The sequence below is a fragment of the Sphingomonas lycopersici genome (assembly GCF_026130605.1).
In the GTDB taxonomy this organism is placed as follows: domain Bacteria; phylum Pseudomonadota; class Alphaproteobacteria; order Sphingomonadales; family Sphingomonadaceae; genus Sphingomonas; species Sphingomonas lycopersici.
Map to the genome: position 1 here is coordinate 1 of NZ_JANFAU010000017.1, position 56,684 is coordinate 56,684.

The window sequence follows — 56,684 nt, forward strand, 5'->3', positions numbered from 1 at the left end:
GTCGCCCCGCTCGGCGGCGCGACCGGCGGGGCGATCAGCAGCGCTTCGAGCCGGGGCGCGGCGGAAAGCAGGATCGCGCGCGGCGGCGCATCGGGGGTCGCGGCGCGCGCCGCCAGGGCGCGCTCGGCTTCGGCGTCGCCGATGCGCAGCCGCTGGCCGGGCACCGCCGCGATCGCGCGCGCGGCGACCGGGTCGCAATCGATCACCCGCGCCTCGCTGTCGAACGCGATCCAGCCGGTGCCGCCGCGCGCCAGCGCATCCTCGGCGATCGCGAGCCGCAGCCGCTGGCGCTCGGCCTGCGCCAGCCCGGCGAGCGCGACCGCGAGATGCGGCGCGATCGCGGAGAGCAAGGCGCTGTCCGCCGCGGCGAATTCGCGCGTCTCGCTCGACACCGCGAGCACCGCGCTCGCCCCGCCCGGCTCCGCGACGCGCATGATGCGCAGGTCGCCGGGCGGCGCCTCCTCGAGCTCGGCGGCGGCATAGACGCGATCCGGCCGCAGCCGATCGGGGGCGATCGGGGGCAAGGGCGGCGGCAAGGTCGCCGCGAACGGGCTGATCGCGAGATGCACCGCATCGGCGCGCGCACGCTGGCGCAACCGGGCGAGAAAAATATCCCAATGCGGCTCGTCGCGTACGCCCGCATAGAGCGGCAGGAGCAATTCGGTCTCGTCGATCCGGCTTAATGCCATTTTGCTCCCATATGGGAGGTTTGGCGAAAAGGCGAATCGGTCAGATCGTCACCCATGACGACCGATAAGCAAACCCTCACCCACCTCCAGCGGCTGGAGGCAGAGTCGATCCACATCCTGCGCGAGGTGGTGTCGGAATGCGAAAAGCCGGTGATGCTCTATTCGGTCGGCAAGGACAGCGCGGTGATGCTGCATCTCGCGCGCAAGGCCTTTTATCCCTCGCCGCCGCCCTTCCCGCTGCTCCATGTCGACACGACGTGGAAGTTCAAGGCGATGTACGAGCTGCGCGACCGGATGGCGCGCGAGAGCGGGATGGAATTGCTCGTCTATCACAACCCCGAGGCCGAAGCGCGCGGGATCAACCCGTTCGATCACGGCCCGCTTCACACCGATATGTGGAAGACCGAGGGGCTCAAGCAGGCGCTCGACAAATTTGGCTTCGACGCGGCGTTCGGCGGCGCGCGGCGCGACGAGGAGAAGAGCCGCGCCAAGGAGCGCGTGTTCAGCTTCCGCTCGGCCAACCACCGCTGGGACCCGAAGAACCAGCGCCCCGAATTGTGGAACCTCTACAATGCCCGCAAATCGAAGGGCGAGAGCATCCGCGTCTTCCCGATCTCCAATTGGACCGAGCTCGACATCTGGCAATATATCCAGCTCAACGACATTCCGATCGTCCCGCTCTATTTCGCCGCGCCGCGCCCGACGGTGGAGCGCGACGGCTTGATCCTGATGGTCGATGACGATCGCTTCCCGTTGAAGCCCGGCGAGACCCCGGTCGAGCGCTCGATCCGCTTCCGCACGCTCGGTTGCTACCCGCTGACCGGCGCGGTGGAGAGCGAGGCGACGACGCTGGAAGAGGTGATCCAGGAAATGCTGCTCACCACCACCAGCGAGCGCCAGGGCCGCGCGATCGACAAGGACGCCGGCGACGCCAGCATGGAGAAGAAGAAGCAGGAGGGGTATTTCTGATGACCGCGCCGATTCAGGACAGCGCCTATCAGGTCGATAAGCTGATCGCCGAGGACATCCACGCCTATCTCGATCGGCATCAGCACAAGTCGCTCTTGCGCTTCATCACCTGCGGCAGCGTCGACGACGGCAAGTCGACGCTGATCGGGCGGCTGCTCTACGATTCGAAGATGATCTTCGAGGATCAGCTCGCCGCGCTCGAATCGGATTCGAAGCGGGTGGGTACGCAGGGGCAGGAGATCGACTTCGCCTTGCTGGTCGACGGGCTCGCCGCCGAGCGCGAACAGGGCATCACGATCGACGTCGCCTATCGCTTCTTCGCGACCGAGAAGCGCAAGTTCATCGTCGCCGATACCCCCGGCCACGAACAATATACCCGCAACATGGTGACCGGCGCCTCGACCGCCGATCTCGCGGTGATCCTGATCGACGCGCGCAAGGGCGTGCTGACCCAGACGCGGCGGCACAGCTATCTCGCGCACCTCATCGGCATCCGCCATATCGTGCTGGCGGTGAACAAGATGGATCTGGTCGGTTACGATCAGGCGACCTTCGACGCGATCGTCGCCGATTACCGCGCCTTCGCCGGCGAGATCGGGATCGGCGATTTCGTCGCCATGCCGATCTCCGGCTTCAAGGGCGACAATATCACCGCCCCCAGCGCCAACACGCCCTGGTATCACGGGCCGTCGCTCGTCGCGCATCTCGAGACGGTCGAGCTCGATGCCGAGCGGGATCAGGCCAAGCCATTCCGGCTGCCGGTGCAATGGGTCAACCGCCCCAACCTCGATTTCCGCGGCTTTTCGGGGCTGGTGGCGAGCGGGGCGGTCAGCCCCGGCGATCGCGTCCGCGTGCTCCCCTCGGGCAAGACGACCGAGGTTGCGCGGGTCGTGACGCTCGACGGCGATCTCGATCGGGCGGTCGCCGGCCAGTCGGTGACGCTGACCTTCGCCGACGAGATCGATTGCTCGCGCGGCGACGTGATCGCCGCCGCCGACGCGCCGCCCGAGGTTGCCGACCAGTTCGAGGCGACGATCGTGTGGATGGCGGACGAGGAAATGCTCCCCGGCCGGCCCTATTGGCTCAAGCTCGGCACGCAGACCGTCACCGCCAGCATCCAGCACCCGAAATATCAGGTCAACGTCAACACGATGGAGCATCTGGCGGCGAAGACGCTGGATCTCAACGCGATCGGCGTCGCCAATCTCTCCACCGACCGCGGAATCGTGTTCGAGCCCTATGCGGCCAATCGCGGGCTCGGCGGGTTCATCCTGATCGACAAATTGACCAACGCGACGGTCGCCGCAGGGATGCTGCATTTCTCGCTGCGGCGCGCGCAGAACGTCCATTGGCAGGCGCTCGACGTAACGCGCGAGCGGCGCTCGGGGCTCAAGAACCAGCAGCCGATGGTGTTGTGGTTCACCGGGCTGTCGGGCGCGGGCAAGTCGACGATCGCCAATCTGGTCGAGAAGAAACTGGTGCGGATGAACCGCCACACCTTCCTGCTCGACGGCGACAATGTCCGCCACGGGCTCAACAAGGATCTCGGCTTCACCGACGCCGATCGCGTCGAGAACATCCGCCGCATCGGCGAGGTGGCGAAATTGATGACCGATGCGGGGCTGATCGTGATCACCGCGTTCATCTCGCCGTTCCGCGCCGAGCGGCAGATGGTGCGCGACATGATGGCACCGGGCGAATTCCTCGAGATCTTCATCGACACCCCGCTCGCCGATGCCGAGGCGCGCGACGTGAAGGGGCTCTATGCCAAGGCGCGCAGCGGGCAGCTCAAGAATTTCACCGGGATCGATTCGCCTTATGAACCGCCGCTCGATCCGGATATGCGGATCGACACCACCGGCATGACCCCGGAGGCGGCGGCCGACCTGATCATCGAACGGCTCATCCCATGAGGCTTGCGAAAATTTTACGGCGCGGGGTGCCGACCTTTACAAGTCGTTAAGACGAAGCGTGGCATATTGGAGGCAGGGAGAATTCCATGCCTCAGCCCGCACGACGCCAGGACTATGCGCGAGAGCCGCGCCAGGTTTCGCTGCCCGAACCGCGTTGGATCGCGGGCGACGGCGGCGATTCGCCCGTGCGCGAGCTGCACGGGCGCCTGCTCGAGGCGTTCGGCACCGAAGGGGCGCGCCGCCCGGCGAACGAGAAGCTCTCGCTGACCTTGCGCGTCGCGACGATCGTCGGCGCCTCGATCGCGCTCTGGGCGGTGATCGGCGGCGTGATTTACGCGCTGATTTAACAAAAAAATACGTGGCGAGCCGACCGCGCGGAGCGCGGCGCTCGATCTCTCCGTCATGCGTGGCCGGCGGAGGCGGGACGTATCCCGCGCATTCGGCTCAACGCCTCAGTCGGCGGCCGGTTTATTCTGCTGATCGTAGCGCCAGCACGCCGCCACCAGCGCCCCGAGCATCACGAACACCAGCCCGTGCGAATCCTGCTGGCTCAGCGTCGTCTTCACGATCAGGAAGTTGATCAGCGAGATGATCAGCGGCACCATCATCCCCAATTCCCCTTCGGGGAAGCGGATCGCGCGACGCACGCCGGCCCAGATCGCCGCCGCGATCATCCCGAAGAACAGCACCAGCCCGACGAGGCCGTATTCCAGCCCGACCGTCAGGTAGAAATTGTCGATCGAATCGAGCGCCAGCGTCTCGGGCGCACGGCCCATCCCCCAGCCCCACGGTCGATTGAGAATCTTGGGGATGCCGACGTTGAGCTGCTCCATCCGCATGTCGTTGCTGGATTGCTGCGAGCCGTCGCCCCACACGAGGTGGCGGATCTTGCCGACGAAGAAGGTCGACAGCAAAAAGCCGAATGCCATCACGGGATAACCCACCAGCAGCGCGGTGCCGATCGGGCTTTCGGGGTTGGTCTGGCGGTGGCGCAGGCTCCAGAAGAACAGATAGAGCAGGGCCGCCACGAACATGTTGATCATCCCCATCCGCGAATCGGTCTGGGCGACGACGTAGAACATCAGCGGGAAGGTGGCGGCCGCGATCACGCGGGTGATCGGTCGTTTCGCGACGAGCGCGAAATGCAGCACGAACGGCGCGGCCAGCCCGAGATATTCGGCAAGGCCCAGCGGCGTGGAGAAGGTCGCGACGGTGCGGTATTTGCCGGTCGCGCTCCGTATCGCGCCCGACAGGATGCGCGTCACCGTGTCGTCCTGGATCGAAAGCAGCGGCGGGAGATGGCCGGACCACAGCACCTTCTGCATATGCGCCTCGACCACCGCGAGCGCGCAGACCAGGAGCGTGATCCCCCAGAGCAGCCGGCCGAGCCAAACGAGCCGCCCCGGCTGGCGGAAGGCATAGACCGCGGCAAAGAACGGCGCGAACCAGCTGAACATCGCCACGCTGAACTTGTTCGCCGAATAGCCGACGTCGGTCGACCAGAAGACGGTGAGGAAGGCGAGCGCGCCGAATGCGCCGAGCAGCCACGGCACCACCGGCACCGCGGCGAGCGTCTCGGACAATTCGCGACGGAATTGCGCCGAGATCGACAGGCTGACGAGCAGCACCACGCCGAGCGGGAGCGAAACCAGCCGCAGCAACGTGATCCACGGCAGGCCCGGGAAATCGATCCCGATGTAATTGGGCCAGCACAGCAGCACCGCGACAAATGCGAACAGCAGCTGTGACATCAATTTGGTCGGCGCTCGCCCGACATCGGGGAGCAGCCAGATCACCAGCCCGGCCAGCAGCGCCAGCGGTGCCACCAGGGGTACGAGGAAATAGGTGGTCGTGATGGCAAAGAACATGCCGACGAACCACGAATAGCCGGAAACCAGCAGCAGCAATTTGATGCGATGACGCTGCCAGAAGCCCGGCGAGGTATAGCTCCCCAGGATCGGACGCGCGATCGCTCGTTGCCGTCGTCTGAAGAACCTGCCTCTGATCTTCACCCGTGCTTACTCACATCCCGGCGGGGTGGCGCGGCGCGCCCCTTTTCTGCGCCCTTCGTCACCTTCGATGACGCGACGGTCGTTAAAAGAAAAGGGTTAACAAGACTGGCGCCGATTTGATGCATCGCGCTCATTCCGTCGCCTCGCGGCGCATGCGCAGCCGCCCGCCGACCGTGCGCACCAGCCGGCCCGCGAAATCGAGCACGAACCGCTCGAAGCCAGCGGGTTGCCCCGAGAGACGCCACAAGAGCAGATGCGTTCCGGCATAAGCGCCCCCGCCGAGTACCGACTTGGCGACCAGCCCGAGAAGGTTACGGCTAAAATCGTGGCCCGGCGCGCCGAGCGCAATATCCAGCGCCAGCACGGCGACGATCATCACCGCCGCCGCGACGAAGCTGCGCCAGGCGTTGACGAACGGCGCGATCAGCGAAACGTGGAAATGCCGCGAAACGAGCTGGAGCGTCAGCAGGACATAGAGGAAGCCCGCGATCGTCAGCCCGATCAGCATCCCGGTAAAGCCGCCCAGCATCAGCCCGCCCCACAGCAGCGCCAGCCGCATCGCGAAGGTCAGCAGGTTGCGGAGGAACAGCGTGCGCGTCATCCCCTCGACCATCAGCAGCGCCTGCGCGGATTCGATCAGCCCGCCGAACGCCATCGGCGGCCCGACGAAGCGCAGCACGACGATCGCGTCGGTCCATTTCGGGCCGGCGATCACCATGATCGCCTCATGCGCGACCAGCACCATGCCGACCCCGATTGGCAGCAGCACCCCGACCATCGCGGTCTGCGCGGTGGCATAAGCGCGCAGCCGGCGCGGGAGATCGTCGCTGATCGTCGACAGCGCGGAGAAGATCGCCCGCTGGAGCGCCCAGGCGAGCTGGCTGGTGAGGATCCCCGAAATCTGGATGCCGAGATTATATTGGCCAAGCCGCGCAACACCGAACCGCCCGGCGACGATCAGAGAATCCAGCTTGAAGCTCAGATAGTTGGTCATCGCGGCGGCGGACATCCAGCCGCCGAAGCCGAGGAATAGCCGATAATCGCGCAATTCGAAGCGCGGGCGGAACGGCCGCATGACATGCGTCATGATCGTCATCGTCAGGCTGGCGACGATCGTGCCGCTGACGAGCGCCCAATAGCTGTGGGTCAGCGCGGCGAGCAGCACCATGATCGCCACCGCGACGATGCGCCCGACGATCGTGACCACCGCCTCGCGCGAGAAATCGATGTCGCGGATGTAATCGACCATGCGCGGGCTGCGCCAGCCGTCGATCAGCGGCTGGAGCGCGAGCACCAGCAACACGTTGCGGACGTGATCGTTGCCGGTCATCACCCCCGCCGGCAGCGCGGCGAGCGCGATCCCCGCAGCGGTGATCACCCCGCGCATTACCCCCAGCGTGAAGGCGGTGGCATAGAGATGCTCGTCGCGCCGCGGCGAGCGGACCAGCGCATTGGTGAGCTGAAAGTCGGTCAGCATCTGTGCGAACTCGACCACGATCATCGCCAGCGAGACGATGCCGAAATCGTTCGGCGTCAGCAGCCGCGCGAGCGCAGCGGTGCTGATGATGCCGATCCCGCGCGACATGAGGTTGACGACCATCAGCAACGAAGCGCCGCTGGCCGCGCGGCCGCTGACCTGCGGCGCCGGTGACGGCGCCGCCGAATCGGGAAGCGATGCGGTCATTGCCCGGGCTCGATCGCCGGCGCGACCTGGAGGCCGGGTGCGGGGCGCCGGCGGTTCCTGACCAGCTCGAGCACCGGATGCTCGACGAAATGCCATGACAGCATCGCCAGCGGCAGCGTGGCACAGGCGGTGAGCAGCGCGAGCAAGACGGCCGAATGCGTCGGGAACAACGCATGGACCGCCATCATCGCCGGAAAGGCATAAATGTACATGCCGTAGCTATAATCGGGCCAGCGTGCGGAGCCGGTGCCGGTCAGGAAGCCGGCGCACAAGACGCAATAGCCGGTGACGAGACTGACGAGGTGCGGAATCGGGAAATATTGGACGCTAAGCGCCAGCACGACGACCCCGGCGATCGCGACCGACCATGACAGGCGCAGATAGGGCCAGACGACAAGCGCCGCGGTGCCGAGCGCAAACATCGTCCACAGCCGATCGAAAATCGTCAGATTGTAGACGATCCCGGGGCTGAGATGCTGCCCCGCCCAATGCTGGATCGGCGGCAGATGGAAGAGCAGCGCGAAAATCAGCGACGGCAGCAGGAGCAGCGGGACGATCCGCATCGGCCGCGCCAGCGACAGCAGCGCCGCGAGGAACAGAATGACATAGCAGCGCACCTCCCACGGGATCGTCCATAGCGACCCGTTGATGGTCACCGCCTTGCCCGCAGCGGCGACCCCGGTCAGCGTATATTGGCCCTTGGTCAGCGAAAGATTGCCGACGATGAAGCGCGTGGTATCGCCGCGCAGATATTGGTCGAGCGGCAATCCGGCGATGAAATAGCCCGCCACGGTGACGACGAGCACCGAGACAGCCAGCCCGGGCCACAGCCGCGCGAGCCGCGCGCGCGCGAAATCCCACGGGCTGCCGCGCCGCAACAAGCTGTTGTACACGAGGAAGCCGCTGAGAAAGAAAAAGCCGTCGACCGCGAAGTCGGAGGTCGGCTGCCCGAACAGCATCACCGTCGGGTCGTTCATGTCCGATCCCGTGACGAGCCAGACGCAATGCGACCAGATCACCGCGGAGGCGAGCACCAAGCGGACCAGCGTCAGGTTGTTGGCGGTGGGGACAAGACGGGTTGTAGCGTTCACTCGGGTTCCGGATTGCAGGCGCCGGTCAGGCCGCGCGCGACGATACGCGGTCATTCATTGCCATTCGCGCCGCCGGGGTACAAGCGCCGCTCGCCGGCGGCGCGCGGCATATCGTCCCGGTGGCGCGGTCGAGCGCCCGAAACGGCCGATGGACTGCCCCGCGTTGGTACATTTGATTTTGTGCTGCGCTGCAAAGAAGGCTAATTATCGTGCTATTCCATACCGGCAAGGAGGAAGCGCGCGTGGGCAAGGCGGCGGCAATGGTGCAGGGGGTGCTGATGACGGCGCTGCTCGCATCGCCTGTGCCGGCGCGGGCGGCGGTCGTCTACGTCGATCCGGCCACGATGCAGTGGCAATCGGATCAAACGGTGGAGGATCGCGACCAGGTGGCGGCGCGCGGATCGGTATGGGGCGAAATGGAACAGGCGGCGCGCATCGCCGCCGAGCAGGCGGGAATGGCGGGGCGAACCGCGACCGCACGCACCAACGATGCGGTGTTCGCGCAGGCAATGGCGATCCATCTCAACTTGCCCGAAGGCGCCTCGGTCGAGCGGTTGCTCAATTTCCGGTTGCCCGCGACCGAGATCGGCGGGCCCGCGGCGGCTGCGCAGCCGCGTCAGCGGACGCTGATCGACCTTCTCCTGGGATCCGACGTTCCCGAGCCGGGGACCTGGCTTTACCTGATCCTCGGCTTCGGGCTGGTCGGCGGGATGCTGCGGTGGCGTGGCCCCGCATCCCGCGTTCAGGTTACCGGCGGATAGCTTTTCCCCGGTCGGAACGTCGTCTGCCAGGCATTGACGAGCGAATTGATCTGCGTGAGGCTCGGCGGGGTCTTGTTGATGATGTTGCCGCTGGTCTGATATTTGCCCGTCAGCAGGAAGCTGCCGGCCTGATTGGTCGTCAGCGAGGTTGCGGTATCGCTGTCCAGCTTCACCCAATTGTCCGTCACCGTGTCGCCGCCGACGCGTAGCCACAGGCGATTGTTGGTGATCGTCACATTGGTGGCGCCAGCGCCGAGCGCGATGCCGTGCCAGCCGGTGCCGATCAGCAAATTGTTGATGATCGTCAAACCGTTATAGCCGCGCCCCGATTGCCACAAATTCGCTTCGTCGCGGACGAAGATACCCTGCGACCGCCCCGCGCCCGATGACAGCATGAGATTGTCGGTGACGGTCGAATTATAGGCGGCGTGGTCGGTCGCCAGCGTCAGGCCGGCGGTGAAGAACTGCACGCAGTCGGCGTGATCGCCGGTCGCCGGCTTGAACGGCCCGATCCGGTTGCGCAGGATGAACCCGTTGGTCGTTCCGACGAGCCGTACGCCCTCGCGGATATTGGTGAAATCATTGTCGAGCACATTGACGTTCGTCGTGCGGATGAACGTCATGAAATTGGCCATGTCGCGGAAGGTCGATCCGAGCACCGAAACGTTGCTGCCGCCGCGGATGTTGAGCGAATAGCCGGCGAGCGCCCCGGTGGTGCTGTTGACCCAGCCGATGAAGGTGGTGTTGCGGAACGTCAGCCCCTGCGGCGTATAGGCGTCGATATAGGGGCCGGTGGTCCGTTCGCTCGTCCGCGCGTTGAAACGCGTGCTGTCGAAGGTGACATTCTGCCACTGATCGAGCGTGATCGGGCCGAATTCGCCGCCTTTGATCGTGATATCGTGGACGCCGCGAATCCGCGTGAAGATCACATGGCGCGTGCCGAGATAGATCGTCGTGCCGGGTTTGGCGGCGGTGACCAGCGCTTTCCATTCGGCGGCGCTGACGTCGGCGCCGGTGGAAGCGTTGACCATCGTGGTGGTCGTCGTCGTGGTTGTGCCGACTGCCGCGCCGCCACCGGCGAGCATCGCCGGAAAGAGGCAGCAAAAGGCAAGCGTATTTAAACGGGACCTCATGTTCCGTGCTCCTCATCTAACCCGGTGCATCGCCAATCGCATCATCCGTTTGCGGCCCCGTTAATCTGGTGCGGATAATGCGGTTTTTGCCCGGCTGTGTGTCCGATCAGACACGCTGAGGGTGTCACACGATGAATCACCGGCTAAGAATGAGTGATGGGTATCCTGCGCGAAAGGTTCAAGCGGCACACGCCGAGGTCGCTTCATCGGGTGGTGGCTGCGGCGCGCGGATTGCTGAGCAATCCACCGCAAGAGGAACGGACGCTGCACGGTTATAGCGTGTCACGCGATACGGACGATTCGCCGCGGCTCAATCTGGTCATCCCCAGCATCGCCCCGTCCGCCGCGTTCGGCGGGGTGCTGACCGGGCTGGATCTCTATCTGCGCCTCGTCGCCGCCACGGGCGCGCGCGCGCGGATCATCCTCGACGATTTCGATCTGGCGCCCGACCGTTCGGTGGTCGATGCCGCGAGCCGGCGCGTCGGCGTCGATCCCGCGCGGATCGCGATCGTGCCGCGGCGCGACGACCGGCCGGCGGTGAGCGTCGGCGCGCGCGACATCTTCATCGCCTATAATTGGTGGACGGTGCTCAACATCCGGGAGCTCGTCGCCGCGCAGGCCGCAGCGGCGGGCGGGCGCGCCGCGCCCTATCTCTATATCTGCCAGGATTTCGAGCCGGGCTTCTACCCTTTCTCCTCCACCCATCTCGTCGCGTGGCGCGCGCTGAAGGGGGAGGGGCAATGGTGGGCGATCTACAATAGCAGCGAGCTCGCCGCTTATGTCGGCGCGCTCGGCATCGCGCCGGCCGAACAGTTCGTGATCGAGCCGACGCTCTCCGCCGCCTTGCGCCCCTTCCTTCCCGACGGCGCGGCACCGCGCGAACGGCGGATGCTGGTTTATGGCCGGCCCGGCGTGCCGCGCAACTGCTTCCCCGCGGTGATCGCGGGGCTGCGCGCCTGGGCCGGAAGCTACGCGCATGCGGCGCAATGGGACGTCGTCTCGGCCGGCGCGCCGCACCGCCCGCTCGCGCTGGGCAACGGCATCGAGCTGCGCGCGGCGGGCAAGCTTTCGCTCGAGGATTATGCCGCGATGCTGCGCGGCACCGCGGTCGGGCTATCGCTGATGGCCTCGCCGCATCCCAGTTACCCGCCGCTCGAAATGGCGCATTTCGGGGTGCTGACGGTGACGAGCGATTATGCGTTCAAGTCGCTCGGCGCCGCGCATGACAATATCGTCGCGCTCGACGACATCCGTGCCGATAGCATCGCGGCGGCGCTGGCGGATGCGTGCGAGCGGTTCGAGCGCGATCCGACGATCGGCGCGCGCGGACGGTCGCACCGGCCGGACTATCTGGCGGAAAACCCCTATCCGTTCCTCGAGACGCTCGCGGCGCGGCTCAATGAGGCGTGGCGCGCCGGGTGAGACGTATCGGCGGCGCAGCGCCTCAGGCCAGCCGCTGCGCCAGCGTATCGCCGATCATCGTCGAGCGGCGGTTGGCGCGGGTGCCCATGATCATGTCGCGCATGAATTCGCTGAGCGTGTCGAACCCGGGCGCATCGCCGGTGCGGATCATCGAGGCGCGCATCAGCACGCCGTCGGCGATAAAGCCGTTCCACGCGGTGGTGAAGCGCGCCCAGCGCTGGTCGCTATAGGTTTGCGGCAGCATCTCGCCGAGCCGCGTCCAGTAGAGGATGTCCTCGACCCGCGATCCCATCTCCGCGGTCAGCAGCACCGCCGGCACGGTCACGCCATTGGGCAGCGGCAGTTGATAGAGCTTGCTGTAGGTGATCGCGAAACCGGTCGCCGGATAGCATTTCTCCGGGCGATGGAGCTGGAGCACGTCGCTCTGCGCGCGGCCGTAAGCGGCGAGCAGCATCACGTCCTGCGCCTCGTCGCCGCTCATCCGGCGATAGGATCGCGCGACGCGCTCGCTGTAGAGCTTCGCCGCCAGGCTGTCCTTGAGGTCGGGCAGGACGATGTCGCCGCCGCCGCCCGCCTTCCAGCCGGCGAATTGCAGCGGGATGACGTTGGTGAGCTTCTCGTTCTCGGGCAGCAACAGCGTCAGCTTGCGCGGGCGCATCCATTCGCCCACGCCGAGCGCGGCGGCGCAGCCGCCGGCGAACAGGAACTCGCGGCGCTCGATCATGCCGTCGCCTCCGATTTGACGTGCCAGCGCGCCAGCACCGCCTGCATCATCCGATCGATCAGGAAGATGCTGGCGACCGCGAAGGCGAACAGCACCATCCCGGTGGTGACGTGCATGAAGCCCTGCGCCACCGCGTCGCCGTAATAATAAGTCAGCAGGATCAGCGCGATCACCCGCAGGATGTTCACGAACACCGCGACCGGGATGATCAGCGCGACCAGCACCAAGGCATAGCGCCACGACGCGCGGTGCATCAGATAGATGTAGAACAGGCTGATCGCGGTGAGCCCGGTGATCGAGTTCATCCCCGCGCAGGCATCCTCGACCAGCAGCTGATATTGCGCGATCGTCAAGGACACGCCCGAGCGCTCGATCGGAAAGCCCATCGGCTGGAGGATCGCCACCGAGATATAGGAGACGAACTCGCGCAGCGGCGAGGTGAGGGTATCCAGCACCCAGCCCGGCGGCGGAATGATGAAGGCGAGATAGAATAAGGCGAAGAGGTTGCGCCGCACCTCGCTGATGCCGGCGAGCTGCACCATCCCGATGATGAAGATGAGATACAGCGCTGACACCTCGATAAAGAGGAAATCGAACGCCCGGCCAAAGGCATAGACCGGCAGCGCTGCCGCCAGCGGCAGCCAGGTCCACCACGGCTGGCGGCCGGCGTGGATCAGGTCGATCTTATTGTAGCTGAGCAGCCACAGCCCCGTCGCGAGCACGATCGGGCCGTGCGCGCCGGCCTCGGTCGACCAGGTCTGGCGGCCGAGCGTGATCAGCGACGGGATCGCGACGATCAGCAATCCGACGAGCAGCGGCCAATGCATGCGCAACGCCCGGCGGAGCATCGAGCCGCCGCTGCCGCCGCCCGACGCGGCCGTGCTCTGCGCGTCAGCGTACATTCAAATAGGTTCCGATCACTTGCGCCTTGTCCGACGTCAGTTCGTCGATCAGTGTGCGCACGTCGCGAACATAGCTCTGGTTGCGGCAGGCGACCGCCATCGCATAGCGCGTGACCGCGGCGATGCGGCGCACGTCGGCGTAATTGTTCGCCGGCGGGGTGTCGATCAGCACGATGTCGTAATCGCGGATGCAGCTTTCGATCAGCGATTTGAACGCCGCGCTGCTCAGCAGCTCCGATGCGTCCTCGCGCGGCTCGCCGGCGAACAGCAAGGCGAGATTGGGCAGAACCGCTTCATGCACCGCATCGAAGAACGCGATGTCGGGATTGGTCAGGCAATCGGACAGCCCGGGGCGCGGGTTGCTCGGGGCGAAATATTCCTCCAGCCCCGGCGCGCGCATGTTGCCGTCGATCAGCAGCGTGCTGGCGCCGGTCTGCGACAGCGCCACCGCCAGATTGGCGGCGACGAAGCTGCACCCCGCGCCCGCCGACGGGCCGGTCATCGCCAGCGATCGCCGCCCCTCGCGCAGATGCTTGGCGACGACATGCGCGCGCAGCACCCGGATCGATTCGGCCTGGCCACCGGTCGGATCGGTGAGCATGACCAGCGACGGGGCGAGCGTGAAATGCGCGTCGGTCAGGTCCGTCACGCCTTCGCCGCCCGGGGCGGTGCGCTCGACTGAAGAAAGCATCGTCATGATTCAGGCGCCATAAGCTGCGGTCGTCGCCGGTTCGTGCCGTTTCCAGCGGAACAGGCGGCGCCGGGTCGGCGGGGCGTTGCTGGCCATGATCCCGACCACCGGCACCCCGGCGATGTTGAGATCCTCCGGCCCGCGCACGCGGCGGGCGAGCAATTCGACCAGCATCGACAACAGCAACCCGAACAGGAAGCCGAGCCCGAGCGAGCCCGCGATCACCAGCGGCCATTTCGGGAAGATCGGCGAGGTCGGCTCGGTCGCATTGCCGAGCAAGGTCAGGCCGGTGATCGTCGATTCGCTCTTCTGCTGCTCGTCGGCGGCCTTTTGCACCGTCTTGGCATATTGATCGCGCAACACCGTGACATCGGCGGCGAGCTGCTGCGCCTCGGCGACCTTGCCGCGCTGCGCCAGCACCTTGCGCTGCTGCTCCGAATAGAGCGCGGCGATCGACGGACCCGCCGGGCCGCGCGAGACGCTCGGGGTCGAGGCGCGGGCGACCTGCGCCAGCGCGTCGCGCTGCTTCTTGAGTGCGATCAGATCGGGGTTGTTCGGCCCGAGCACCTTCTCGGTGTTCGAGATCGAGGCATTGATCTGCTCGAGCTGTGCCTGCGCGGGGCTGATCCCCGGATTGGTCACCATCGACCCGAGGTTGATCGCCGGCTGCGCCGCGGCGAGCGCGTTGAGCTTGGCGGTGTCGGCGTCGACATTATTGTCCTGCAGGATGATGCCGTTGGCCTTTTCGAAGTCGCTCTTCTTCTTCTCGGCGGTGTTGAGATCGGCGCGGACGCGATCGGCCTGCTTGCGGAACCACGCCTCGTTCTCGACCGCTTCGTCGCGGCGCAACGCCAGCGTCTCGTTGACATAGGCCGCCCGGACCGCATCGGCGACGCGCGCCGCGGTTTCCGGGTTATCGCTGGTATATTGGATCTCCATGATGTTGGAGAAATCGATCAGCTGCGCCTCGGTATTGTCCGAGATGCGCTGCGCCAGCCAGCGGCGGAAATCGCGCTTGTCGTCCGGCGAGCGGCGCGCATAGGCCGCGGCCATGTCGGGCGACGAGGTCCAGCCCAGATCATCGACCACCTTGCCGGTGATGCGATAATCCTTGATCAGCTCGGTCTGCGTCTGGACATAGGTCTTGGCGAAACCGGCGTTGACCATCTCGCCGGTGACCGGATCAGGCTTGACGATATCGAGGATCAGCCGCGATTTGCCCTGATAACGCGCCGGCAACAGGCTCGCGACCAGCATCGCGCCGAGAAAGCAGGTCAGCGTGGTCAGCACGGTGATCCACCGGCGGGCCCACAGGATACGGAAGAATTGCACGAAGCTCATGGGAACATGCTCCCTCGACGGCGGCTCAGAAGAACCGCTCGCCGATGACGATAGTGTCGCCGTTCTTGACCGGATCGGAAAGGTTCATGCGGCCCATCTCCTTCCCGTCGCGGAACAGCTTGACCTTTTTGTCGGAACCGCGCGGGGTCAGCCCCCCGGCGCGGGCCAGCGCCTGACGCAGCGTCATCCCGCGGTCGATGCGATAAGAGCCGGGCTGCGCGACCTGGCCGTAGATGTAGAAGGTCGTTGCGGCGGCGACATAGATCTTGTCGCCCGGTTCGACGAAAATGTCCTTGTCAGGCCCGCCGCCGGCGATGTCGCGCATGTCGAAATTGAATTCCTTGCCGTCGGCGCGGCGGATCTGCACGTCGTCCGATCCGGTCGGCCGCAGGCCGCCGACGCGGGCGAGGATTTCCGACAGGCGATAGGCGCGGTCGACCGGGACCAGCCCGGGATTGCCCACCTCGCCCAGCACCGTCACGTAGCGCGCGGTATAGCTGGCGACGATCACGCTCACGACGGGATCGGTATAGTAACCGCCCTGCTGCAGCCGGTGGCGCACTTCCTCGCGCAGTTGCAGCACCGTCTTGCCCTCGGCCGGGACCGACTTGATGTACGGCAGCTGGATCGTGCCGTCGACCTGCACCTGGACGCGCGGCTTGAATTCCTCGCGCCCGAGCACCGAGACCTCGATCACGTCGCCGACGCCGAGGACATAGCCGTCGGCGAGGCTGTTCTGCTGCTTGTCCTTGCCCGCGGCATCGGCCGCCGGACGCGCCGGCGCCGCCTGCGGCGCGGTGGGGACGGTCGACAGCGGTGCTTGCCCGGTGGACATCTGCGTCTGTTGGGCGGTGGCGATGCCTGGCGCGAGCGTGAGCGCAAACGAGGCGATCAGCAGGAGCGCGAGGCGTCGGAGAAGGCAGAGAGTCTGGCGCATGATTGCGTTACTCGGCTCAGAGTGTGAAGGAAGTGCGAAGCCCGATGAAATAGCTGTGATAATCATAAAGCGTGTTGTTGGTTTTGCGATCCTGATAGCCGCCGTACAGCGTGAAGGTCAGGCGGTCCGTCGGCAGGAACGACAGCGACGGGCTGATCGTATGGTTGCGCGAATCGGTCAGCGGTGGCCCGAACAACCCCTGCGATCCGAAATAACGTACCGTCCGGATCGAGCCGGTCAGGCTCGCGCGCAGCCGCCCGCTGAACGCATAATCGGCGGTCGCGTTATAGCTGCGGTTGATCTGATAGGTCGCGTCGTTGCCGAGCGACGGCGAGATGTCGCGCGAGGTGCCCAGCTGCAGATGCATATCGGGGGTCGGCACCGCGCTCAGTTCGGCATGCCAGCCGAAACCGTTGAAATCGCGCGTCGCGACCCCGTTGTCGGGGCGCACCATGACATAAGAGATGCCCGCCGAGCCGGTCAGCACCGCACCGATCGAGCGCTGATAGTCGAAGGTGATGCGCTTGGTCGAGAAATTGGCGGGGCCGAAGATCGCCGGGCGATCGGGATAGGAGGTATCCGTCTGGGTGAAGCGCAACGTCGCCTCGCCGTAGATCGGATCGCCATAAGCGAGGCCGCCGCCATAGGTATTGGTGCGGTAGTTGGCGATGCGGCGCCGCACTTCGCTGTTGTTGCCCGCGGTATGCTCGAACGTGGCGAGCGGGCGGAAGCCGCTGGCGCTGCCGCATTGCACTTCAGCGCCATAGCTCTGCGTCGTGGCGACGTTGCGCACGCTGCGGCGGTCGGTGACTCCCTCGGCCGAGATCGGGATGATGTCGCCCAGATCGCTCTGCATGCGCGAGAAGCCGGGGCGCAGATGCAGGAAGCACGGCCCGCCGACCAGCCCGAGATCGGCGTTGAGGCCAAGCCGCTCACGGTTCAGCTGCTTGTTGCGGCGGTAGAAATCATAGCCGGCAAAGCCGCTGAGAGTCAGCGAATTGCGGCCGAGCGCCTTGTTGACCGTCACGTTGAGCGTGGGCGTGACGCGCTCGTCGGAGCGCTTGCCCGACAGGATCGTGCCGGCCGAGCGCGCGACGTTGCTGTCGTGCACCTCGTCGAGGATCGCCTGTACCTGGATTCCCTCGGGCGGCGCACCATAGGCGCTCTGCGCCTGCGCCGCCATCGGACAGACGACAGCGATCGCCGCGACCGTCGCCAATCCATAACCTACGCACCGCCCGGGGGGAGTGTCGACGCGCCCTGCCACATCATTTCTCCTTTGCGGGAACCGCAGCATTCGCCGCCGGCGCGGCCGGGGCGCCAGGCGCGGTCTTCGTCTGGAACTGCTCGTTGATCTTCACCTTCGACTGCGCTTCCTTGATGATCTTGCCGAATTGCTCGCGGACCATGTTCTGGGTGCGCTGGGTGGTGAGGATCTGGCTCGCGATCTGGTTCGCCTGATCGCCCGAAATCGGCTGCGCCTGACGCTCGCGGATTCGCGCGACCATCACCGCATTGCCGTTCGGCAGAACGAACACGTCGTCGATCTTCAGGTTGGAAATCTGCTTCGCCGCATCGGGGGGGATGGTGAGCGAATCGATCACCGCGGCGCCGCGGCGATATTGCACCTTGTTCTTGTCGAGCAGCGCGATGATCTCGTCCATCGTCTTGAGCGGCCCCATCTGCTGCACGATCTCCGGCTTGACCGAGCCGACGATCAACTGGTCGACCGAGATCAGCTGGCGCTGGGCGAAGGCCTGCGGATTGTCGCGCACATAAGCCGCGGCCTCGTCGGGCGAGACCTTCGGCAGCGTCGAGCGGACATTCTCCTCGAGCAGCTGGATCAGCGTCAGGTCGCGCGCCTTCTGCAGCGTGATCGCCGCGGTCGGGGTCTTGTCCAGCCCGCGCGCGACGGCTGCGTCGGCGAGGATCTTGCGGTTGACGATCGACTGCAGCGCCGCCGGCTGCGCGCGCGCGCTGGCCTGCGGATCGGACGCGAGCGGCCCGAGCTCGAGCCGGACCTCGGAAGTGGTGATCTCCTTGCCGTCGACGGTCGCCGCGACCTGCCCGGTCGGCGCCGCGCCACCGCTGCCGCCCTTGCCGCACGCCGTGAGCGCGACACAGGCGAAAAGGATCGAAATTGTGCCGCTTTTCTTCATCATCTTCTTAGCATCCCCCCTGAAGGATAAGAATGAACAACGGTTTATAGGCGCAATCCCGCACTGATGATAGCGCGTCAACCTTACTGCTTAATGAAGTTTTTGCCTTGTTTCGGGATCCTAGGACGACGCTCACCCGAAATCATGCCCTTTCCGTCCCGAAATCGTAAATTCCGTGAAGCACGCCGTTCAGCGTGTCGCGGTAACGTGCGAGAATCGTGTCGCGCCGGAAAGGCAAAGTGCCGCCATTTTGCTGCCATTCGGCCAGCGCCTGTTTGCGCGGGCCGCTCTCGGTGATCAGCAGATCGAGCGCGCGCGCGATCGACGCCGGATCGCGCGCATCGGCGGCCAGCGCGAACGGGCAGTCGTCGAAATAGCCGTCGATCGCGGCGCCGCGCGGATAGACGATCGGGCATCCCGCGAGCAGCGCCTCGATGAACACCAGCCCGAACGATTCACGGCGCGAGGGCAAAGCGAAGGCGGTGCAGCCGTTCATCCATTGCTGCAGCGACGCCGGATCGAGCGCGCCGATGCGCCGGGCCTGGGCGCCCGCCGGGCGCAACGCCGCGTCGACCGCCGCCTCGCTGCCGGCATCGCCCCCGCCGGCGACCTCCAGCGCCACCTCGGGGTGCGCCGGCTGCAGCGCGGCGACGGCGTGCGCCAGCGTCGCGACATTCTTGTTGCGCCAGTGCATCAGGTGGAACGCGCTGCCGACGCGCGGCGGTGTCGCGCGCGGCGCGATCACCGTTTCGCTCGCCGGGATGCACGGCAGGTCGACGACCGGGTTGGCGCGCGCGCCGAACCTCGCCTCGCACCAGCGCGCGATCCACGGCGCGAACGCGATCACCGTCGCCGCTTCGTGCCAGATGCGCCGGTAACGCCGCGCGAGATCGGGGCGCGCGGTGATGATCTTCTGGTCGGTATTGCCTTGCAAGGTAACGAGGAACGGCACCCCCAGCCGCTGCGCCAGCCGCTGCGCGGCGAGCGCCTCGACGCTTAATTTGTGCGCGTGGATCGCGGCGACCGGCTCGCCGCGTGCCTTCAACTCGGCGAGGATCGTATCGGCGACCCGCCGCATCGCGGTGGCGAGTGCGACCCCGCGGCTCGGCGCGGCATAGCGCCAGCTTGCGATGCGGCCGTCGTCGGCAACCTTCTCTACCGCGCCGGGGCGCAGCCAGCCGCGCGCGCCGCCGCTGCGGTTGAGCGAGATCACGCGATGGGTGAAATCGCCCGCGGTCCCGTCCACCAACGAGGCGATAACGCGCGTCTTGGCCGGCTGGATCGCATCCGGATAATCCGCGCTGAGATGCAGGATCAGTGGCATCGCGCCCCCCTCGGCGACATGCTCCCGTCGCGCATTTCGCGCGGCACCGGTCCGCTCCCCCGCCCGGCCCCCCGCAAGCGTATCCTGACGGGAGGCGGGGTGGGGGAGCGGGCCGGCGCGGCCGTGTCGGAACAGGCGCTTAATAACCTGCCAGCCAATCGCGTCGTTGCCCCCAGATCTGGAGCAGCCGCGCGCGCGCCTCGGGCTCGCGCGTGGTGACCGCGCCCAGCCGGCGGGCGAGCCCCCACATCCACAATTGCGCGACGCCCAGCGGCACCAGCGGCTTCGCCCAGTGATCGCGCACCAGCGTCGCCTTGGCACGCATCACCGCGACGGTCTTGTCGGCGCGCTTGGCGGTCGACGCGCCGACGAGATGCATGATCTCGGCATCGGGGGTGATCATCGGGCGATAGCCCAATGCGCGCGCGCGCAGGCACAGATCGGCATCCTCGCCGTACATGAAATAGCGCCGGTTGAACCCGCCGAGCCGCCGCCACAGTTCGGTCGAGGTCAGCAGGAAGCAGCCGACGACGATATCCACCTCGCGCACGCTGTCGCGCTGCCACCCGCCCATCGCCTCCGGGTTGAACAGGGTCGAGCGCGGGAAGGCGCGGGCGAGTCCGCTGGTCTGGGTGAACAGGCTCCACGGGGTGATGCGCTGCCAGCAAGACGCCTGGTTGAGCGATCCGTCGGGAAACACCGTGCGGCCGCCGACGATCCCCGCTTTGGGATTGGCCTTGGCGAAAGCGAGCAGATTGGCGATCGCGCCGGGATGCGTCTCGGTATCGGGGTTGAGCAGGCACAGCCACGGCGTCGTCACGGTTTCGGCAACGAGGTTGTTGGCGGCGGCGAAGCCGATATTTTCCGGGTGCGCGATCGTCTCGATCTCGGGGAAGGCGGCGGCGACCGCGGCAGCGCTGCCGTCCGACGAGGCGTTGTCGAACACCACCACCCGCATCGCGACGTCGCCGGCATTGGCCAGCAATGTCTCCACCGCGCGCACCGTCAGATCGCGGGTGTTGTAGCTGACGATGATCACCGTCACTTCGGGCGAAGCGCCGCTGGTGCGAGCGGGTTCTTGGGACTGCGCCGCATTCATGCCTTAGCGTTAGCCGCCCGATACGCCGCGCGTCGAGGAGTTTTCCAAACGATCCGGCGTCATTCCGGCACATGCCATGTGATCCGGCGCCGGGGGACGGCTCGATTCGCGCCGCATGCTCGGCTAGCACGGCCTCCCTTGCCAGCGGAGACTGCCCTTGCCGAACGCCGACGCCCCCCGCCAGCCGCTCATCTGCCTCGCGGCGTCGGGCGGCGGCCATGTCCGGCAGATCCTCGACCTGAAGCCGGTGTGGGAGAAATATCCGCACTTCTTCGTCACCGAGGATACCGCGCTGGGGCGCTCGATCGCCGCCGAGGAGGATACCGCCTTCGTCCCGCATTTCGCGCTTGGCCAGGCCAAGCTGGGGCGGCCGTGGCAGATGATCGCGGAGGCGTGGCGCAGCATCTTCACCTCGTGGCAGATCATTGCGCGGCGCCGGCCCGATCTGTTCATCACCACCGGCGCCGGATCGCAATTGTTCGTCATGCTGTTCGCGCGGCTGCGCGGCGCGCGGGTGATCCTGATCGATTCGTTCGCACGCTTCACCCGCCCGTCCGCCTTTGCGCGGCTCGCCGGCTGGCTGGCGCATGTCCGCATCGCGCAATCGGCGGAAAGCGGGCGGCAATGGCGCGGCGCTTTGGTGTTCGATCCGTTCCGATCGCTCGATACGCCGCCGCCGGCAAAGGCGCCGCTGCTGTTCGCGACGGTCGGCGCCACCTTGCCGTTCGAGCGGCTGGTGCGGCTGGTGGAGGAGGCGCAGGCGGCGGGGGAGATCCCCGAGCGAATCGTGCTCCAGCGCGGGGTCGGCGGGCATGTGCCGGCGGGGCTCGATTCGGTCGAGACGATCCCGTTCCAGGAGGTGCAGCAATTGCTCGACCAGGCCGATATCGTCGTATGCCACGGCGGCACCGGCTCGCTGATCACCGCGTTGCGCGCGCATTGCCGGGTGATCGCGGTGCCGCGGCTGTTCGCGCTGGGCGAGCATTATGACGATCATCAGGCCGAAATCACCGCCGCCTTCGCCGAGCGCGGGCTGATCGAGGTGGTCGGCGCGGACGAGCCGCTCGGCCCGGCGCTGGCGCGCGCGCGGGCGCGCCAGCCGGTCGCGGCGACGACAGATCCATCCGAATTGATCGCTTTTCTCGACGGCGAAGCGGCCAGGCTCGCCGCGCGCAAGGCGCGATGATCCGGAATGACGGAAAGAATAGTGGTATAAAGGGCCAGGAAAACAGGCACGCAGTGCTGCGACTTGCGTTGACGCCGTTAACGAGCCATTTCCTCTCCCGGGGCTAAGGCGTGTTGAATTTGCTGCAACACGCTGGACGGGTGTCCCAATGCTGATTGCCGTTTCGTGAATCCAGAGGTGCTAGATGGAAACCCCGTTCGATTGGCTGACGCTCATGGTCTTCACCGGCCTGGTCGTCCTGCTGCTGCAGCGGTCGGCGGCGGAAAATCCGGTCGACAAATTGTGGCAATATGCGCCGCCGGCGATCGGCTGCGCGGTGGTCAATTATCTCGGCAACGAAGGATATGTCGTGGTCGCGATCGCCGGGCTGGTCGCGGTGATCGCCTATATTTATTACGTCCTTCGGCCGAAGATCAGCTTCTGATCGGATCCGCCGGGCGCGTCGCGCCTTTTTCGTACGCGGCGTGCTTGGCCGCAGCCCCGTCTCAGCCAATCCAGGACGCGTTATGATCTGGACCCGCATCGTGAATTTCCTGCTCGGCCGCCGGCCGGCCCCACCGCCCGAGCGCGTGGCGCTCGTCGTGCCGGCGCACGCCGGCCCGCTGATTCGGCGGGCGTCCGAGCTGCCTGAAGATGCGCACGCCGCGCCGCTGCCGCGTTTCCGCAGCAGCGCCGCCGATGCCAGCCGCCCCGCGCGCAGCGATCGCCAGCTCGATCAGCGCCGGCAGAAGCTGCAGCGCGCCTTCACCCCGTCGCAGCCGGTGCGCGACGAGCGGCGCTTCGCCGGGCGCAAGGAGACGTTGGTCTCGCTGATCCGCGCGGTGGAGGAACAGAATCTCCACGCGGTGATCTTCGGCGATCGCGGCATGGGCAAGACCTCGATGCTGCACGTCTTTTCGCGGCTGGCGCGCGAGGCGCGTTATATCGTGCGCTACACCTCGTGCAGCGAGACATCCGAATTCGATCCGATCTTCCGCGCGATCACCGCGGATATCCCGCTGCTCTACCACGCCGATTTCGATCCCACGTCCGAGGAGGCGGAACGCGGCGGCACGCTCGCCGATCTGCTGCCCGAACAGACGCTGACCCCGGTGCGGATCAGCGAAAGCCTCGCGCGGCTTTCGGGTACGCGGGTGCTGATCATGCTCGACGAATTCGATCGCGTGCAGTCGATCGATTTCAAGCGCTCGATCGCCGAGCTGATCAAGAATCTGTCGGATCAGTCGATCCCGGTGCAGATCGTGATCGCCGGGGTCGCCGGCAACCTCAACGAACTGCTCGAGCATATCCCCTCGATCCGCCGCAACGTGGCGGGGATCCCGGTGACCGGGATGGCCGACGACGAGGTGCGCGAGCTGATCCATATGGGCGAGGGCGCCAGCGATCTGACCTTCACCGACGAGGCGCGCGACGATGTCGTCAACGCGGCGCAGGGTTCGCCCTATGTCGCGGGTCTCGTCGCGCAATATGCTGCGAGCGATGCGCTCGATCGCGATTCGACCGAGGTCGAGACGCGCGACGTCCACAGCGGGATCAAGCGCGCGCTGGGCGAGGTGAAGGTGCGGATGGGGCCGGCGAGCCAGTTGCACCTCAGGGTGCTGCTTGCCGACGTGCCCCCCGAGGCGGTGGCGCCGCTGGCGCAGGAAGGGCTGCGCAACTTCGGCATGGTCCACGGCGGCAGCCCGAGCGACACGAAGCGCGCGATGGTGATCGCGCGCGCGGTCGAAGCCGGGGTGCTGGCGGCGGATCAATCGCACGGCGGCCGCGATTTCCGCTTCACCGACGACAGCGTCGCGCTCTATCTGTGGCTCGCGGCTTGCCTTGTGTGATTCGACGGGACTGATCACAGAGCGGACCGCGCCGCCCCACGACCGGTTCAGATTTCGAGGTCCCGCGCATGTCCGTCGATGTGGTTTCCCCTCCTAGGGCCGATTCCGGCGCGAGCGCGGGCGTTCCCCAGCTTTCGATCATCTCGCCCGCCTATAACGAGCGCGCCAATATCCGTCCGCTGGTCGCGGCGGTGGCGGCGGCGATGGGGGGGACGCGTTGGGAGCTGATCGTCGTCGACGATGACAGCCCCGACGGGACCGCGGAGGAAGTGTTCGCGATCGCGGGCGAGGGGTATCCGGTGCGCTGCATCCGGCGCATCGGGCGGCGCGGGCTCGCCTCCGCGGTGGTCGAGGGCGCGCTGGCGGCCAATGCCGCGGTGATCGCGGTGATCGATGCCGATCTCCAGCATGACGAAAAGCTGCTGCCCGCGATGCTCGCGCTGATCGCCGCGGGCGACAGCGATCTGGTCGTCGGCAGCCGGCATGTCGACGGCGGCGGGGTGGGCGACTGGTCGAAGGACCGGCAGGCGATGAGCAGCTTCGCCACCTGGTGCGCCAATCTCGCGCTTGGCACCGGGATCAGCGATCCGATGAGCGGCTTCTTCGCGATCCGCCGCGACGTGTTCCACGCCAGCGTCCACGATTTGTCGCAGCAGGGCTATAAGATCCTGCTCGATATCATCAGCTCCGCGCCGCACGCGCTTCGGATCACCGAAATCCCCTATGTCTTCCGCAACCGCGTGGAGGGGGAGAGCAAGGTCGATCTGATGATCATGCTCGAATTCCTCTTCCTGCTGATCGAGAAGGTGACCCGCGGGCTGATCCCGCCGCGCTTCGTGCTGTTCTCGGCGGTCGGCGGTATCGGGCTGGTCGCGCATGTCGCGGTGCTGCAGGCGCTGAAATCGTTCGGCAGCACCTTCCTCGTCGCGCAGACCGCCGCCACCGCGGTGGCGATGACGCTCAACTATGTCATCAACAATTCGGTCACCTATCGTTCGCAGCGGCTGCGCGGTCGCCGCTTCGTGATCGGCTATTTCATCTTCTGTCTCGTCTGCTCGATCGGCACGCTGGCCAATATCGGGGTCGCCGATCTCGTGCTCGCCGATGAGGGCAATTGGGCGCTTGCGGGGGTGGCCGGCGCGCTGATGAGCGCGGTGTTCAACTTCGGCGTCGCCACCCAGTTCGTCTGGTCGCAACGCCGCCGCCCGCGCCGGCCGAGGGTGAGGCGGTCGCCCGTCGCTCAATAAGCCTGCGGGTGGACGATCACCCGGATCGTGTTGAAGATGATCGAGATGTCGCGCGACAGCCGCCAGCCGTCGATATATTCGAGATCGGCCTGCAGACGCTTTTCGAGATCCGATTGCTCGTGGGTCGCGCCGCGATAGCCGCGGATCTGCGCCAGCCCGGTGATCCCCGGCTTCAACGTGTGGCGCAGCCAGTATTTCTGCGTCACTTCCCAGAACAATTTGTCGCCGGCGAGCGAGCCCAGAGCGTGCGGGCGCGGGCCGACGATGCTCATGTCGCCCTTGAGCACGTTGAACAGCTGCGGCAGCTCGTCGATGCTGGTGCGGCGGATGATCCGGCCGACGCGGGTGATGCGATCGTCGTCGCGGGTCGCCGAGCGATTGCCCGAAAAATCGCTGCTCTGCGCCTTCATGCTGCGGAATTTCAGGATCTTGAACGGCTTGTTGTCGCGGCCGAGGCGGGTCTGGGCGAACAGCACCGGACCGCGGCTTTCGAGCTTGATCGCGATCGCGACGAGCACCAGCAGCGGCGCGACGAACAGGACCGCGCCGCCCGCCAGCGTCAGATCCATCACACGCTTCTTGATCCGCGCGCCGAGCGACATCGGCCCGCGCGCGACGACGATCGTATCGTGCCCGTGATAACGCCCGATGCCGATCGCGCCGAGCGGGGTTTCGCCCTCCAGCAGCATCTCCGCGGTGACGCTATAGGCCTTCATCAGCAGCGCCCATTGGTGGCGCCGCTCCTCGGTGGTGGAGACGATGACGCGGTCGAACGGTCCGACCAGCGCGGCGAGCCGCGCCAGCATTTGCGGATCGTTGAGATCGGGCTGGAACCCGGCGGCTTCCGCGTCGAAAACGTGATAGGCGCCCGGCCGCGGCGGCACCCCGTCGATGATCAGCAATTCGCCGATCAGCCCGCCCGGCACCGGGCTGACGAAACACATCGCGAAGATCAGCCGCCCCATCGCGATGAACGCCATGCTGCTGACGATCGACACGCCGAACGCGGCGCGCGACACCAGCGGCCCGGCATATTGGAAGAACAGCAGCAGCGCGACCGCGCTGGTCGCCATGACGAAGGCCCCCAGCGCGCGGCGCAGCGATTCGGACAATCGTTCGAGCGCGATGCGCGAGATCGCGCCGTTGCGCGAGGCGAACAGCAGGTGAAGCGGCAGGATCAGCCAGCCGAGCTCGATCCCGTTGGGCGCCAGCCAGCGCCAGTCGCGGATCACGCGGCCGACCGAGAAGCCGGCGCGGATCGCGGCGATGTCGCACAGGCACAGCCCGAGGAAGAGCAGCCCGCGGACCTTGCCCTTGTCGAGGCGGATCGCGGGCGGGTTGCCGGCGACAGGCGATTCGGCGGTCGCGGTCGTCGTCGTCACGCCCTTCAACTCCACTTCCTTCCGCGGAACATTGAAAACGTCCGCAACGCCACTGGCCGCCGACGAATTTCGATCTCCCCGGATCCCTGAATCCGATACGACGCGCGGTCGCACAATATCCTCCCGTCTAGCGGGCAATAGTTGACGGCTAGTTTGCCGCCATAATGAGGGCTTCGCCAGCCCCCACATTCGTTTCGCTTTGGGACGTGCGACGGACGCGATGCCCGGCGCGACGATTCGTGCCGCATAAGGGGCTGGCGTCGCCTGTCCCCCCGTGACTATCACCATTTATGCGCCGGCCGATCGTGTTCATCGCCGCAATCGCGGCCCTGGCCCTCGTGGCGATAATCGCGATCGGCGTGCGCAATGGCCGCGCCGATCCGGTGCGGCGCACCGCCGCGATCGCGCTGCCCGATTGGCCGCGCGGCGCCGCGCCGGTGCGCGTCATGCTGTTGAGTGACCTGCATTACGGCAATTGGAGCACCGATCGCGCGCGGCTCGAACGCGTGGTGGCGCAAGTCGCGGCGGCGCGGCCCGATCTGGTGCTGATCGCCGGCGATCTGCTCGCCGGCTACGGCCGGGACGATGCGCCGGCGCGGGCGCGCGAGGTCGCCGCGGCGCTGGGCCGCCTCGCGCCGCCGCTGGGGACGTTCGTGGTGTTCGGCAATCACGATGCGGAGGTCGGCGACGTGCTGCGCCATGCGTTGGCCAAGGCGGGAATCCACGCGACCGAGAATGTCGCGGTCCGCGCCGGGCCGCTCGGGCTCGGCCTGTCGGGCGATACCGCAGCGGGGACGGCGCGGCTCGGCCCGGTGTTCGTCGGGCTCGACCGGCTCGCACGCCGCGCCCCGCTCGCGCGGGTCTATCTCACCCACGCGCCGAGCCTCGTGCAATTCCTCCCGGCGGATCACGCACTGCTGCTCGCCGGGCACACGCATTGCGGGCAGATCGTGCTGCCGATCGTCGGGCCGTTGATCAACGTCTCGCGGGTGGACGGCAATCGCTACCGCTGCGGGCTGATCCGCGACGGCGGGCGCATCGTGGTGGTTTCCGCCGGGATCGGGACCAGCAATGTCCCGCTGCGCTTCGGCGCGCCGCCCGACATGTGGCTGCTGACGCTGGGCCCCGCCGCTACCCGATAAGCAACCCCGCCAGCGCGGCCGACATCAGGTTGGCGAGGCTGCCGGCGAACAAGGCGCGGAGGCCGAGCCGCGCGATCGTCGGGCGCTGGTTGGGGGCGAGGCTGCCGGTCACCGCCATCTGGATCGCGATCGACGAGAAATTGGCGAACCCGCAAAGCGCAAAGGTGACGATCGCCACCGTCCGCTGGCTCAACTGCGCCTGCTGCTCGCCGAGCGAGATATAGGCGACGAATTCGTTGAGCACGATCTTCTGCCCGAACAATCCGCCCGCGATCCCCGCCTCGTGCCACGGCACGTTGAGGAGGTACATGACCGGCGCGAAGACATAGCCGAGCAGCCCCTGGAAGCTCAGTTCGGGATAGCCGAACCACGCGCCGATGCCGCCGAGGATGCCGTTGGCGAGCGCGACGAGCGCGACGAACGCCAGCACCATCGCCCCCACCGCCACCGCCAGCCGCACGCCGGTCTGCGCGCCCTGTGCCGCGGCCATGATGATATTGGCGGGCTTTTCCTCGTCATGCGTCGCCTGCGGCATCGGCTCGCCGGGCGTGCCCTCGGGGAGCAGCGCCGCCGGCCCCTTGCCGCTGATCCGCGCCTCGGCGAGCGCGATCTGGCGATCTTCCTCGCTCATGTCGCCGAGCGGCAGTTCCCCCTCGGCGGGCTCGTGGCGATCGGGCATGATGATCTTGGCCATCAGGATCCCGCCCGGCGCGGCCATGAACGAGGCGGCGAGCAGATAGTCGATCTTGATCCCCATCGAGGCATAAGCCGCGAGGATCGTCCCCGCGACCCCCGCCATCCCGCTGGTCATCACGGTGAACAGCTGCGCGGGGGTGAGCGCGGCGAGATAGGGGCGGATCACCAGCGGGGATTCGGATTGGCCGACGAAGATATTGGCCGCGGCGCACAGGCTTTCGACCTTGCTCACCCCGATCACCTTCTCGATCGCGCCGCCGATCCAGCGCACGATGAGCTGCATGATCCCGAGATAATAAAGGATCGAGACCAGCGCGGCGAAGAAGATGATCACCGGCAGCGCCTGGATCGCGAAATTCTTGCCCAGCGGGTCGCTGGCGAGCTTGCCGAACAGGAAGGATGTGCCGGCATTGGCATAGGACAGGAGGTTCGCCACCCCGCCCGACAGGAAGGCGAGTATATGGCGCCCGGCGGGCACATAGAGCACCAGCACCGCGATCCCCGCCTGGAGCGCGAACGCCGCGCCGACGACGCGTGGCCGGATCGCGCGGCGATCGGTCGACAAGGCCAGCGCGATCAACAGGATCACGGCGATACCGGCGATGCCGATGAGGAAACGTTGCATGGATACCCGCGTTGTTGTGAGCGACGCGGCCCCCCGCGTGACCCCCCACCTTTACACGGCCGTCACCAGCCCGCCAGCCTTTTGCGCCGAGATATTTACCGCCGGTTCAGACGAACAATTCGGCGAGGAAATCCTGCATCGCCTTCCAGCTGCGCCGGTCGGCGCGCGGCTCATAAGCGAGGCCGGGGTTCGTGCTGACGCCCTTCAGCTCGATATCGGTGAAGGCATGGCCGGCATTGCCATAAGCGTGGATCTGCCAGTCGGCGCCGCTTTCGGTCAGCTCGCGGCCGAGCGCGACCATCGTGTCGGGCGGGGCGATCGGGTCTTCCCAGCCGTGGCAGACGAGCAATTTGGCGGCGATCGGCGCGACATTGGCATAGTCCGGCCGGTCGTAGACGCCGTGGAAGCTCACCCCGCCGAGGAAATCGAGCCCGGCGCGCGCCATATCGAGCACGCATTTGCCGCCGAAGCAGAAGCCGACCGCCGCCGTCTTGGCGGCGTCGACGTGCCCGAAGCCCTTGAGCGTATCGAGCGACGCGGCGAGCCGGTCGCGCAACAGCGCGCGGTCGGCGTTGAGCTCGTTCATATATTCGGCGACGTTGTCCGACGCGCGGGTCTTGCGCCGGCCCTGGCCGAACACGTCGCAGGCGAAGCCGACATAGCCGAGCTTGGCGAGATTCTCGGCGTGGACATTGTCGGCCTCCTTCTGGCCGAGCACGTTGGGGACGACGAGCACCCCGGGGCGCGGGGTCTCCACCTCGTCCTCATAGGCGATGACGCCTTCGAACGGGCCGCCGGGGCCGTCGTAAACCAGAGTCTGCCTGACGATCGCCATGATGATGCCGCTCCACAGTTCGAAGGTTGCCGGACGTTCATAACGCGCTACAGACCGGCGGCATCCATCGCAAGGAGTGCCAATGCCCCGCCTCGTCCTGATCCGCCACGGCCAGTCGGCGTGGAACCTCGAAAACCGCTTCACCGGCTGGTGGGATGTCGACGTGACCGAAAAGGGCGCCGCCGAGGCGCGCGCCGCGGGCGAGCTGATGGCTGCCAAGGGCCTCGATTTCGACATGACCTTCACCTCGCTCCAGACGCGCGCGATCAAGACGCTCAATCTGGCGCTCGAGGCGATGGGGCGGCTGTGGCTGCCGACCGAGAAGAACTGGCGCCTCAACGAGCGGCATTATGGCGGGCTCACCGGGCTCGACAAGGCCGAGACCGCGGCCAAGCATGGCGACGAACAGGTGCATATCTGGCGCCGCAGCTTCGACGTGCCGCCGCCGCCGCTCGAAGCGGGCAGCGCGTTCGATCTGAGCGGTGACCGCCGCTACGCCGGGATCGCGGTGCCCGCGACCGAGAGCCTCAAGGATACGATCGCGCGCGTGCTGCCCTATTGGGAGGAGCGGATCGCCCCGGCGCTCAGGCGCGGCGAACGCGTGCTGATCTCCGCCCACGGCAATTCGCTGCGCGCCTTGGTCAAGCATCTCAGCAACATTCCAGACGACGAAATCACCGGGCTGGAAATCCCCACCGGGCAGCCGATCGTCTATGAGCTGGACGACGCGCTCAACGCGACCGATCGCTATTATCTCAGCGAGCGTTGATCATGGCGCGGGCCGCCCGGCAGTGGTGGTGGGCGGCCCTCGCAGCGACGATCGCGGCGCCCGCCGCTGCGCATAAGCGAAGCGATGCGCAGGCGATGACCGCCGCGGTCAGGGCCGGGGTGCATCGCGCCGCGGCCGATGCCGACAATGCCGAGCTGGCGCGCGTGCTTGTCGCGATGGCGGCGGTGCCGCGCGACGCCTTCGTGCCGCCGGCGCTGCGCAAACAGGCATTCGCCGACCGCTCGCTCGAGATCGGCGACGGACAGACGATCTCCGCGCCCTCGGTCGTCGCGGTGATGACCGCCGCCGCGCAATTGCCGCCGCACGCCAATGTGCTCGATGTCGGCACCGGCTCGGGCTATCAGGCTGCGGTGCTGGCGCGGCTCGCCGATCGCGTCGCCTCGGTCGAGATCGTTCCCGATCTCGCCGCTGCGGCGCGCGAGCGGCTGACCAGGCTGGGCTATGCCAATGTCGAGGTGCGCGCCGGCGACGGCTATGCCGGCTGGCCCGAACGCGCGCCGTTCGACGCGATCATCGTCGCGGCGGGGAGCGACAAGGTGCCCGCGCCGCTGCTCGACCAGCTCAAGGTCGGCGCGACCTGGGCGAGCGAGCAATTGCTCGTCGTGACCAAGACCGCGCCGGGCAAGACAATGCGCTGCTCGCTCGGCTGGACGATGTTCGTGCCGCTGACCGGCGCGGGCGCGCGCGACGAGCGGGTGCGCGGCGGGGTGTTCGACACTTCGATCCCCAATTGCTTTTCCGCACCGGTGATCGCGCCGACGTTCGTATCGGCGAAGGACGAGCCAAGCGAAGAATGACCCGTTCGCCCTGAGCTTGTCGAAGGGCGGCCCCAACTCTCGGGCGACAGGACGCCCTCCGACAAGCTCAGGGCGAACGGTGGAGAGGTATGATGTGCCGCAAATAATTGCAGGCATTGCCTCGCCGCGTGCGGGCCGCTAACCGCCCACAATGGCGCACGTCGGCATCATCATGGGTTCGACCTCCGACTGGGAGACGATGCGGCACGCCGCGGACGTGCTCGACGCGTTGGGCGTCGCGCATGAAACCCGCGTCGTTTCCGCGCATCGCACCCCGCAGCGGCTTTACGATTACGCCACCGCGGCGGCCGATCGCGGCATCCGGGTGATCATCGCCGGCGCGGGCGGCGCGGCACATCTTCCCGGCATGGCGGCGTCGATGACGCATCTGCCGGTGCTCGGGGTGCCGGTCGAATCCAAGGCGTTGAAGGGCATGGATAGCCTGCTGTCGATCGTCCAGATGCCCGGCGGCGTGCCGGTCGGCACGCTCGCGATCGGCAAGGCCGGCGCGACCAATGCAGGGCTGTTCGCCGCCTCGATCCTCGCGCTGGCCGATCCGGCGCTGGCGGAAAGGCTCAAGGCGTGGCGGCAGGCGCAGACCGACAGCGTGGCAGACGCGCCGCAATGACTTTGCTGCCCCCCGGATCGACGATCGGCATCCTCGGCGGCGGGCAGCTCGGCCGGATGCTCGCCTCGGCCGCGGCCGAGCTCGGCTATCGCACGCATGTCCTCGCGCCCGATCGCGAAAGCGTCGCGGCGCAGACCGCCTCGGCGATGACCCGCGCCGATTACCACAATCATGTCGTGCTCGCCGATTTCGCGGCGCAATGCGACGTCGTGACCTACGAATTCGAGAATATCGCGGTCGAGCCGGTCGAATGGCTTGCGGCGCGCGTGCCGGTGCATCCGACCCCGGCGTCGCTGAGCGCGGGGCAGGATCGCATCGCCGAGAAGAGCTTCGTCGCCGAGCTCGGCGGGCGCCCGGCGCGCTGGGCGGCGGTCGACAGCCGCGAAAGCCTCGATGCCGCGATCGCCACGATCGGCACCCCGGCGGTGCTCAAGACGACGCGGATGGGTTATGACGGCAAGGGACAGGCGCGGCTCCTGTCGCCGGCCGATGCCGACGCGGCCTGGGCGGCGATCGGCGGCCCGGCGGTGCTCGAGGCGTTCGTCGAGTTCAGCCACGAATTCTCGATCGTGCTGGTGCGCGGGCACGACGGCGCGATGGTGAGCTATCCGCCGCCGTGGAACGTGCATGAGGACGGCATCCTTGCGCGCTCGACCTTGCCCGCGCCGGCCGAGATCGCCGCGCAGTGGACCGAGGCGGCGGCGCTGACCGGGCGGATCGCCGAGACGCTCGGGCATGTCGGCGTGCTGACCGCGGAATATTTCGCCACCGCGGACGGGCCGGTGTTCAACGAAATGGCGCCGCGCGTCCACAATTCGGGGCATTGGACGATCGAGGGCGCGGTCACCTCGCAATTCGAGAACCATATCCGCGCGATCTGCGGGTTGCCGCTCGGCGACACCGCGCTGACCGCGCCGGCGATCGAGATGGAAAATCTGATCGGCGATGCGTGGGAGCGCTGGCCGGCGGTGCTCGCCGAGCCCGATGCGCATCTCCACCTCTACGGCAAGCGCGAGGCGCGGCCGGGGCGCAAGATGGGGCATGTCACGCGGTTGAAGCGGTGAATTGACCGGTCACCCGCGCAAGCCGGGATGACGGGAATGAAAACGGCCGCCCCGGCATCCCGGCGCGGCCGTTCGTTTGTCGGGTGCCTCGCGCTCAGGCGGTACGCGTGCCGTTCATCGGGAAGCTGCCGAACGCGCCCGCGCCGACCGAGCCGGTCACGGTGTCGCCGTCGATCGTCGCCTTCATGTCGAGCGTCATCGGCATCGGCACGGTCATCTGCTGCTTCCAGGTCAGCGTATTGCCGTCGACCTCGCCCGCGATATCGGCGGAGCCCATCGCGCCGGCGGCGGTGCCGGTGAAGGTCGCGCCCTCGCTCTTGATCGTCAGCGTCGTCTTCTGGTCGCCGAGCGGCGATTTCACGGTAACCTCGTAAGTGCCATCAACGGCCATTGTTGCTCTCCTCGTTCGCGCCCGCGATGGACGCAGCGGTGATGACCTCGACCGGCAGGCCGAGCGAGTCAAGCTGCGGCCGCACCGTCTTGGCGTCGCCCACCACCACCCAGACGAAGCGCGCCGGATCGATTACCCTTTGTGCCGTAGCGTTAAGTTCGTCGCGGGTCAGCGCGCGATATTTTTGCGTGATCGTGGCGTAATAATCGTCGGGGCGGCGGAACAGATCGTTCATCTGCATCGCGGCGAGCACCGCGGCCGAGGTCTCGAAATTCCCCGCGAGCGAGCGAGTCGCCCCGGCGATTGCGCGATCGAATTCCACCTGGGTCATCGGCCTGGTGGTGACGAAGGCCGAGATCTGGTCGCGCAGCGCGGCGATCGACGCCCCGGTCTTGTCCGCCTGCACCGGGGCGCGGACGACATAAGGCGCGGCGAAGGCGTTGCGGGTGAAATTGCCCGAGACGCCATAGGACCAATGCTTGCTCTCGCGCAGGTCCATGTTCAGCCGGCCGAGGAAATCGCCGCCCAGCGCATCGTTGACGGTGATCGCCGGCAACAGATCGTCGGTGCCCTTGAGCGCAGTGCGCAACCCGCCCGAGATCAGCGACTGCGGCGAATCCGGGCGATCGACGAGGATCACGCGCGGCGCGGGCAGGCTGCGGTCCTCGCGGAACAGCTTCTCGCCGCCCGTCCCGGTTGCACGCCAGTCGCCGAACGCGCGATCGAGCACGCCCTTCACCTCGGCGAGCGGGCGATCGCTGACGACGAAGATCTTGGCCTTGTCGGGGCGCAGCCACGCGCTGCGGAAATCGAGCAGGTCGCTGCGGGTCAGCCCGGCGACCGCCTTGGCGTCGCCGCTGCCGCGTGCCTTGGCATAGGGATTGCCCGCGCCGTAAAGCACCGGCGGCAGCACCCGTGCGGTAATCCCGCCCGGATCGGTCAGCTCCTGCGCGATCGCCGCGGTGAGCTGGTTCTTGACCCGCGGCAGCTCGCTTTCGGGGAAGGAGGGGGCGCGCGCGATATCGGCCCATAGCCCCACCGCCGGATCGAGATTGGCACTCGGGGCGCGGAAGCTCAACGTGGTGCGGTCCGCCGAGGAGCTGGTGTAGATATCGAGCCCGAGCCGCTCCTTCGCCTCGGCGAGCTTGATCGAATCGAGCTTCGCGGTGCCCTCGTCGATCATCGCCAGCGTCAGCGCCTGCGTGCCGAGCTTGTCGGCGACATCGGCGGCGGTGCCTGCGTCGAAGCTCAGCACCCCACGGGTGATCGGCACGGTGGTGCGGTTGGCGTAGATCAGCTCGATCCCGTTGGCGAGCCGTGTGCGCTCGACCCTGGGGAAGCTGAGATCGGCGACCGCGCCCGCGGCGGGGATCGGGCCGCGCGTATTCTTCGGCGGCAGCTCGGGGGCGGGGGCGACCTTGACCGGCGGGGGCACCTTCGCCTCGTCATAAGGCGCGCGTTCGCCGGGGACGACGGTGAGCGTATAGGCCGGGCGTCCGAGCCATTTGCGGGCCGCGTCGCGGACGCTTTGCGGGGTCTGCGCGGCGAGTTCGGCGAGCTGCTTCTTGTAGAAGCCGGGATCGCCCGAATAGAGCTCGCCCTCCGCCAGCGCGACCGCCTTGCCGCCGAACCCGCCGACCGATTCGAGCCCGCCGATGCGCTGCGAGACGCTGGTGGTCAGCACGCGCTGCACCTCGTCGGCGGTCGGGCCGTTCCTGGCGAGGTCCGCGACGATCTCGTCGAGCCGCTTCGACACCAGCGCCGGATCGACCCCGGGGCGGACGATCGCATTGACCGTGAACATCCCGACCTGCGCGAAATCGTCCGAATCCGCGCCGACCTCGACCGCGAGCTTCTCCTCCTTGACGAGGATGTTCTGGAGCCGCGAGCTCGCCAGCCCGCCGAGCACCGACGCCGCGACATCGAGCGGCACCGAATCGGCGTCGTTGAGCCCCGGGATCGCCCAGGCCTTGAGCACCAAGGGCGCGGCGACGCGATCCTTCATCACCTCGCTCTTGGCGGCGGCGAGCGTCGGGATGTCGACCTTGGGCAGCACGCTTTTCGGGCCCGCGGGGATCGCGCCGAAATATTTCTCGACCAACGGCCGGGCGGTGGCGACGTCGATGTCGCCGGCGAGCACCAGCACCGCATTGTTCGGGCCGTAATGATCCCGGAACCAGCCCTTCACATCGGCAAGGCTCGCCGCATCGAGATCGGCCATCGAGCCGATCGTGGTATGGCCATAGGGGTTGTCGGGCGGGAACAGCCCCTCGGTCAATTTGTAGCGGATCAGGCCATAGGGGCGGTTGTCGCCCTGGCGCTTCTCGTTCTGGACGACGCCGCGCTGCTCGTCGAGCGTCGCCTGGGTGATCGCGCCGGTCAGCCACCCCATCCGGTCGCTTTCGAGGAACAAGGCGCGGTCGAGCGCGGCGCGGGGGACCGTCTCGAAATAATTGGTGCGATCGAAATAGGTCGTGCCGTTGAAATCGGTCGCGCCGACCTGTTTGAGCGGCTCGAAGAAATCACCCGGCGCATTCTCGCTGCCGTTGAACATCAGATGTTCGAACAGATGCGCGAACCCGGTCTTGCCCTTGGGCTCGTGCTTCGACCCGACGTCATACCACACGCTCACCGCGACCACGGGGGCCTTGCGATCGGTGTGGACCACCACGCGCAGCCCGTTCTTCAACCTGAACTGCTGATAGGGGATGTCGATCGCGCGGACGAGCTCGGCAACGGGGGCGGGCTTGGCGGCCTGGGCGAAGGCCGGGGCGGCGAGAACCAGCGCGATCGCCGCGCCGGTGAGGGGCATGAAGCGCAAGAAGCAGACTCCTGAACGTCGTTGAGCCGAGGCTAGGCGGGGGCGAGCCGGGCGTAAAGCCGCGCCGTTCCTCCCGCCAAAGTTCACAAAGTTCACACGTGTGATGCCGTTTCCCCCGCCGTCATGCCGGATCAAGTCCGGCATGACGGGAGAGGGACCGATATTGCCTGCTTCGGCAATAGTTGCTAAAGCAACGATATGGAGCCGTTCACCGAGGCCAATTTCGTCCCCGATTCCTCGCCGGGCTATCTCGTGCGGGTGATCAACCAGATGAGCATGGCCGGGCTGGAACAGGCGCTTGCCGGTGAAGGGATCACCGCGACGCAATGGATGGCGATGGTTTCGCTCCATTTCCATTTCGCCGACACCTGCGGCGAACTCGCCCGTAGCCTGTCGCACGACAAAGGCGCGATGACGCGGCTGATCGACACGCTGGAAGAGCGCGGCTGGGTCGAGCGGATGCGCGCGGCGGACGATCGCCGGGTGATCCGGCTCGCGCTGACCCCCGAAGGCTATGACGTGGCGATGCGCGGACGGCGCAAGGTGATCGCGGCGTGGAATCACTGGCTCGCCGACTGGAGCGACGAGGACGTGACCGGGCTGGTCGCGACGCTCCAGCGGCTCAGGATATCGATGGAGAGGGCGGGTTGATGCGACGCTTGGTTCGTGAAGCGCTGAACCTTCCCGTTCGCCCTGAGCCTGTCGAAGGGCGCCCTGCCGTTCGAGAGGTTGGGACGCCCTTCGACAGGCTCAGGGCGAACGGCGCTTCTTCGCGCCGCGCTGTGACAATCCTCGCGCTCGTCACCGGCACCGCGCTTGCCGCCTGCGTGCCCGCCGACACGCGCCCGGCGGTCAGCCAGAAGGCGCCCGCCGATCTCGGGCTGGCCGGCGCGCCGATGCCGCAGGTCGATGCGCAATGGTGGCACGCGTTGGGCGACCCGCAGCTCGACCGGATCGTCGCCGAGGCGGTCGCGGGGAGCCCGACGCTCGATATCGCCGCCGCGCGGGTGCGACAGGCGCAGGCCGCGCTCGCCGCGAACAAGGCGGCGGACGGCCCCAATGTGACCTTCACCGCCGACGGCACCGGGCAGCGCCTGTCGGGCAATTACATCATCCCGCCGCCTTATGGCGGCACGGTGCGCTTCCTCGGCGACGCGACCGCCAATCTGGCGTGGAACCTCGATCTGTTCGGGCGGCAAAAGGCCGCGATCGCCGGCGCGCGCGCCTCGGCCGAGGCGGCAGCGCTCGATGCCGCGGCGGCGCGGCTGATGCTCGAGGGCGCGATCGTCTCGACCTATCTCGAGGTGGTGCGCGCCGAGCGGCAGGCGGCGCTGGCGCAGCGCACGATCGCGGCGCGGACGCAATCGCTCCAGCTCACCGACGTTCGCATCCGCAGCAACCTCGCGAGCAAGCTCGATCGCGAGGCCGCGGGGACGTTGCTCGCGCAGGCGCAACTCGCGCTGGCGCGGGCGGAAGCGGCGCGCGCGCTGGCGGTCAATGCGCTCGCCGCGCTTGCCGGGCGCGGCGCGGATTATCCCGCGACGATCGCCGCGACGCAGGTGCCGGTCGATGTGTCGCTGGCGCTCCCCGCGACGATCCCCGCCGACCTTCTCGCCCGCCGCGCCGATATCGCCGCGGCGCAGGCGCGGATCGCGGCGGCGGCGGCGGGCAAGCTCGTCGCGCGGCGCGCTTTCTACCCCGATATCAACCTCACCGCGCTGGCCGGGGTGCAGGCGATCGGCATCGCCAATATGTTCAAGGGCGATTCGAGCGTCGCCGGCGGCGGCGCGGCGATCCATCTGCCGATCTTCGACAACGGCCGGCTCAAGGCCGATCTGGCGGGCGCCACCGCCGGGCTCGATCTCGCGATCGCCGATTACAACCAGAAGGTGGTCGGCGCGGTGCGCGAATCCGCCGATGCGATCACCAAGATCCGCGCCGCCGAAACCGAGCGCGCGCGGCAGGCCGAGGTGGTGCGCGGCTATAGCGAGACCGCGCGGCTCAACCATATCCGCGTATCGAGCGGGCTCGCCTCGCGGCTCGACCTGATCGACACCGACGTGCGGCTGCTCGACGCGCAGCTTGCCGAAACCAATCTTGCCATCGACGCGCTTACCGCGCGCGCGCAGCTCGCCCAGGCGCTGGGCGGCGGCTTCGATCCTTCCCGGGGCATCACGCAATGACCGACGCAGAAAATCCCGCCTCCGCCAACGACGCACCGCCGCCGGCGGCTGCCGCGCCCGCCGCGCCGCCGCCTCCGCCGGCACGCGGCAATCCGCGTGCGCGCAGGCGGCTGCTGACGCTGCTCGCGATCGTCGTGGTGGCCGCAGGGCTCGGCTATCTTATCTTCGGGGTGTTGCTCGCCCCGCCGTCGGAAGAGACCGACGACGCCTATGTCGCAGGCGACGTGGTGTCGATCACCGCGCGCGACGCGGGGACGGTGGTGTCGCTCCACGCCGACAATACCGAGGCGGTGAAGGCCGGCCAGCCGCTGATCGACCTCGATCCGGCGACCGCCGACGTCAATCTCGCCGCCGCCGAGGCCGAACTGGCGCGCGCGGTGCGCGCCACCCGCGCCGATTTCTCCAAGGTCGGGGCGGGGAGCGCCGCGGTGATCCAGGCCGAGGCGCAGCTCGCCGCGGCGCAGGCCGATTTCGCGCGCCGCAAGTCGGCCGCCGGGGCCGGCGCGATCTCGGGCGAGGAATTGAGCCACGCCGCCGATGCGGTGAAGGTCGCGACCGCGACTCTCGGGCTCGCCCGCGCGCAGGAGGCGCAGGCCAAGAGCGCGGTGGTCGGCACCGACGTCAACACCAACCCCGCGGTGCTCGCGGCGATCGCCGCCTATCGCCGCGCCGCGATCACCCGCGCACATATGCATATCATCGCGCCGATCGACGGCGTGGTGGCGCAGCGCAGCGTCCAGGTCGGCCAGCAGATCCAGGCGGGGACGCCGCTGATGGCGGTCGTGCCGCTCAACCGCGTGTGGGTCGACGCCAATTTCCGCGAGACCCAGCTGCGCGATCTGCGTATCGGCCAGCCCGCAACGGTGGTGTCGGACATGTACGGCGGCAAGACGGTCTATCACGGCCGCGTGATCGGCGTCGGCGCGGGGAGCGGCAACGCCTTCGCGCTGCTCCCGCCGCAGAATGCCAGCGGCAATTGGATCAAGATCGTCCAGCGCGTGCCGGTGCGGATCGCGCTGGATGCGAAGGAGCTGGCGGCCAATCCGCTGCGCGTCGGGCTGTCGGTCAATGCGACAGTCGACACCGCCGACAAATCGGGCGCGCGGCTCGCGCGCGGGGCGGCGGTGCCCTATCGCGGCGATGTCGCGGTCGACGGCAACGATCCCGCGGTCGAGGCGCGCATCCGCCAGATCATCGCGGCGAACCGCTGAGGCGGGGCAGATGCATATGGCTCCGTTCGCCCTGAGCCTGTCGAAGGGCTGCACTTCTTCGGAAGAAAAGGCAGGGCTTCGACAAGCTCAGCCCGAACGGGGAGAGGGGAGCGCGGGTTCGGCTGGCATGGCGACGAAGGAAGGCGCGCGATGAGTAGTGCTCCTCCCGCCCCCGCCGCGCCGCCGCCACTTCACGGCCCGCGGCTGGCGCTGGTCGCCGTCGCGCTGGCGATGGGGACGTTCATGATGGTGCTCGACAGCACGATCGCCAACGTCTCTTTGCCGACGATCGCGGGCAACCTTGGCGTGTCGAGCGACAATTCGACCTGGATCATCACCGCCTTCGCGGTTTCCAACGGCATTTCGGTGCCGCTGACCGGCTGGCTGATGCGGCGCTTCGGCGTGGTGCGCACCTTCTGCGCCTCGCTGGTGCTGTTCACGATCGCCTCCTTGCTGTGCGGCATTGCGTGGAGCCTTCCCTCGCTGATCGTCTTCCGCGTGCTGCAGGGGGCGGTGTCGGGGCCGATGATGCCGGGCAGCCAGGCGCTGCTGATCTCGGTCTTCCCGCCCGAGAAACGCGCCACCGCGCTCGGCATCTGGTCGATGACCACCTTGGTCGCGCCGATCATGGGGCCGATCCTCGGCGGCTATATCTCGGACAATTACCACTGGAGCTGGATCTTCCTGATCAACGTGCCGATCGGGGTGCTGGTCGTCAGCATCTGCTGGCTCAATCTCGCCAGGCGCGAGACGCCGACCTTCAAGGCGCCGATCGATACCGTCGGGCTCGGCTTGCTGATCCTGTGGGTCGGATCGCTGCAGGTGATGCTCGATCTCGGCAAGAATGCCGATTGGTTCAACGATACGACGATCGTCGTGCTTGCGATCACCGCCGCGATCTCGTTCGTCGCCTGGCTGATCTGGGAGCTGACCGACGCCAATCCGACGGTCGATCTGTCGCTGTTCGCCAACCGCAATTTCGCGATCGGCACGCTCGCCTTCTGCCTTGGCTATGCGGTGTTCTTCGCCAATGTGCTGCTGCTGCCTTTATGGCTACAGACCCAGCTCGGCTACACCGCGACCTGGGCCGGGCTGGTCGCCGCGCCGAGCGGGGTGGTGGCGGTGATGATCACCCCGTTCGCGGCGCGCTTCGCCGGGCGGATCGACGCGCGCATCCTCGCCACCGTGGCGTTCGTCGGCTTCGCCGTGAGCTATTGGATGCGCTCGGGCTATACGACGACCGCGAGCTTCTGGGATTTCACCCTGCCCTTGCTGGTGCAGGGCGTGTCGATGGGCACCTTCTTCCTGTCGATGGTGACGATCTCGCTCGATCGCATCCCGCCGGAGAGAATCCCCTCGGCGACCGGCATCTCCAATTTCGCGCGGATCGTCGCGGGCGCCTTTGCCGCGTCGATCATCACGACGGCATGGGATCACCGCGCCGCGCACCACCAGGCGCATCTCGCCGCCGCGGTGGGGGATGGCATGCCCTATCGCCTGACGGTCGAGGGGCTCGGACGGCTCGGGCTCGATGCGACGCAGGCGGCGGCGGCGGTGACGCGGCAGATGGTCGGGCAGGCCTATCTGCTCGCCTCGACCGATCTGTTCCGGCTGTCGGCGTGGCTCTCCGCGGTGCTGATCGTCGTGGTGTGGTTCACCCGCCGCCCCGCCGCGAACAATGGGCCGGTGGCGGCGGATTGAGCAGAGCGTTTGGAAAATGCGGCGAAGCCGCATTTTCGGCGGCACCAGCCCGGCATATCCCGAAGGGACATGCCATACGGACGCTACGCCGCCTCGGTCGCCGCGATCCAGCCGCCGCCGAGCACGCGATCGCCGTCGTAGAGCACCGCCGCCTGCCCCGGCGCGACGCCATATTCGGGGGCGTCGAACACCAGCCGGTCGCCCACCAGCCGCGCCGACACCGGCTTGGCCATCGAGCGCACTTTGGCGCTCAGCGGCGCGTCGAGCGGGCCGAGCACGTTGATCCCGTCGAGCCGCGCCGCGCCCACCGCCAGCGCGGCGCGCGGCCCGACCACCACCTTCTTCTCGGCGGCATCGACGCGCACGACATAGAGCGGCTCCGCCGTCCCGCCGATCTCCAGCCCGCGGCGCTGGCCGACGGTGAAATGGATGATCCCGCGATGCCGGCCGAGCGTACGCCCTTCGAGGTCGACGATCTCGCCCGCGGTATCGGCTTCGGGGCGGAGCTTGCGCACCAGCCCGGCATAATCGCGATCGGGGACGAAGCAGATGTCCTGGCTGTCGGGCTTGGCCGCGACCAGCAGCCCCAGCTCGGCGGCGATCTCGCGCACCCGCGGCTTGGGCAGGGCGCCCAGCGGGAAGCGCAGGAAATCGAGCTGCGCGGTCGTCGTGGCGAAGAGGAAATAGCTCTGGTCGCGCGCCGGATCGGCGCCGCGGTGCAGCTCCGGGCCGTCGACGCCGATCACGCGGCGGACATAATGGCCGGTGGCGAGGCAATCCGCGCCGAGATCGCGCGCCAGCGCGAACAGATCGGTGAACTTCGGCCCCATGTTGCACTGGACGCACGGGATCGGGGTGCGCCCGGCGAGATATTCGTCGGCGAAGCGATCGACCACCGTCTCGCGGAAGCGCGATTCATGATCGAACACATAATGCGCGATCCCCAGCCGGTCGCACACCGCGCGCGCGTCGCGGATGTCGCGCCCGGCGCAGCACGAGCCGGCACGCCCCACCGCCTCGCCGTGGTCGTAAAGCTGGAGCGTGACCCCGATCGTCTCCGCACCCGTCGCATGCGCCAGCGCGGCGACCACCGAGCTGTCGACCCCGCCCGACATGGCGACGACGATGCGCTTGCCCGACAGGCTTTCGCCCAACTGAAATTCAGCCCGATTCATCGCAGGTCCCGATATAGGAGCCCTCGGCGTTACGCAAAGTTACCTTTGTGAACGAACCGTTGCCCCGTCGTTTACGAGGTTTTTAACCCCCTTTGGTTAGAAGCGACCTGTGCCTCGCACGGCACGAGTAACGTAAGGGTCGTAATGGATTTGAGCTTCGCCGGATTCGACATCAAGGCCGATGCGGCAGTGCCGCTGCCGGTCGATCTCGCGGTGCTGCTTGTGCGGATCGCGGCGCGGCAGGCTGCCTCGCCGACCGCGATCGCCCAGGCGCAGATGATGCACCAACCGTCGCTCGGCGCGCGTTTTGCGCCAGCCGACGGTGCGTTCAACGGTATTGCCGCCCGGACGCTGACGGAATGGAGGGACCGGTGAACGGCGCGTTTACCGTGCTGCTTAGGCGGCACGCAACAGCCACCCGGTTACGTCATAGTCCCCGTAGTTGGAGAGGGGGCCCCCCGCCCCGAACCGAAGGTTAAAGTAATGATTGAAAACCAAAAAATCCGCCCTGCAAGGGTCATCGGGCCGCTCGGAGAACCGCTCACGCTGGAGACTTTGCCGCCCGTCAACACGACGCGCTGGGTGGTCCGGCGGAAGGCCGAAGTGGTCGCTGCGGTGAACGGTGGCTTACTTACGGTGGATGAAGTCTGCGAGCGTTACGGGCTGACCGTCGAGGAGTTCGCGAGCTGGCAGCGCGCGATCGATCGCTCCGGTATGCCCGGGCTGCGCGTGACGCGGATTCAACATTACCGGTCGCTCTACGAGCGCCAGCAGAAATATTGAGATCACCCGATCCGGCCGGGCGGCCGGATAAGTGAGCGGCGCCGGCGTCGTTCCTTCGCCCTTCCCAACGGACAGCAACCGGGGAGGGCGAAGGAAGGGGGCCGGCGCCGTCTTATTGCCCGGGCATCATGCGCCAGCCGGAACAAAGAAGGCCCATCGGCATTTACTTGATCAGGTAAGGCAGCCCGGCGCTCGCCGGGCGAAAGCTTGGGAGTAGTGCCATGGGTATCATTCTTTGGCTGATCGTCGGCGGCGTTATCGGGTGGCTCGCGAGCATCATCATGCGGACCGATGCGCAACAGGGGATTTTCCTCAACGTCGTGGTCGGCATCATCGGCGCGTTCATCGGCGGGCTGATCTTCTCCGGCGGCAATTTCGGCCAGACCGGGCTGTCGGTCTATTCGTTCCTCGTCTCGCTGCTCGGCGCGGTGGTCCTGCTCGGGATCGTCAACCTCGTCCGCCGCGGGTCGGTGCGCTGATCCGTTACTGACGCAAACATCGTCAAACGAAACGGCCGCCCGAGCGATCGGGCGGCCGTGTGTTTTTGATGTGGCGAGCCCGCCGCCTTAGATCTTTGCGTCCTCGCGAAGGCGGGGACCGGGTCTGAGCTCCCGCCTTCGGTCAGATAGGCGTCGCCAAAGGCTTCCGACGTCGTCATCCTTTCGTCATACCGGACTTGATCCGGCATCCAGGGCAACAGGCGATATCGCTCGTGGCTCTGGATGCCGGGTCGAGCCCGGCATGACGACTGAAGGGCAAGTTCGACTGGCGCGCGCTTATTGCAGCAGGAAGCGCACGCCGAGCGTCACCGACAGTTCGGTTTCGCCGGCGACGATCGGGGTTTCCGCCATATCGGCCTTGGCGGCGCGTATATAGGCGACCGGCGGACGCGGCGAGCCGCCGTCATTCTCGCCACTTTCGTTGATCGACACGATCCGCACGACGCGCAACCCCGCCGCCTTGGCATAAAGCTCGGCGCGGGTGCGCGCGGTCTTCACCGCCTCGGCGCGCGCCTCGTCGAGCGCGGCGCCGGGCTTGTCGATCGACATCGACGGCCCGTCGATCTGGTTGGCGCCCGCCTTGACCAAGGCGTCGAGCGCGGCGCCGCTCTTGGCGATATCGCGGAACTTCACCGAAACGTTGTTGCTCGCCTGATAGCCGGTGATCACCGGCGCCTCATTCTGCTGATAGCGATATTGCGGCGAGAGCCCGACGCTGCTCGTCATGATGTCGCGCTCGGCGATCCCGGCCGCCTTGAGCGCCTGGATCACGCGGGTCATCCGCGCGGCATTTTCGCTCAGCGCGGCGGCGGCGGTCGGCGCCTGGGTCACCACCCCGGCGCGAATCGTCGCGATGTCGGGGGTGCGGCTGACCTGGCCGGTAGCCGTGATATCGAGCAACGTCCCGTCGGGCAGGATCGCGGGCGTGGCGGCCTGCGCCAGCGCCGGGGTGGCGGCCGCGCAGGCGGCGAGCGTCACGAGGGAAAAGATTAGACGCATAGATTGCAAAGCTCCCGTGAAAATCACTTGCTGCGACGAGCTGTGGCAGAGCTTCGATCAACCGGGGATGAACGGCCCCAGCCTCAATTCCGCCACCTCGATCGGGCATTTGCGGGGGCACTTGAGTGCGGTGATTTATTCCGATAATACAGCGCCGAGGTAAATGAGGCGATCAGGGCGCCGGGACGGGGAAGTGAGCCGAATGAATTACGAATCCGGCAGTCTGGGCGGCGAGCGGCTGGCGATCGAGGGGCCGGATACCCGCGCGCGCAATCGGCGCCGCTGGATCATCGGCGGCGCGCTCGCGCTCGTGCTGGCGGGCGGCGGCGGTTATGCGCTGACGCATCGCGGCGGCGACGCGCCCGCCATGTCGCCGGCCGATCAGGCGCCGACCGTCACCGTGATGGTGCCGGGCAGCGGATCGGTCGCGCGCCAGATCAACGCCACCGGGTCGCTCGCCGCCAAGCGCGAGATGCCGGTCGGCGTCGCGGGCGAAGGCGGGATGGTGACCCGCGTGCTGGTCGAGCCGGGGCAGTGGGTCGCGGCGGGCGAAGTGCTCGCGGTGGTCGACCGCTCGGTGCAGGCGCAGACCGCGGCGAGCCTCAATGCGCAGATCGGCGTCGCACGATCGGATCTGGTGCTCGCCCAGCAGGAGCTCGAGCGCGCGCAGCAGCTCGTCGGGCGCGGGTTCATCAGCCAGGCCGACGTGCAGCGCCGCATCGCGACGCGCGATGCCGCCGCCGCGCGGCTCAAGGTGGCGCAGGCCACCGCCGCCGAGCAGGGCGCGCGCAACCGCCGGCTCGATATCCGCGCGCCGGAAGCGGGGCTGATCCTGACGCGGCAGGTCGAACCGGGGCAGATCATCGGCGCGACCACCGGCACCCTGTTCCGCATGGCCAAGGGCGGCGAGATGGAGATGCGCGCGCAGCTCGCCGAGGCCGATCTCGCCAAGGTCCGCGTCGGCGACGGCGCCACCGTCACCCCGGTCGGCGAATCGCGCTCCTTCTCCGGGCATGTGTGGCAGGTGTCGCCGGTGATCGATCCGCAGACGCGGCAGGGCATCGCGCGCATCCAGCTTTCCTACGATCCGGCGCTCCGCCCGGGCGGTTTCGCCTCGGCGACGCTGATCGGCGGGGCGAGCAACGAGCCGCAATTGCCGCAATCGGCGATCCTGAGCGACGATCGCGGCAATTTCGTCTATATCGTCGGCAAGGACAACAAGGTGGAGCGGCGCAACGTTCGGCTCGGCACCGTCACCGATCGCAACGTCGCGATCGCCGAGGGGCTGACGGGCAACGAGCGCGTGATCCGTTCCGCCGGTGCTTTCCTCAATCCGGGGCAAAAGGTCGTCCCGGTCGTGGAAAAGGGCACCGAGAAAGCCAAAGGCTGATAGCGCCATGAGCTTCCGCAATATCTCCGCCTGGTCGATCCGGAACCCGGTTCCTTCGATCGTGCTGTTCTGCATGCTGACGGTGGCCGGCATCGTCAGCTTCATCCGCATGGACATCAACCAGGATCCGGACATCGAATTCCCGGCGGTGACGGTGGAGATCTCGCAGCCGGGCGCGGCGCCGAGCGAGCTCGAAACGCAGGTGACGCAGCGGGTCGAGGCGGCGGTGCGCTCGGTCGAGGGGATCGACGAGATCCAGTCGTTCGTCAGCGAGGGCAGCTCGACCACCTTCGTCCAGCTCGACATCGGCACCCCGATCGATCGCGCGGTGAACGAGGTGCGCGACGCGGTGGTGCAGATCCGCTCCAACCTGCCCGAAGGCATTCTGGAGCCGCAGATCACCCGCGTGAAGGCCAACGACAATGATGTCGGCAGCTATTCCGCGATCGCCAGCGACATGACGATCGAGCAGCTTTCCTGGTACATCGACAATACGGTGGCCAAGGAGCTGCTCTCCGTCCCCGGGCTGAGCAAGGTCGAGCGCAACGGCGGGGTCGATCGCGAGATCCGCGTGATTCTCGATCCGGCCAAGCTCGCCGCATTCGGGCTCACCGCGAGCCAGATCAACCAGCAGCTCCGCCAGGTGAACCTGAACGCCGCGGGGGGGCGCTCCGAAATCGCCGGGGCGGAACAATCGCTGCGCGTGCTCGGCAACGCGCGCAACGCTTACGAACTCGGCCAGACGCAGATCTCGGTCGGCGACGGGCGGACGGTCAAGCTCGCCGACGTCGCGACGGTGCGCGATCTCTATGCCGAGCAGCGCACCGCCGCGGCGGTCGACGGCCGCCCGGTGCTGAGCTTCGATTTCAAGCGCGCCAAGGGCTATTCCGACGTCACCGTGTTCCGCGAGGCCAAGGCCAAGCTGGAGATGCTGGAGAAGCGCAACCCCAAGGTGCATTTCCAGCTGCGCTACGACGGCTCCAAATATGCGCTGGAGCAATATAAAAGCGCGATCCACGCGATGCTCGAGGGCGCCGCGCTGGCGGTGCTGATCGTCTTCCTGTTCCTGCGCGATACGCGCGCGACGATGATCTCGGCGCTCGCGATCCCCTTGTCGGCGATCCCGGCCTTCTGGTTCATGGATCTGATGGGCTTCTCGCTCAACGGGATGACGCTGCTCGCGCTCAGCCTCGTCGCCGGGGTGCTGGTCGACGACGCGATCGTCGAGATCGAGAATATCGTGCGCCACATGCGGATGGGCAAAACCGCCTATCAAGCGGCGATCGACGCAGCGGACGAGATCGGTCTCGCGGTGCTGGCGACGACGATGGCGATCGTCGCGGTGTTCCTGCCGGTCGGGCTGATGCCGGGGATTTCGGGGCAGTTCTTCCGCAACTTCGGTCTCACCGTCGTCGTCGCGGTGCTGATGAGCCTTGCCGTCGCGCGGCTCATCACCCCGATGATCGCGGCTTATTTCCTCAAGGCCGGGGGCCACGCCACGCATGGCGAAGGCTGGCTGATGGACGTCTATCTCAAGGTGCTGCACTGGACGATGGACACCGGTCGCGCGCCGGCGATCCGCGCGCAGGGCGGCCTCAAGCGGCTGACCGGCTATTTCCGCGATCATCGCCTGTGGGTGATCGGGATGGGGGTCGGCGCCTTCCTGCTGACGATCGTCTGCTTCGGGCTGATCCCGATGCAGTTCCAGCCGGCGATCGACGACGAGCGCTCCGCGGTGACGATCACGATGGCGCCGGGCTCGACGCTGGCGCAGACGCAGGAGACGGTCGACAAGGTCGTCGCGCTGCTGCGCAAACAGCCCGACGTGCGGAGCGTCTACAGCCGCACCGCGGTCGGCTCGGGCCGCGTCACCGCGCAGTTCAAGGACCACAAGTCGATGACCTCGACCGCGTTCGAGCGCAGCCTGGCGCCCGAACTGGCCAAGATCCCCGACGCGCGGGTCAATTTCCAGTCGCAGTTCGGCTGGGGCGAGAATAACCGCGACGTCTCGATCACGCTGGGCGGCGACGATCCGGCGCAGTTGCGGCAGACCGCGGATCAATTGGTCAACGAGATGACCAAGATTCCGGGGCTGATCGCGCCGCGCATCGCCGGCGGGCTCAACCGGCCCGAGATCGTGATCAAGCCGCGGCTCGATCTTGCCGCCAATCTCGGGGTGACGACCGCGGCATTGTCCAACGCGATCCGCATCGCGACGATCGGCGACATCGATCAGAACAGCGCCAAATTCTCGTTGAGCGACCGCCAGGTGCCGATCCGCGTCGCGCTCGATCAATCGTCGCGCACCGAACTCGCCACGATCCAGAACCTGCCGGTGCAGACGCTGACCGGCGGGTCGGTGCCGCTGTCGGTGGTGGCGGATATCGGCTTCGGCTCGGGGCCGACCAAGATCAACCGCCTCAACCAGCAGCGCCAGCTGACGATTGGCGCCGACCTCTCCTCGGGGCTGGTGCTCAGCAATGCGATGAAACAGGTCAATGCGCTGCCGACGCTGCGCAACCTGCCGATCGGCATCCAGCGGGTCAGCGTCGGCCAGGCGAAATGGCAGATGGAGATGCTGACCAACTTCATCTTCGCGGTGATCGCGGGGGTGTTCCTGGTCTTCTCGGTGCTGGTGCTGCTCTATCGCCGGCTGCTGCCGCCGCTGGTCAACATGGGGTCGCTGCTGCTCGCGCCGCTGGGCGGGCTGATCGCGCTGCTGATCGTCGGCGATCCCTTGTCGATGCCGGTGTTCATCGGGCTGCTGATGCTGCTCGGCATCGTCGCCAAGAATTCGATCCTGCTGATCGACTTCGCGCTGGAGGAGATCATGAAGGGCGTGCCGGTGCACGATGCGATCATCGACGCCGGGCACAAGCGCGCGCAGCCGATCGTGATGACCACCGTGGCGATGGTCGCCGGGATGGTGCCGACCGCCTTGTCGCTGTCGGGCGACGGATCGTGGCGCGCGCCGATGGGGATCGTGGTGATCGGCGGGCTGACGCTGTCGACGCTGCTGACCCTGCTGATCGTTCCCGCGGCGTTCAGCCTCGCGATCGGGATCGAGCGGCGGGTGGGGCCGTGGATCGGCCGGCGCCTGCTGACCTATCGTCCGGGCGACGGCGATCGACCCGCGATCGATCACGTTCCCGGCGGCGGCCCGCTCCCCGCCCCGCAGGGCCGGATCGGCTTCCACGACGACGATCCGCAGCCGGCGGAGTGAGGCGAGCGGGCCCGTCACCCCGGCCTTGTGCCGGGGGCCACCGGGCAGCAAGAGCCTCGTGCGTTTGATCGGGATCCAGATCGAGCCGCCCCTTGTGTTCCTGCCAGGGCGGGAGCCCAGACTAGGTCCCCGTCTTCGCGGGGACACAAGAAGGGGACCCCGAGGGCCGGGGTGGATCGGAATTCGCGCACGATGCTCTAGGCCCGCGGTGCCGCGGCGCCGGAAGGCCGGGTTGACGGCCGGGATGCTCGCCTCTCTCTATCGCCCGCGAACGAACGGCTTGAACAAAGCCACGACTTGGGGATTGTTTCGGGTATGATCCCGATCGTCCGCCGGCGGCCGCCTCACGAACGCATTCCCGCCGGGCTGGTGCGGATGCGGGTGGTCGCGACGGCGATGCTGGTGGTGATGGCGGCGACCTTCCTTGTCGCCCGCGCCGTCGAGCCGCTCCATCCCGGCTGGGGCTTCGTCCGTGCCTTTGCCGAAGCGGCGATGGTCGGCGGGCTGGCCGACTGGTTCGCGGTGACCGCCCTGTTCCGCCACCCGCTCGGGCTGCCGATCCCGCATACCGCGATCATTCCGCGCAACAAGGATCGCATCGGCGACCAGCTCGCGCTGTTCCTGCGCGACAATTTCCTGATCCCGCACGTCGTCGCGCGGCGGATGCGGCGGATCGATCTCGCCAGCGCCGCGGGGCGCTGGCTGAGCAACCCGACCGCGGGCGGCTCACGCCTGTCGCGCGGCCTGTCGCGGCTCGCGGTGGAGGTGCTCCAGGCGCTCGATCAGGAACGGCTCGGCGGGATGGTGCGCGGCGCGATGGTCCAGCAGGTGCGCGTGCTCGATCTGTCGCCGATCCTCGGCCGTGCGCTCGCCGCGGCGATCAGCAAGGATCGCCATTTGCCGGTGCTCGACGGGATCGTCCGCTGGGCCGGGCGCGTCCTTCAGGCGAACGAGCCGATCGTCCGCGCGATGGTCCATGACCGCGCGGGGTCGATCCTGCGCTGGACCGGGCTCGACGAGACGCTCGCCAACAAGATCATCGACGGGCTCGACAAGATGCTCGCCGACATGGCCGAGGATCGCAACCACCCGTTGCGCGGCAAGGCCGAGGAGGGGCTGATCAAGCTCGCCGACGACCTCCAGCACGACGCGGCGATGATCGCGCGCGTCGAGCAGCTCAAGCTCGAACTGCTCGAAAATCCCGCGATGCAGGATTGGATCAACGGATTGTGGGAGCAGGCGCGCGCCGCGATGCTGCGCGCCGCGCGCGATCCGGAGGCGCTCGTCGCGGGCAAGCTGCGCGAGGCGCTCGACCAGCTCGGGCAGACGCTGCAAAGCGATGTCCGCCTGCAGCGCACGCTCAACCGCTATGTGCGCCGCGCAGCGGTGGGGACCGCGGCGGATTACGGCGATTCGATCGTCCGGCTGGTATCCGAAACGGTGCGCGGGTGGGACGCACAGACGATCACCCGCCGGCTGGAGAATGCGGTGGGCAAGGATCTGCAATTCATCCGGATCAACGGCACGCTGGTCGGCGGGCTGGTCGGGCTGGCGATTCATGCGGTGGATGTCGCGCTATGAGTAAATTCCCGCGCCGCGCCGCCCGCCCGGCCCTCCAAACGCTTGCCGTTGTCGGCACTTTCCCGCAAGAAAGCCGGTGATGGGCGCAGCGGCGGATTTCAGCGAGGACGGTGACACCCTGCGCTTCACCGGCGATCTTTCGCTGGCGACGATCGGCGATCTGCCGCAGCGGCTGCGCGCGCGCGGCGACGGCGAGGGGGTGCGGCATCTCGATCTGTCGGCGATCGACCGGATCGATACCGTCGGCGCCTGGGTGGTCCACCGCTTCGCGCACGAGCATAATGCGACGATCGAGGGGCTCGATCCCGAGCATGTCCGGTTGCTCGAACATGTCGAGCGGTCCGATCAGCTCGTCGCGATGCGGCCGCGCCATGTCAGCCCGTTCACCCGCGTGCTCGGCGAGATCGGCACCGCGACGATCACCGCCGGCACCACCTTGCTCGGGCTGCTCGGTTTCCTCGGCGCGATCGTCATCGCGCTCGGCAACGTCATCCGCCACCCGCGGCGCTTCCGCTTCAACGCCACGGTGCAGCGGTTCGAGGTGGTCGGGGTCACCGCGCTCGGCATCATCGGGCTGATGAGTTTCCTGATCGGGATCGTCATCGCGCAGCAAGGCGCGGTGCAGCTTCGCCAGTTCGGCGCCGAAGTCTATACGATCAACCTGATCGGGCGGATCACCCTGCGCGAGCTGGGCGTGCTGATGACCGCGATCATGGTCGCCGGCCGCTCTGGCTCGGCCTTCGCGGCGCAGCTCGGCACGATGAAGCTGACCGAGGAAATCGACGCGATGCGCACGATCGGCGTCTCGCCGATGGAGGCGCTGGTGCTGCCGCGCACGATCGCCGCGATCGTGCTGATGCCGCTGCTCGGCTTCTATTCCTCGATCGTGGCGATGATCGGCGGCGGGCTGTTGTGCTGGATCAACCTCGGCATCCCGCCGGTCACCTATATCGCGCGGCTGCGCGAAGTGGTGCCGATCACCGATCTTTACGTCGGGCTGGTCAAGGCGCCGGTGTTCGGCGCGATCATCGCGCTCGCCGGCTGTTTCCAGGGGATGCAGGTCGAGGGCGATGCCGAGCAGGTCGGCAACCGCACCACCGCCGCGGTGGTGCAGGCGATCTTCCTGGTGATCGTGCTCGACGCCTTTTTCGCGGTATTCTTCACCTCGATGGGGTGGAACTGATGCCCTCGGCGGACGACGATATCATCATCCGCGTGCGCGGGCTGCGCACCAGCTTCGGCGATCAGGTGATCCACGACGGGCTCGATCTCGACGTGCGGCGCGGCGAGATCCTCGGCGTGGTCGGCGGATCGGGCACCGGCAAATCGGTGCTGATGCGCGCGATCATCGGCCTCCAGCCCCCCGACGAGGGCGAGATCACCGTCTTCGGCGAATCCACCATCGGCCGCGAGGAGACCGAGGCGGTCGAGATCCGCAAGCGCTGGGGGGTGCTGTTCCAGGGCGGCGCCTTGTTCTCCACGCTGACGGTCGCCGAGAACGTCCAGGTCCCGATCCGCGAATTCTATCCGGAGCTCGATCTGGCGCTGCTCGACGAAATCGCCTCCTACAAGGTGGTGATGACCGGGCTGCCAGCGGAGGCGGGGCCGAAATATCCCGCCGAGCTTTCGGGGGGGATGAAGAAGCGCGCCGGGCTGGCGCGCGCGCTGGCGCTCGATCCAGAGCTGCTGTTCCTCGACGAGCCGACCGCGGGGCTCGATCCGATCGGCGCCGCCGGGTTCGACGAACTGACCCATTCGCTGCAGCAGACGATGGGGCTCACGGTGTTTCTGATCACCCACGATCTCGATACGCTCTATGCGATCTGTGATCGGGTGGCGGTGCTGGCGGACAAAAAGGTGATCGCAGTCGGCACGATCGACGAGCTCCTGGCGTTGGACCATCCGTGGATCCAGGAATATTTCAATGGCCCGCGCGGCCGCGCGGCGGTCGCGACCCAGGAAGCCAATGGGGCGCGGAAAAAGCCAGGGACGGGAACTGACTGATGGAAACTCGCTCCAACCACGTCCTCGTGGGATCGGTCGTGCTGATCCTGCTCGCGGTGCTCGCGCTGTTCACGGTGTGGATCGCGCGGCTCGGCGGCGCGAGCGAGAAGGAATATGACATCTTCTTCAAGCAATCGGTCGACGGGCTCGCCAAGGGATCGTCGGTCACCTTCTCGGGCGTCCCCTCGGGCCAGGTGAAGCTGATCCAATTGTGGAAGAACGATCCGCAATTCGTCCGCGTGCGGATCACTGTCAACGAGGATACCCCGGTGCTCCAGGGCACCACCGCGACGATCCAGGGCAGCTTCACCGGCACCAGCACGGTGAGCCTCGACGGCGCGGTGAAGGGCGCCCCGCCGATCACCTGCCCGGCGAACGATGCCGCCAACCAATGCCCCTATGGCGTGCCGGTGATCCCGACGCGGACCGGCGGGCTCGGCGCGCTGCTCAATTCCGCGCCGCAATTGCTCGAGCGGCTCTCGACGCTGACCGAGCGGCTGACCGGGCTGGTCACCGACAAGAATCAGGCGTCGATCGCGGGCATCCTCGACAATACCAACCGGCTGAGCCGCGCGCTCGCCGATCGCGGGCCGGAAATCGCCGCGACGCTGGCGCAGACCCGCATCGCCGTCCAGCAGGCGGGCGACGCGGCGGCGAAGATCGGCGATCTCGCCGCGACCACCAACGGGCTGCTCGCCGAGGACGTCAAACCGGCGATGGCCAATCTCAACCAGGCGATCAGCGCCGCCAAGCAAAGCGCCGATACGCTCAACGCGACGATCGGCGATGCGCGCCCCGGCTTGCAGAGCCTGTCCAAACAGACCGCGCCCGAGCTGGCGCGGCTGATCCACGATCTGCGCCAGATGACCGATGCCTTGACCTCGGTGGCGGAGCGGGTCGATCGCAACGGCGCCGGATCGGTGATCGGCCAGCAGCGGCTCCCTGACTACAAGCCCGGCAAATGAGGCGGACAATGATGCGACCGAAGCATTTTCAGCAAAAGTGGATGCCGGGTCTCCGCAGGAAGATGCGCCAGCCGGCGATGATTTTCCTCGCGGCGCTGCCGCTGGCGGGCTGCATCAGCTTCGGCGCGAAGCCGCCGCCCTCGCTGCTCGACCTGACCTCGACCGAACAGGCCGCGCCGGGGCAGACGCAGGATGCCGCGACCGCCAAGACGATCTTCATCCAGACGCCGTCGGTGCCGCAGGCGCTCTCCACCGCGCGGGTGCCGGTGCAGGCGACGCCGACCTCGATCGCCTATATCAAGGACGCGCAATGGGTGGAGCCGCCGCAGCGGCTGTTCGCCCGGCTGCTCGCCGATACGATGACCGCGCGGAGCGGGCGTGTCGTGCTCGATGCGGGGCAGGCGTTCGGCGACAATGGCGCGCGGCTGAGCGGCGAATTGCGCAATTTCGGTATTGACGCGGCCTCGTCGAGCGCGATCGTCACCTTCGATGCGGCGCTGGTCCGCGCCGAGGGCAGCAAGGTGGAAAAGCAGCGCTTCGAGGCGAAGGTGCCGGTTTCCCGGATCGATGCCGCCTCGGCCGGACGCGCGCTCAACCGCGGCGCCAATCAGGTCGCGGCGGCGGTGGCCGATTGGGTGGGGAAATAGGCGACGGTCTGGAGGTCGCCGCTGCGCCAGCGGTGCAAAATCCCAATCTACGTTCGCCCTTCGACAAGCTCAGCCCGAACGGGGAAGCTGATAACCTCGTAACTTACCGCGCAGCGATCCGCCGGATCGGTGTCGGCACATTGCAGATATCGGCGCCCCCCGCCGGGCGGACGAAGAAGCCGTCGCGGCGGTTGGCGCGGGCATCGGCGTAACGCGCGAAGCTCGTGCTTTCGGTGGCGAGATATTCGAAGCGCGGTCGCTCGGCGACGGGCAGGTCGCTCGCCAGCCGGACCGAGACGATCGGCACATGCTCGGCCGGCGTGGCATAGACCCCGAGCGCTTCGGTGCCGCGCGGCAGTGACGACAGCAGCTCGATCCCCTCGATCACCCGGCCGACCAGCGCGATATTGCGATCGAGGTGGCGCGGCGCATGGCCGATCACCGCATAGAGCTCGCTGCCGTCGCCCGCATCGGGCGGCATGTCGCGCCCGACCCCGACCATCCCGTAGCAATGCACCGGCCACGCGATCGTGCCCCCCGCGCCGCGCTCGGCCGCGATCGGCCAGCCGCGCCAGGTGAAGGTCTCGGGGGCGTAAGCGTCATGCCCCGGCGCCGCGACGATCGGGCCGAGATCGGCGGGGGCGAGATGGGTGGTATAATCGGCCTGCTCGGTGGCGGTAAGGCTGGCGGGAAGCGGCCGCTTAGCGGTGCTGCCGCCCCATTGCGCGACATAATTGTCCTGCACGCGGTTGACGCCGGCGCCGTCCCACCAATGCTGGGTGGCGAGCATGCGGATGTTGCGCACCCAGCTTTGCGAAAAGGGCGCGGGGATCAACTGGATCACCACGCGGCGCGGCTTGCCGGTGGCGGTAGGGGCGAGGTCCATCACCAGCAGATCGCCCGCGGGAATCGCGCGCCAGTCGCCGGCAGGCGCGGTGGCGACGATTTCCGACGGCGCGCGCGCGGGGGACGCGGCGGCGTCGGCGGCGGTTGGTGCGGCGGCAGTGGCTGCGGATGCCGGGGCGGATGCGGCGAGAAGCGCGGCAAGGGCGGGTGCGATCATGCGCGCGATGCTGCCTTTAGCGGGCGCGCGATGCAATTCCCCGGCGCGAAAGCTTGCGTCGCGCGCCGCCCCGCTTTAGGGCGTCGCCTCCCAAGGCATGCGGAGCGGTGGCCGAGTGGTCGAAGGCGCTCGCCTGGAAAGTGAGTATACGGCAAAACCGTATCGAGGGTTCGAATCCCTCCCGCTCCGCCACTTATTTCGCGAAGGACTGGCGATCCGTCGTTAACGCGGCTTGCGCCGCGCGCTGGCCTTGAGGATATCCTCCATCTCGACGATGCAGTCGCGTCCCTTGAGGCTACCCTCGGTTTTATCCTCCGGGTCGGCCTCGAAATAGGCGCGCATCTTCTCGGATAGTGCCACAAGTGCCTGATAATTTTCTTCGCCGACCTTCTGGCGGATTGTTTTCAATCCCTCGTTGAGCGCAAAAAATTCGGTGTCGATATTCTGCTCCGGGAAATAGCCCGTCCTGTCCTTGAAGGTCGGCGAGGAGAGCATCATCGAACCCAGTTGGTCCATGATCTCCCCGATCCCCTTGGGAATATACGGCTTGTCGGAATGAAGGCTTGAGCGATACATACTATTCTCCTGGGCGTAAGATGGCATAGGTATGACCTTGTCCGAGCTGACTGGGTCTAACGATGATCACGATGGTCGGCTTGAAATCACTGTTGAAGAAGCCTCTAATTTGCGGAGTTGCTAAGGTTTTGCGCGTAAGGGAAACGTCGAAAGCGGCTCTGTCTACTCGCGCATCAGGAATTTTATATTTCGGATCTGGGAGTGATCTATCATATTCTCTGCCGATAATTCTTATTATCTGCCCTTTTGAATAATCTATTCCCCTAAGATCGAGATTTTTTCTCAGCTCATGTCGCACCGCTTGGTCAATATAATTGCCGATCGCCTCTTCGCGCGATAGGCGCGGCAGCAAGCGTCCGGCGTCGAATCGTGCTTGAGCTTCAACATAAGCGCTGTCTG

The 56,684-nt window shown here is 67.2% G+C and carries 51 protein-coding genes, 1 tRNA gene and 1 pseudogene (1 of these 53 running past the window's edge); 29 read left to right on the top strand and 24 right to left on the bottom strand.

Translation table 11 applies throughout. The features are described 5' to 3' along the window. A pseudogene (locus NED98_RS21035) lies at positions 1–689 on the bottom strand (hypothetical protein); the annotation flags it as partial. 54 nt (positions 690–743) lie between these two features. Here NED98_RS21035 and cysD point away from each other — a divergent pair. The 3 genes from cysD (at position 744) to NED98_RS21050 (ending at position 3,918) form a co-directional block, all read left to right on the top strand. Beyond that, on the top strand, positions 744–1,658 hold the full coding sequence (gene cysD / locus NED98_RS21040; RefSeq protein ID WP_265270148.1) for a sulfate adenylyltransferase subunit CysD: 915 nt from the start codon (positions 744–746) through the stop codon (positions 1,656–1,658). Continuing rightward, positions 1,658–3,571: a sulfate adenylyltransferase subunit CysN gene (cysN, locus tag NED98_RS21045; RefSeq protein WP_265314364.1), complete on the top strand. Its 1,914-nt coding sequence runs from the start codon at positions 1,658–1,660 to the stop codon at positions 3,569–3,571. The genes cysD and cysN overlap by 1 nt, the downstream gene beginning before the upstream one ends. Positions 3,572–3,657: 86 nt before the next feature. Continuing rightward, positions 3,658–3,918, top strand: coding sequence for a hypothetical protein (locus tag NED98_RS21050; RefSeq protein WP_179513250.1), 261 nt, complete (start codon positions 3,658–3,660; stop codon positions 3,916–3,918). Positions 3,919–4,023: 105 nt separating this feature from the next. On the opposite strand, the gene NED98_RS23315 is transcribed toward NED98_RS21050, so the two are convergent. The 3 genes from NED98_RS23315 to NED98_RS21065 form a co-directional block, all read right to left on the bottom strand. Beyond that, positions 4,024–5,583 carry an O-antigen ligase family protein gene (locus NED98_RS23315; RefSeq protein WP_265314366.1) on the bottom strand — a complete coding sequence of 520 codons (1,560 nt, stop codon included), beginning with the start codon at positions 5,581–5,583 and terminating at the stop codon, positions 4,024–4,026. Positions 5,584–5,713: 130 nt separating this feature from the next. Next, complete coding sequence (locus NED98_RS21060; protein ID WP_265270141.1) at positions 5,714–7,267, bottom strand: lipopolysaccharide biosynthesis protein; 1,554 nt, start codon at positions 7,265–7,267, stop codon at positions 5,714–5,716. Continuing rightward, positions 7,264–8,358, bottom strand: a complete 1,095-nt coding sequence (locus NED98_RS21065; protein ID WP_265270139.1) for an acyltransferase family protein — start codon at positions 8,356–8,358, stop codon at positions 7,264–7,266. Before NED98_RS21065 ends, NED98_RS21060 begins: the two co-directional genes overlap by 4 nt. A gap of 209 nt (positions 8,359–8,567) precedes the next feature. Here NED98_RS21065 and NED98_RS23320 point away from each other — a divergent pair, with 209 nt between their 5' ends. Further along, entirely contained in the window at positions 8,568–9,119 is a 552-nt protein-coding gene (locus NED98_RS23320; protein WP_265314367.1) for a PEPxxWA-CTERM sorting domain-containing protein, read from the top strand. Here the strand turns inward: NED98_RS23320 and NED98_RS21075 are convergent. Then, a complete protein-coding gene (locus NED98_RS21075; RefSeq protein ID WP_265314369.1) occupies positions 9,101–10,252 on the bottom strand; it encodes a right-handed parallel beta-helix repeat-containing protein in 1,152 nt (383 codons plus the stop codon). The two genes, NED98_RS23320 and NED98_RS21075, sit on opposite strands and share 19 nt — an antisense overlap. Positions 10,253–10,531: 279 nt before the next feature. Here NED98_RS21075 and NED98_RS21080 point away from each other — a divergent pair, with 279 nt between their 5' ends. After that, positions 10,532–11,674: a rhamnosyltransferase WsaF family glycosyltransferase gene (locus NED98_RS21080; RefSeq protein WP_265314371.1), complete on the top strand. Its 1,143-nt coding sequence runs from the start codon at positions 10,532–10,534 to the stop codon at positions 11,672–11,674. Between the two features lie 22 nt (positions 11,675–11,696). On the opposite strand, the gene epsI is transcribed toward NED98_RS21080, so the two are convergent. From epsI to NED98_RS21125, 9 genes are all read right to left on the bottom strand, one after another. After that, on the bottom strand, positions 11,697–12,398 hold the full coding sequence (epsI, locus tag NED98_RS21085; protein ID WP_265314372.1) for an exosortase-associated protein EpsI, V-type: 702 nt from the start codon (positions 12,396–12,398) through the stop codon (positions 11,697–11,699). After that, the gene (xrtV, locus tag NED98_RS21090) at positions 12,395–13,300 is read right to left on the bottom strand and encodes an exosortase V (protein ID WP_265270131.1); all 906 of its coding nucleotides are present in this window, start codon (positions 13,298–13,300) and stop codon (positions 12,395–12,397) included. Before xrtV ends, epsI begins: the two co-directional genes overlap by 4 nt. Then, entirely contained in the window at positions 13,290–13,997 is a 708-nt protein-coding gene (locus NED98_RS21095; protein ID WP_265270129.1) for a CpsD/CapB family tyrosine-protein kinase, read from the bottom strand. Before NED98_RS21095 ends, xrtV begins: the two co-directional genes overlap by 11 nt. A gap of 3 nt (positions 13,998–14,000) precedes the next feature. After that, positions 14,001–15,332 carry a GumC family protein gene (locus tag NED98_RS21100; RefSeq protein ID WP_265270127.1) on the bottom strand — a complete coding sequence of 444 codons (1,332 nt, stop codon included), beginning with the start codon at positions 15,330–15,332 and terminating at the stop codon, positions 14,001–14,003. Between the two features lie 25 nt (positions 15,333–15,357). Continuing rightward, the gene (locus NED98_RS21105; protein ID WP_265314373.1) at positions 15,358–16,269 is read right to left on the bottom strand and encodes an SLBB domain-containing protein; all 912 of its coding nucleotides are present in this window, start codon (positions 16,267–16,269) and stop codon (positions 15,358–15,360) included. 16 nt (positions 16,270–16,285) lie between these two features. Beyond that, a complete protein-coding gene (locus tag NED98_RS21110) occupies positions 16,286–17,536 on the bottom strand; it encodes a porin family protein (RefSeq protein WP_265270124.1) in 1,251 nt (416 codons plus the stop codon). 1 nt (position 17,537) lies between these two features. Beyond that, positions 17,538–18,431 carry a peptidyl-prolyl cis-trans isomerase gene (locus NED98_RS21115; RefSeq protein WP_265270123.1) on the bottom strand — a complete coding sequence of 298 codons (894 nt, stop codon included), beginning with the start codon at positions 18,429–18,431 and terminating at the stop codon, positions 17,538–17,540. Between the two features lie 139 nt (positions 18,432–18,570). Further along, entirely contained in the window at positions 18,571–19,752 is a 1,182-nt protein-coding gene (locus tag NED98_RS21120; RefSeq protein ID WP_265314374.1) for a glycosyltransferase family 4 protein, read from the bottom strand. A 139-nt stretch (positions 19,753–19,891) separates the two neighbouring features. Next, entirely contained in the window at positions 19,892–20,851 is a 960-nt protein-coding gene (locus NED98_RS21125; RefSeq protein ID WP_265270121.1) for a glycosyltransferase family 2 protein, read from the bottom strand. Positions 20,852–21,008: 157 nt separating this feature from the next. On the opposite strand from NED98_RS21125, the gene welK reads away from it, so the two are divergent. The 4 genes from welK (at position 21,009) to NED98_RS21145 (ending at position 25,113) form a co-directional block, all read left to right on the top strand. After that, positions 21,009–22,037, top strand: coding sequence for a beta-1,4-glucuronosyltransferase WelK (welK, locus tag NED98_RS21130; protein WP_265314375.1), 1,029 nt, complete (start codon positions 21,009–21,011; stop codon positions 22,035–22,037). Between the two features lie 184 nt (positions 22,038–22,221). Beyond that, a complete protein-coding gene (locus tag NED98_RS21135; protein ID WP_179513274.1) occupies positions 22,222–22,461 on the top strand; it encodes an XrtV sorting system accessory protein in 240 nt (79 codons plus the stop codon). Positions 22,462–22,543: 82 nt separating this feature from the next. Continuing rightward, positions 22,544–23,866: an ATP-binding protein gene (locus tag NED98_RS21140; RefSeq protein WP_265314376.1), complete on the top strand. Its 1,323-nt coding sequence runs from the start codon at positions 22,544–22,546 to the stop codon at positions 23,864–23,866. Positions 23,867–23,934: 68 nt separating this feature from the next. After that, positions 23,935–25,113 carry a glycosyltransferase gene (locus NED98_RS21145; RefSeq protein WP_265314377.1) on the top strand — a complete coding sequence of 393 codons (1,179 nt, stop codon included), beginning with the start codon at positions 23,935–23,937 and terminating at the stop codon, positions 25,111–25,113. Here the strand turns inward: NED98_RS21145 and NED98_RS23325 are convergent. Then, on the bottom strand, positions 25,107–26,495 hold the full coding sequence (locus NED98_RS23325; RefSeq protein ID WP_349293072.1) for a sugar transferase: 1,389 nt from the start codon (positions 26,493–26,495) through the stop codon (positions 25,107–25,109). The genes NED98_RS21145 and NED98_RS23325 overlap by 7 nt on opposite strands. A 290-nt stretch (positions 26,496–26,785) precedes the next feature. Here NED98_RS23325 and NED98_RS21155 point away from each other — a divergent pair, with 290 nt between their 5' ends. Continuing rightward, positions 26,786–27,637: a metallophosphoesterase gene (locus tag NED98_RS21155; RefSeq protein WP_265314378.1), complete on the top strand. Its 852-nt coding sequence runs from the start codon at positions 26,786–26,788 to the stop codon at positions 27,635–27,637. Here NED98_RS21155 and NED98_RS21160 read toward each other — a convergent pair. Next, on the bottom strand, positions 27,627–28,958 hold the full coding sequence (locus tag NED98_RS21160) for a NupC/NupG family nucleoside CNT transporter (RefSeq protein ID WP_265314379.1): 1,332 nt from the start codon (positions 28,956–28,958) through the stop codon (positions 27,627–27,629). The two genes, NED98_RS21155 and NED98_RS21160, sit on opposite strands and share 11 nt — an antisense overlap. Before the next feature lie 106 nt (positions 28,959–29,064). Beyond that, positions 29,065–29,793 carry a dienelactone hydrolase family protein gene (locus tag NED98_RS21165; protein WP_265314380.1) on the bottom strand — a complete coding sequence of 243 codons (729 nt, stop codon included), beginning with the start codon at positions 29,791–29,793 and terminating at the stop codon, positions 29,065–29,067. Positions 29,794–29,875: 82 nt separating this feature from the next. Between NED98_RS21165 and gpmA the strand changes: the two genes are divergently transcribed. From gpmA to NED98_RS21185, 4 genes are all read left to right on the top strand, one after another. Continuing rightward, entirely contained in the window at positions 29,876–30,562 is a 687-nt protein-coding gene (gpmA, locus tag NED98_RS21170) for a 2,3-diphosphoglycerate-dependent phosphoglycerate mutase (protein WP_265270114.1), read from the top strand. A 2-nt stretch (positions 30,563–30,564) separates the two neighbouring features. Then, a complete protein-coding gene (locus tag NED98_RS21175; protein ID WP_265314382.1) occupies positions 30,565–31,380 on the top strand; it encodes a protein-L-isoaspartate(D-aspartate) O-methyltransferase in 816 nt (271 codons plus the stop codon). Positions 31,381–31,531: 151 nt separating this feature from the next. Next, positions 31,532–32,008: a 5-(carboxyamino)imidazole ribonucleotide mutase gene (gene purE, locus NED98_RS21180; RefSeq protein WP_265270112.1), complete on the top strand. Its 477-nt coding sequence runs from the start codon at positions 31,532–31,534 to the stop codon at positions 32,006–32,008. Further along, positions 32,005–33,072, top strand: a complete 1,068-nt coding sequence (locus NED98_RS21185; RefSeq protein WP_265314383.1) for a 5-(carboxyamino)imidazole ribonucleotide synthase — start codon at positions 32,005–32,007, stop codon at positions 33,070–33,072. Before purE ends, NED98_RS21185 begins: the two co-directional genes overlap by 4 nt. Before the next feature lie 94 nt (positions 33,073–33,166). On the opposite strand, the gene NED98_RS21190 is transcribed toward NED98_RS21185, so the two are convergent. After that, positions 33,167–33,463 carry a polymer-forming cytoskeletal protein gene (locus tag NED98_RS21190; protein ID WP_179513283.1) on the bottom strand — a complete coding sequence of 99 codons (297 nt, stop codon included), beginning with the start codon at positions 33,461–33,463 and terminating at the stop codon, positions 33,167–33,169. Next, complete coding sequence (locus NED98_RS21195; RefSeq protein WP_265314398.1) at positions 33,453–36,275, bottom strand: M16 family metallopeptidase; 2,823 nt, start codon at positions 36,273–36,275, stop codon at positions 33,453–33,455. The genes NED98_RS21190 and NED98_RS21195 overlap by 11 nt, the downstream gene beginning before the upstream one ends. Before the next feature lie 207 nt (positions 36,276–36,482). Between NED98_RS21195 and NED98_RS21200 the strand changes: the two genes are divergently transcribed. The 4 genes from NED98_RS21200 to NED98_RS21215 all read left to right on the top strand — a co-directional run bounded on the left by NED98_RS21200 (position 36,483) and on the right by NED98_RS21215 (position 41,379). Further along, the gene (locus NED98_RS21200; protein ID WP_265270108.1) at positions 36,483–36,935 is read left to right on the top strand and encodes a MarR family winged helix-turn-helix transcriptional regulator; all 453 of its coding nucleotides are present in this window, start codon (positions 36,483–36,485) and stop codon (positions 36,933–36,935) included. A gap of 131 nt (positions 36,936–37,066) precedes the next feature. Beyond that, on the top strand, positions 37,067–38,467 hold the full coding sequence (locus NED98_RS21205; RefSeq protein WP_265314384.1) for an efflux transporter outer membrane subunit: 1,401 nt from the start codon (positions 37,067–37,069) through the stop codon (positions 38,465–38,467). Next, positions 38,464–39,678: an HlyD/EmrA/EmrK family protein gene (locus tag NED98_RS21210; RefSeq protein WP_265314386.1), complete on the top strand. Its 1,215-nt coding sequence runs from the start codon at positions 38,464–38,466 to the stop codon at positions 39,676–39,678. The genes NED98_RS21205 and NED98_RS21210 overlap by 4 nt, the downstream gene beginning before the upstream one ends. Before the next feature lie 150 nt (positions 39,679–39,828). Further along, positions 39,829–41,379, top strand: a complete 1,551-nt coding sequence (locus tag NED98_RS21215; protein ID WP_265270102.1) for a DHA2 family efflux MFS transporter permease subunit — start codon at positions 39,829–39,831, stop codon at positions 41,377–41,379. 83 nt (positions 41,380–41,462) lie between these two features. On the opposite strand, the gene mnmA is transcribed toward NED98_RS21215, so the two are convergent. Further along, positions 41,463–42,554 (bottom strand): tRNA 2-thiouridine(34) synthase MnmA, encoded by a 1,092-nt coding sequence (gene mnmA / locus NED98_RS21220; protein WP_265314387.1) that lies wholly within the window; start codon positions 42,552–42,554, stop codon positions 41,463–41,465. Positions 42,555–42,698: 144 nt separating this feature from the next. Here mnmA and NED98_RS21225 point away from each other — a divergent pair, with 144 nt between their 5' ends. From NED98_RS21225 to NED98_RS21235, 3 genes are all read left to right on the top strand, one after another. After that, positions 42,699–42,929 (top strand): hypothetical protein, encoded by a 231-nt coding sequence (locus NED98_RS21225; RefSeq protein ID WP_179513289.1) that lies wholly within the window; start codon positions 42,699–42,701, stop codon positions 42,927–42,929. A gap of 108 nt (positions 42,930–43,037) precedes the next feature. Continuing rightward, entirely contained in the window at positions 43,038–43,337 is a 300-nt protein-coding gene (gene sciP / locus NED98_RS21230; RefSeq protein WP_179513290.1) for a CtrA inhibitor SciP, read from the top strand. A gap of 221 nt (positions 43,338–43,558) precedes the next feature. After that, the gene (locus tag NED98_RS21235; RefSeq protein ID WP_179513291.1) at positions 43,559–43,816 is read left to right on the top strand and encodes a GlsB/YeaQ/YmgE family stress response membrane protein; all 258 of its coding nucleotides are present in this window, start codon (positions 43,559–43,561) and stop codon (positions 43,814–43,816) included. A gap of 297 nt (positions 43,817–44,113) precedes the next feature. Here the strand turns inward: NED98_RS21235 and NED98_RS21240 are convergent, their stop codons facing one another. Beyond that, entirely contained in the window at positions 44,114–44,836 is a 723-nt protein-coding gene (locus tag NED98_RS21240; protein WP_265314389.1) for an SIMPL domain-containing protein, read from the bottom strand. A gap of 202 nt (positions 44,837–45,038) precedes the next feature. Between NED98_RS21240 and NED98_RS21245 the strand changes: the two genes are divergently transcribed. From NED98_RS21245 to NED98_RS21275, 7 genes are all read left to right on the top strand, one after another. After that, entirely contained in the window at positions 45,039–46,226 is a 1,188-nt protein-coding gene (locus NED98_RS21245) for an efflux RND transporter periplasmic adaptor subunit (RefSeq protein WP_179513293.1), read from the top strand. A gap of 7 nt (positions 46,227–46,233) precedes the next feature. Continuing rightward, entirely contained in the window at positions 46,234–49,449 is a 3,216-nt protein-coding gene (locus tag NED98_RS21250) for an efflux RND transporter permease subunit (protein ID WP_265314390.1), read from the top strand. Between the two features lie 315 nt (positions 49,450–49,764). Continuing rightward, entirely contained in the window at positions 49,765–51,030 is a 1,266-nt protein-coding gene (locus NED98_RS21255) for a DUF445 domain-containing protein (protein WP_265270090.1), read from the top strand. Positions 51,031–51,109: 79 nt separating this feature from the next. Then, positions 51,110–52,213: an ABC transporter permease gene (locus NED98_RS21260; RefSeq protein ID WP_265314391.1), complete on the top strand. Its 1,104-nt coding sequence runs from the start codon at positions 51,110–51,112 to the stop codon at positions 52,211–52,213. Further along, the gene (locus NED98_RS21265; protein ID WP_265270087.1) at positions 52,213–53,034 is read left to right on the top strand and encodes an ABC transporter ATP-binding protein; all 822 of its coding nucleotides are present in this window, start codon (positions 52,213–52,215) and stop codon (positions 53,032–53,034) included. The genes NED98_RS21260 and NED98_RS21265 overlap by 1 nt, the downstream gene beginning before the upstream one ends. Further along, a complete protein-coding gene (locus tag NED98_RS21270) occupies positions 53,034–53,999 on the top strand; it encodes an MlaD family protein (RefSeq protein ID WP_179513297.1) in 966 nt (321 codons plus the stop codon). Before NED98_RS21265 ends, NED98_RS21270 begins: the two co-directional genes overlap by 1 nt. 8 nt (positions 54,000–54,007) lie before the next feature. Beyond that, positions 54,008–54,646, top strand: a complete 639-nt coding sequence (locus NED98_RS21275) for an ABC-type transport auxiliary lipoprotein family protein (protein WP_432423355.1) — start codon at positions 54,008–54,010, stop codon at positions 54,644–54,646. A gap of 103 nt (positions 54,647–54,749) precedes the next feature. Here the strand turns inward: NED98_RS21275 and NED98_RS21280 are convergent, their stop codons facing one another. Then, positions 54,750–55,709: a peptidylprolyl isomerase gene (locus NED98_RS21280; protein WP_265314392.1), complete on the bottom strand. Its 960-nt coding sequence runs from the start codon at positions 55,707–55,709 to the stop codon at positions 54,750–54,752. Between the two features lie 101 nt (positions 55,710–55,810). Here NED98_RS21280 and NED98_RS21285 point away from each other — a divergent pair. Continuing rightward, a tRNA-Ser gene (locus tag NED98_RS21285) sits at positions 55,811–55,901 on the top strand. 30 nt (positions 55,902–55,931) lie between these two features. Here NED98_RS21285 and NED98_RS21290 read toward each other — a convergent pair. Further along, the gene (locus tag NED98_RS21290; RefSeq protein WP_265314394.1) at positions 55,932–56,285 is read right to left on the bottom strand and encodes a hypothetical protein; all 354 of its coding nucleotides are present in this window, start codon (positions 56,283–56,285) and stop codon (positions 55,932–55,934) included. Position 56,286: 1 nt separating this feature from the next. Beyond that, positions 56,287–56,684, bottom strand: partial view of a hypothetical protein gene (locus NED98_RS21295; protein WP_265314395.1) — the 3' portion only. The gene runs 742 nt beyond the window's last position; only the last 398 of its 1,140 coding nucleotides appear in the window; the start codon falls outside the window, past its right edge; its stop codon occupies positions 56,287–56,289.

Excerpts from the sequence above, each read along its gene's own strand:
- cysD (WP_265270148.1), top strand. The coding sequence starts at position 744 with ATGACGACCGATAAGCAAACCCTCACCCACCTCCAGCGGCTGGAGGCA.
- cysN (WP_265314364.1), top strand. The coding sequence starts at position 1,658 with ATGACCGCGCCGATTCAGGACAGCGCCTATCAGGTCGATAAGCTGATC.
- NED98_RS21050 (WP_179513250.1), top strand. The coding sequence starts at position 3,658 with ATGCCTCAGCCCGCACGACGCCAGGACTATGCGCGAGAGCCGCGCCAG.
- NED98_RS21060 (WP_265270141.1), bottom strand. The coding sequence starts at position 7,267 with ATGACCGCATCGCTTCCCGATTCGGCGGCGCCGTCACCGGCGCCGCAG.
- NED98_RS21075 (WP_265314369.1), bottom strand. The coding sequence starts at position 10,252 with ATGAGGTCCCGTTTAAATACGCTTGCCTTTTGCTGCCTCTTTCCGGCG.
- epsI (WP_265314372.1), bottom strand. The coding sequence starts at position 12,398 with ATGATCGAGCGCCGCGAGTTCCTGTTCGCCGGCGGCTGCGCCGCCGCG.
- xrtV (WP_265270131.1), bottom strand. The coding sequence starts at position 13,300 with ATGTACGCTGACGCGCAGAGCACGGCCGCGTCGGGCGGCGGCAGCGGC.
- NED98_RS21095 (WP_265270129.1), bottom strand. The coding sequence starts at position 13,997 with ATGACGATGCTTTCTTCAGTCGAGCGCACCGCCCCGGGCGGCGAAGGC.
- NED98_RS21100 (WP_265270127.1), bottom strand. The coding sequence starts at position 15,332 with ATGAGCTTCGTGCAATTCTTCCGTATCCTGTGGGCCCGCCGGTGGATC.
- NED98_RS21105 (WP_265314373.1), bottom strand. The coding sequence starts at position 16,269 with ATGCGCCAGACTCTCTGCCTTCTCCGACGCCTCGCGCTCCTGCTGATC.
- NED98_RS21115 (WP_265270123.1), bottom strand. The coding sequence starts at position 18,431 with ATGATGAAGAAAAGCGGCACAATTTCGATCCTTTTCGCCTGTGTCGCG.
- NED98_RS21120 (WP_265314374.1), bottom strand. The coding sequence starts at position 19,752 with ATGCCACTGATCCTGCATCTCAGCGCGGATTATCCGGATGCGATCCAG.
- NED98_RS21125 (WP_265270121.1), bottom strand. The coding sequence starts at position 20,851 with ATGAATGCGGCGCAGTCCCAAGAACCCGCTCGCACCAGCGGCGCTTCG.
- NED98_RS21135 (WP_179513274.1), top strand. The coding sequence starts at position 22,222 with ATGGAAACCCCGTTCGATTGGCTGACGCTCATGGTCTTCACCGGCCTG.
- NED98_RS21140 (WP_265314376.1), top strand. The coding sequence starts at position 22,544 with ATGATCTGGACCCGCATCGTGAATTTCCTGCTCGGCCGCCGGCCGGCC.
- NED98_RS21145 (WP_265314377.1), top strand. The coding sequence starts at position 23,935 with ATGTCCGTCGATGTGGTTTCCCCTCCTAGGGCCGATTCCGGCGCGAGC.
- NED98_RS21155 (WP_265314378.1), top strand. The coding sequence starts at position 26,786 with ATGCGCCGGCCGATCGTGTTCATCGCCGCAATCGCGGCCCTGGCCCTC.
- NED98_RS21160 (WP_265314379.1), bottom strand. The coding sequence starts at position 28,958 with ATGCAACGTTTCCTCATCGGCATCGCCGGTATCGCCGTGATCCTGTTG.
- NED98_RS21165 (WP_265314380.1), bottom strand. The coding sequence starts at position 29,793 with ATGGCGATCGTCAGGCAGACTCTGGTTTACGACGGCCCCGGCGGCCCG.
- gpmA (WP_265270114.1), top strand. The coding sequence starts at position 29,876 with ATGCCCCGCCTCGTCCTGATCCGCCACGGCCAGTCGGCGTGGAACCTC.
- NED98_RS21175 (WP_265314382.1), top strand. The coding sequence starts at position 30,565 with ATGGCGCGGGCCGCCCGGCAGTGGTGGTGGGCGGCCCTCGCAGCGACG.
- purE (WP_265270112.1), top strand. The coding sequence starts at position 31,532 with ATGGCGCACGTCGGCATCATCATGGGTTCGACCTCCGACTGGGAGACG.
- NED98_RS21185 (WP_265314383.1), top strand. The coding sequence starts at position 32,005 with ATGACTTTGCTGCCCCCCGGATCGACGATCGGCATCCTCGGCGGCGGG.
- NED98_RS21190 (WP_179513283.1), bottom strand. The coding sequence starts at position 33,463 with ATGGCCGTTGATGGCACTTACGAGGTTACCGTGAAATCGCCGCTCGGC.
- NED98_RS21195 (WP_265314398.1), bottom strand. The coding sequence starts at position 36,275 with ATGCCCCTCACCGGCGCGGCGATCGCGCTGGTTCTCGCCGCCCCGGCC.
- NED98_RS21200 (WP_265270108.1), top strand. The coding sequence starts at position 36,483 with ATGGAGCCGTTCACCGAGGCCAATTTCGTCCCCGATTCCTCGCCGGGC.
- NED98_RS21210 (WP_265314386.1), top strand. The coding sequence starts at position 38,464 with ATGACCGACGCAGAAAATCCCGCCTCCGCCAACGACGCACCGCCGCCG.
- NED98_RS21215 (WP_265270102.1), top strand. The coding sequence starts at position 39,829 with ATGAGTAGTGCTCCTCCCGCCCCCGCCGCGCCGCCGCCACTTCACGGC.
- mnmA (WP_265314387.1), bottom strand. The coding sequence starts at position 42,554 with ATGAATCGGGCTGAATTTCAGTTGGGCGAAAGCCTGTCGGGCAAGCGC.
- NED98_RS21225 (WP_179513289.1), top strand. The coding sequence starts at position 42,699 with ATGGATTTGAGCTTCGCCGGATTCGACATCAAGGCCGATGCGGCAGTG.
- sciP (WP_179513290.1), top strand. The coding sequence starts at position 43,038 with ATGATTGAAAACCAAAAAATCCGCCCTGCAAGGGTCATCGGGCCGCTC.
- NED98_RS21235 (WP_179513291.1), top strand. The coding sequence starts at position 43,559 with ATGGGTATCATTCTTTGGCTGATCGTCGGCGGCGTTATCGGGTGGCTC.
- NED98_RS21240 (WP_265314389.1), bottom strand. The coding sequence starts at position 44,836 with ATGCGTCTAATCTTTTCCCTCGTGACGCTCGCCGCCTGCGCGGCCGCC.
- NED98_RS21245 (WP_179513293.1), top strand. The coding sequence starts at position 45,039 with ATGAATTACGAATCCGGCAGTCTGGGCGGCGAGCGGCTGGCGATCGAG.
- NED98_RS21250 (WP_265314390.1), top strand. The coding sequence starts at position 46,234 with ATGAGCTTCCGCAATATCTCCGCCTGGTCGATCCGGAACCCGGTTCCT.
- NED98_RS21255 (WP_265270090.1), top strand. The coding sequence starts at position 49,765 with ATGATCCCGATCGTCCGCCGGCGGCCGCCTCACGAACGCATTCCCGCC.
- NED98_RS21260 (WP_265314391.1), top strand. The coding sequence starts at position 51,110 with ATGGGCGCAGCGGCGGATTTCAGCGAGGACGGTGACACCCTGCGCTTC.
- NED98_RS21265 (WP_265270087.1), top strand. The coding sequence starts at position 52,213 with ATGCCCTCGGCGGACGACGATATCATCATCCGCGTGCGCGGGCTGCGC.
- NED98_RS21270 (WP_179513297.1), top strand. The coding sequence starts at position 53,034 with ATGGAAACTCGCTCCAACCACGTCCTCGTGGGATCGGTCGTGCTGATC.
- NED98_RS21275 (WP_432423355.1), top strand. The coding sequence starts at position 54,008 with ATGATGCGACCGAAGCATTTTCAGCAAAAGTGGATGCCGGGTCTCCGC.
- NED98_RS21280 (WP_265314392.1), bottom strand. The coding sequence starts at position 55,709 with ATGATCGCACCCGCCCTTGCCGCGCTTCTCGCCGCATCCGCCCCGGCA.
- NED98_RS21290 (WP_265314394.1), bottom strand. The coding sequence starts at position 56,285 with ATGTATCGCTCAAGCCTTCATTCCGACAAGCCGTATATTCCCAAGGGG.